The organism is Geodermatophilus ruber, from assembly GCF_900114385.1.
GTDB classification, from domain to species: Bacteria; Actinomycetota; Actinomycetes; order Mycobacteriales; family Geodermatophilaceae; genus Geodermatophilus; species Geodermatophilus ruber.
The window spans coordinates 182,980-240,650 of the sequence record NZ_FOSW01000005.1 but is presented as its reverse complement, the minus strand read 5'-3'; the positions used below and the strand labels follow the sequence as shown (position 1 = coordinate 240,650).

Genomic DNA, 57,671 nt, shown 5'->3' with positions numbered 1-57,671 from the left:
ACGGCGTCGGCGACGTCAGCGCCCGGGTGGAAGAACCGGGTGACCTCGTCGGTCGAGTCGACGAAGGCGAAGGCCCGCACGCCGGAGAAGTGCTCCCGCAGCGCCTGGGTGAGCATCAGCGTGAAGTGGCTGAAGCCGGCGACCGAGCCGCTGACGTCGCAGAGCACGACCAGCTCCGGCTTGTGCACCTTCCGCGGCCGGTGGTGGGTCACCACCGGCACCCCGCCGGTGCCCAGCGAGGAGCGGACGGTCTTGCGGAAGTCCAGCCGGCCCTCCCGGCCCAGCCGGCGGCGGGCAGACAGGCGCACGGCCAGCCGCCGGGCCAGCGGGGCCACCGTGCGCCGCAGCTCGGCGAGGTCGGCCTGCTGCGCCCGCAGGAAGTCGATCTGGTCGGCCAGGGGGCGCACCGCGCCCTTGGCGACCCTGTCCCGCCCCCGCTCGGCCGCCGACCGCCGCCGGACCTCGGCCTCCACGGCCGCCCGGAACGCCGCCAGCCGCTCGCGCACCAGCTGCCGGGCCACCTGCTCGGTCAACCCGCCGCGCTCTGCGCCGCCGAGCAGGCCGGCCAGCAGCTGGGCGACCAGGGTGTCCGGCGACAGCGCGCGCATCACCCGGTAGCTGAAGAACGACTGCCCGGACGGCGACGGCGTCGCCCGCCCCAGCCGCTCGACCGCCTGCCGCGCGAACCGGCGCAGCGCCTCCTCGTCGCCCTCGAGCAGCAGCCGGGCCAGCTGCTCGCGCATCAGCGCGGCCAGGTCGGCGCCGTCGGGCACGTCGAGGGTGGACTCGCCCGGCTCCCCGTCGGCGTCCCCGTCCCCGGGATCGCCGTCGGAAGGCACCGGCCGGTCGCCCAGCGGCCACCACAGGTCGAACAGCACGTCGTAGGTCGGCCGCTGCGCCGCGCGCTGCAGCAGCACCGCGGCCAGCCCGTGCCGCAGCTGCTCCCGGTCGAGCAGGTCGACCACGGTGAGGATCTCGGCCGCGTCGACGGCCTGGCTGATCCCGACCGGGATGCCGGCCTCCCGCACGGCCCGGACGAACCCGTCCAGGTGCCCGGCCAGCCCGCCCGCGGCGGGAACCGGCGCGGTCATCAGTTCAGCCGAAGCTCGGCCGCGGCCCGCACCTGGTCGCTGGCGTGCTTGAGCACCACACCCAGCGTCGAGGAGACCGCGGACTCATCGAGGGTGTCCAGGCCCAGTTCGAGCAGCGTCTGCGCCCAGTCGAGGGTCTCGGAGATCGACGGGGACTTCTTCAGCTCCAGCGCCCGCAGCGCGCGCACCGTCCGCACCAGCTGCTCGGCCAGCCCCGGCGCGAGGTCGGGCACCCGCGAGAGCACGATCTCCCGCTCCCGCTCGGCCGTGGGGTAGTCCAGCGCCAGGTACAGGCAGCGCCGCTTGAGCGCCTCGGACAGCTCCCGGGTGGCGTTGGACGTCAGCACGACCATCGGCCGCCGGGTCGCGGTCACCGTGCCCAGCTCGGGGATGGTCACCTGGAAGTCGCTGAGCACCTCCAGCAGCAGGCCCTCGACCTCGACGTCGGCCTTGTCGGTCTCGTCGATGAGCAGCACGGTCGGCTCGGTGCGCCGGATGGCGGTCAGCAGCGGCCGGGAGAGCAGGAACTCCTCACCGAAGATGTCGTCGTGGACGGTGTCCCAGTCCGCGCCGTCGGTGCCCTGCGACGCCTGGATGCGCAGCAGCTGCTTCTTGTAGTTCCACTCGTACAGCGCCCGCGCCTCGTCCAGGCCCTCGTAGCACTGCAGCCGGATCAGCTCCGACCCGGTCGCGGCCGCCAGCGCCTTGGCCAGCTCCGTCTTGCCGGTGCCGGCCGGCCCCTCCACCAGCAGCGGCTTGCCCAGCCGGTCGGCGAGGAACACGGTCGTGGCGATCTGCGCGTCGGGCAGGTATCCCGCGGTGGACAGCCGCTTGCCGACGTCCGCGACCGAGGAGAACTGCGAGGACTGCGACGGCGGGCGGGGCATGCGACTCCTCGCTGGGGCGGGGGGTGGGCGGGTGCTCAGGACGGCGGGTCAGCGGCGGGTGTGCCCGCTCCCGGTGACGACATAGGTGGTGGAGGTCAGCTCGGGCAGGCCCAGCGGACCGCGGGCGTGCAGCTTCTGCGTCGAGATGCCGATCTCGGCGCCGAAACCGAACTCCCCACCGTCGGTGAACCGGGTGGAGGCGTTGACCAGCACCGCCGCGGCGTCCACCCCGGCGGTGAAGGCGGCGATGGCGCGCGCGGAGTCGGCGACGATCGCCTCGCTGTGCCCGCTCCCCCACCGCTGGATGTGGTCCAGGGCGGCGGGCAGGTCGTCGACCACGCGCACGGCCATGTCCATCGACAGGTACTCGGTCGCCCAGTCCTCATCGGTCGCCGGGACGACGGCGTCGTGGGCGGCCTGCGCCCGCTCGTCGCCGTGCAGCGTCACCCCGGCGTCCACCAGCGCGGACAGCAGCCGCGGCAGGAACGGCACGTCGCGGTGCACCAGCAGCGTCTCGGCGGAGTTGCAGACGCTCACCCGGTGGGTCTTGGCGTTGAGGACGATGGCCTCGGCCGTCTCCGGGTCGGCGGAGGCGTCGATGTAGACGTGGCAGTTGCCCTCGCCGGTCTCGATGACCGGCACGCGGGCCTCGCGCACCACCCGCTGGATGAGCGAGGCCCCGCCGCGCGGGATGACCACGTCGACGAGCCCGCGGGCATTGAGCAGCTCGCCGACGGAGGCCCGGTCGGCCGGCAGCAGCTCGATCGACCCCGCGGGCAGCCCCGCCTTCGCCGCCGCCTCGGTGAGGACGGCGACCAGCGCGGTGTTGGTGCCGAACGCCGACGCCGAGCCGCGCAGCAGGGCCGCGTTGCCGCTCTTCAGGCAGAGGCCGGCGGCGTCGACGGTCACGTTGGGCCGGGCCTCGTAGATGATGCCGACCACCCCGAGGGGGACCCGCACCTGCCGCAGCTGCAGCCCGTTGGGCAGCGTCGAGCCGCGGACCACGTCGCCGACCGGGTCGGGCAGCGCGACCAGCTGGCGCAGCGCGTCGGCCACCCCGGCCACGCGCCCGGGGTCCAGCCGCAGCCGGTCGAGGATCGCCGCCGGCGTCCCGTCGGCCGCGGCCGCCTCGACGTCGGCGGCGTTGGCGGCCAGCACCTCGTCGGCGCGCTCGACGAGGGCATCGGCCATGGCGGCCAGCGCGGCGTCCTTGGTGTCGGTGGGCAGGGTGCGCAGCACCCGGGCGGCGGCGCGGGCACGCTGCGCCGCGGCGCCGATCAGAGGCAGGCCGGAGACGTCGGACACGCCCGCGAGACTACGCGTGCGGGGGCCCGGGCCCTCGTCGCTCCGGCACCGCCCAGTCATGCGAGAATGATTCTCATGAACACAAGGAGGACGGGCGTGGTCGTCACCGTCGCGGCCCTGCTGCTCGCCGGGTGCGGGGCCTCGGCCGGTGAGAACGGAAGCGGGGACGGGCGCACCGTGGTCGCCGGCTTCTACCCGTTGCAGTGGGTCGCCGAGCGGGTCGGCGGGGACCGCGTCGACGTCTCCTCCCTCACCCCGCCCGGGGCCGAGGCGCACGACCTGGAGCTCACCCCGCGGGACCTGGCCGCCGTCGGCGAGGCCGATCTGCTCGTCTACCTCGACGGCTTCCAGCCCGCCCTGGACGAGGCCGCGGACTCGGAAGCGGGCGACTCGGCGTGGGACGCCGGGCAGGCCGCGGACCTCTCGCGGGCGACGGAGGGGCACGCGCACGAGGGCGAGGAGGGGCACGAGGGCGAGGAGCCGGTGGACCCGCACTTCTGGCTGGACCCGCTGCGCCTGGCCGCGGTGGGCGACGCCCTGGCCGAACGGCTCGCCGAACTCGATCCCGACGGTGCCGCCGCCTACGAGGAGAACGCCGTCGCGCTGCGCGCCGACCTGGAGGGTCTCGACGCGGAGCTGCAGACCGGCCTGGCCGACTGCGCCGTCGGCACCCTCGTCACCAGCCACGACTCCTTCGGGTACCTGGCCGACCGGTACGGCCTCGAGGTCGTCGGCATCAGCGGGCTCAGCCCGTCGCAGGAGCCGAGCCCGGCGCAGCTGGCCGAGATCTCCGAGCTGGTCCGCGAGCGCGGCGTCACGACCGTGTACACCGAGACCCTGGTCGACCCGGCCGTCGCCGATACCGTCGCCGACGAGGCCGGCGTGCGGACCGCCGTCCTGGACCCGCTCGAGGGGCTGACCGACGAGTCGGGCGGGGACGACTACCTCGCGGTGATGCGCGCCAACCTGGCGACCCTGCAGGAGGGGCAGTCCTGCCCATGAGCGACCGACCGGCCCTCCGGCTCCGGGGCGCCAGCATCGGCTACGGCGACGTGGCGATCGTCCGCGGGGTCGACCTCACCGTGCACCGGGGCGAGACCGTCGCCGTCCTCGGCTCCAACGGCTCGGGCAAGACGACGCTGGCCCGCGGGCTGCTCGGGCTGGCCACGGTGCTCGACGGCGAGGTCGAGGTGCTCGGCGCCCCGGTGGGCCGGCTGCGTGAGCGCGGCCGGATCGGCTACGTCCCGCAGCGGCACACGGTGAGCGGCGCGGTGCCGGCCACCGTCCGCGAGGTGGTGGGTGTCGGCCGGCTGGCCCGCCTGGGCCTGTTCCGGCGGCTGCGCCCGGCCGACCGCACGGCGGTCGCCGACGCCGTGGCCGCCGTCGGGCTCGGCGACCGGATGAACGACCCGGTGGCCTCGCTGTCCGGCGGCCAGCAGCGCCGGGTGCTCGTCGCCCGCGCCCTGGCCGCCGAGCCGGAGCTGCTGATCATGGACGAGCCCACCGCCGGGGTCGACGCCGCCAACCAGGACGCGCTCGCCGCCGTGCTCGCGGGCGTGACCGCCAGCGGGACGACACTGGTGGTCGTGACCCACGAGACCGCCCCGCTGGCCGGCGTCCTGTCCCGGGCGGTGGTGGTCGACCACGGCCGGATCGGCTACGACGGGCCGCTGGCCGGCAGCGAGCTACCGGTGGGCGGCGGGCACCACCACCCCGGCGAGCCGGGGCGGCCGCCGGCGCCCGGCTACCGGCTGGACCAGCCGCGGGTGACCCCCGAGGGGGGCCGCTGACGTGGAGGTGCTCGAGTTCGGCTTCATGCAGCGGGCACTGCTGGCCTCGCTCATGGTCGGCCTGGTCGCCCCGGCGGTCGGCGTGTTCCTGGTGCAGCGGCGGCTCTCCCTGCTCGGCGACGGCCTCGGCCACGTGGCGCTCACCGGCGTGGCGGTCGGCGTCCTCACCTCCACCGCGCCGGTCGGCGCGGCGCTGGTGGCCGCCGTGCTCGGCGCCGTGCTGATCGAGCTGGTGCGGGCCCGCGGCCGGACCAGCGGGGACGTCGCGCTCGCCGTCCTCTTCTACGGGGGCATCGCCGGCGGCGTGGTGCTGCTCAGCCTCGCGCCCCGCGGCCGCGCGACCAACCTCGAGGCCTACCTGTTCGGCGCCATCACCACCACGAGCGCCGCGGACCTCGCCGTCTTCGCCGTCATCACCGTCCTGGTGCTCGGGGTGGTCTGGCTGCTGGGGCAGCGGCTGTACGCGGTGAGCGACGACGAGGAGTACGCCCGCGCGGTCGGCCTGCCGGTGCTCGCGCTCAACGTGGTGCTCGCCGCGCTGGTCGCCTCGACCGTGGTGTTGTCCATGCGCGTGGTCGGCCTGCTGCTGATCAGCGCCCTGATGATCGTGCCCAGCGCGATCGCCCAGCAGGTGGGCCGCAGCTTCCGGCAGACGCTCTACCTGGCCTGCGCGATCGGGCTGGTGGTCAGCGTGGCCGGCACGACCACGTCCTACTACGCGGGCACCCCGTCGGGCGGGACGATCGTGCTCCTGGCGATCGCGCTGTTCCTCCTGGTCACCGCCGGGGTCGCGCTCCGTGAGGCGACCGCGCGGCGCCGCCACCGGCGCCGCGCCGAGGTGCACGCCGCCCATCCGCACGAGCACGGCGAGGGGTGCGGGCACCCGGCGGTGCCGCACGGCGACCACGTCGACTACGACCACGACGGGCACCTGCACGCACCACACCGGACCGGCGCGGGGGTGCACTACGACGAGCACGGGGAGCACGTCGCTCCCCCGGCCCGCCAGGGCAGCCGGCCATGACGCGCCCGGAGCCGACCGAGGCGCCGCGCCGGCAGACCCGCCAGCGCAGCGCCGTTCTGGCGCTGCTGGAGCAGCTCGACGGCTTCCGCACCGCCCAGGACCTGCACGCGCTGCTGCGCGAGCGGGGCGAGGCGGTGGGGCTGGCAACGGTCTACCGGGCCCTGCAGGCACTGGTGGACGACGGGCTGGTCGACGTCCTCCGCGGCGACGGGGAGGCCGCCTACCGGCGCTGCTCGCCGGTGCACCACCACCACCTGGTGTGCCGGTCCTGCGGCCGCACCGTGGAGGTCGCCGATCCGCCGGTCGAGCGCTGGGCCGCCCGGGTCGCCGCCGAGCACGGGTTCGCCGACGTGCAGCACCAGCTGGAGGTCTTCGGGACCTGTGCGGCCTGCACCACCGCCCGCTGACTCAGCGGTAGGGTCCCCTGCCGTCGCGGACGGCCTCGGCCAGCTCGGCCGAGTGATCGGGGTGCAGGGGCTCCAGGAGGACCAGGTCGCCGGTGAGCGTGACCGGCTCCAGAGCCGCCACGGTCAGCGGTCGCGCAGCGCGCGCAGGGCCGCCTTGCGGGCCTCGCCGGTCAGCCGGTCGAGGAAGAGCTTGCCGTCGAGGTGGTCGACCTCGTGCTGGAGCGCGCGCGCCATGAGCCCGGTGCCCTCCAGGCGCAGCGGCTCGCCGTGGACGTCGAAGCCCTCCACCACCGCGTGCATCGCGCGGACGGTGGGCGCCCAGATGCCGGGCACCGACAGGCACCCCTCGTCGCCGTCCTGGGTCTCCGCCGACAGCTCGACGATGCGCGGGTTGACCACGTGGCCGATCCGGCCGTCGATGTTGTAGGAGAACACCCGGGCGCCGACGCCGATCTGCGGCGCGGCCAGACCGGCGCGGCCGGGGTGCTCGACGGTCTCCTCGAGGTCCCGGACCAGGGCCGCCAGCTCCCGGTCGAAGGCGCGCACCTCGTCGGTGGGCGTGCGGAGGACGGGATCACCGATCTCACGGATGGGACGGACGGTCACGCAGAGCAGTCTCTCAGCCGACGATCCGGCGGCCGACCAGCACCATCTCGTCGCGGTGCACGACCTCCCGGCGGTACTCCGGGTCCAGCTCGCCGGTCTTGCGGCCGAACAGGGCCGGCAGCTCCCGCGCGTCGTAGGCGACCAGGCCGCGCGCGACCACCGTGCCGTCGGGGCCGACCAGCTCCACCGGGTCGTCGGCGAGGAACTCACCGGTGGCCCCGGTGATGCCGGCGGCCAGCAGCGAGGCGTTGCGCTCCCGCACCGCCCGGACCGCGCCCTCGTCCAGGTGCAGCCGTCCCCGCGGCCGGCTGGCGTAGCGCAGCCAGAACTGCCGGGCCCCGGGCCGGCGCCCGGCGACCGCGAACAGCGTGCCGACCCGCTCCCCGGCCAGCGCGGCGGCCGCCTGTGCGGTGGAGGTGACGACGACCGGCACGCCGGCGTGCGCGGCGATCATGGCCGCCTCCACCTTGGTCGCCATCCCGCCGGTGCCCACGCCGTTGCGCCGGGCCGAGCCGAGGGTGACCGCCGCGAGGTCCGCCGCGCTCCGGACGGTGTCGATCAGCTGCGCCGGCCCCGAACGCGGGTCGCCGTCGTAGACGCCGTCCACGTCGGAGAGCAGCAGCAACGCCTCGGCCTGGGCGACGTGCGCGACCAGCGCCGCGAGCCGGTCGTTGTCGCCGAAGCGGATCTCCTCGGTGGCCACCGTGTCGTTCTCGTTGACGATCGGCAGCACCCCGAGGGCGAGCAGCCGCTCCACGGTGCGGTGGGCGTTGCGGTAGTGGCTGCGCCGGGTGAGGTCGTCGGCGGTGAGCAGCACCTGCCCGACGGTGACCTGGTGACGGGCGAAGGCGTCGGCGTAGGTCTGCACCAGGCGCAGCTGACCCACGCTGGCGGCGGCCTGGGCGGTGGCGAGGTCCCGCGGGCGGCCCTGCATGCCCAGCGGGGCCAGGCCGGCGGCGATCGCGCCGGAGGAGACCAGGACGACCTCCCGGCCACCGGCCCGCACGCCCCCGAGGACGTCGACGAGGGCGGACAACCGCGCCTCGTCCAGCCCACCGGGGAGCGTGGTCAGCGACGAGGAGCCCACCTTGACGACGACCCGCCTCGCCCCGGCGATCTCCGGTCGGGCGCTCATGTCTCGTCGCCCGGCAGGTCCTCGTCGGTCCAGGTCTCGGTGAGCTCGTAGGGCACCCGCCGGGCCCGCTTGGCCGCCAGCCGCTCCTCGGCGCGCACCCGGTGCGGGGCGTCGATGCGCGAGTCGGTGCCACGGCCGCCGAGGCCGGCGCTCTCCTCGGCGGTGAGCGTGCCGGCCGGCAGGGTCGGCACGAAGTCGAAGGTGACCGCGCCGATGGTGACCGCGTCGCCCTCGCGGGCGCCGGCCTCGGCCAGTGCGTCCTCGACGCCGAGCCGGTTGAGCCGGTCGGCGAGGAAGCCGACCGCCTCGTCGTTGGTGAAGTCGGTCTGCCGCACCCAGCGCTCGGGCTTGACCCCCCGGACGACGAACGCCTCCTCGTCCTCCGGGTCGCGCTCCACGGTGAAGCCGGTGTCGTCGACCGCGCGCGGGGTGAGGGTGATCCGCACCGGCTCGGGCTCGGGCAGCGCGGCACGGTGCTCCTCGACGGCCGTGGCCAGGGCGAAGCCGAGCTCTCGCAGCCCCTCCCCCGTCGCCGCGCTGACCGTGAAGACCTCCAGGCCGCGCGCCTCCAGGGACTCCCGGACGAGGTCGACCAGCTCCCGCGCGTCCGGGACGTCGACCTTGTTGAGGACGGCGAACCGCAGCCGCTCCACCAGGTCCTCGCGGTACTCGGCGAGCTCGTGCTCGAGGGCGTCGATGTCGCTCTCCGGATCGCGGCCGGGCTCCATCGTCGCCATGTCGACCACGTGCACCAGGACGGCGCAGCGCTCGATGTGCCGGAGGAACTCCAGGCCCAACCCCTTGCCCTGGGAGGCACCGGGGATGAGGCCGGGGACGTCGGCCATCGTGAAGGCGACGTCGCCGGCGCGGACCACGCCGAGGTTGGGCACCAGCGTGGTGAACGGGTAGTCGGCGATCTTCGGCCGGGCCGCCGACATCGCGGCGATCAGCGACGACTTCCCGGCCGAGGGGAAGCCCACGAGCCCGACGTCGGCGATGCTCTTGAGCTCGATGACCGCGTCGAAGGCCTCACCCGGCTCGCCGAGCAGCGCGAACCCGGGGGCCTTGCGGCGGCTGTTGGCCAGCGCGGCGTTGCCCAGGCCGCCCTTGCCGCCGGAGGCCAGGACGACACGGGTGCCGGCGCCGAGGAGATCGGCGATGACCCGGCCGTCGGGGGTGCTCACCACGGTGCCCGCCGGGACCCGCAGGACGCGGTCCTCGCCGCGGGCGCCGTGCCGGTTGCTGCCCTCGCCCGGGCGGCCGTTACCGGCCTTCTGGTGCGGATGGTGGTGGAAGTCCAGCAGCGTGTGCACGCTGGGGTCGACCTCGAGGACGACGTCGCCCCCGTTGCCCCCGTTGCCCCCGTCCGGGCCACCCAGGGGCTTGAACTTCTCCCGGTGGACCGACGCGACCCCGTGACCGCCGTTGCCGGCAGCCACGTGTACGACCACACGATCGACGAAAGCGGCCATGTCCGCCGCCCCTTACTTTGCTCTCAAGCGCCACGAGCGCACGGGCCGACGGCCCGTGCGCTCGTGAGCGGAGTGGTTGGTGCTCAGGCCTCGACCGCGGAGATGGAGACGGTCCGGCGACCCCGCCGCGAGCCGAAGGTGACTGCACCCGGCTCCAGCGCGAACAGCGTGTCGTCGCTGCCGCGGCCGACGCCGAGGCCCGGGTGGAAGTGGGTCCCGCGCTGGCGCACGATGATCTCGCCGGCCTTCACGACCTGGCCCCCGAAGCGCTTGACGCCGAGGCGCTGCGCGTTCGAGTCCCGGCCGTTGCGGGAGGACGAGGCGCCCTTCTTGTGTGCCATGTCGTCGTCAGCCCTTCGTGATGTCGCGGATGACCACGTCGGTCAGCGGCTGACGGTGGCCCTGACGCTTGTGGTAGCCGGTCTTGTTCTTGAACTTGTGGATGCGGATCTTCGGGCCCTTGCCGTGGCCGACGATCTCGCCGGTCACGGTCACGCCGGCCAGCGCCTGGGCATCGCTGGTGACGGTGTCGCCGTCGACCAGGAGCAGGGCCGGGAGGGTGACGGAGTCGCCCGCCTCACCCACGAGACGGTTGACCGTGAACCGGTCGCCCACGGCCACCTTGTGCTGCCGGCCACCGGCCTTCACGACTGCGTACACCACTGACTCCTCGATCGCTGCTGTCATGTCCGGCGGGCGCCCGGACGTCGGGCGCCGGGTGCTGGACGGGCTGCTCGCCTCCCAGGCGACACCGCGAGGTGCCCGGCCCGTGGCGATGCAACCCGACCAGCGTACCCGAGCGGCCGGCACCCGGTCGAACGGGTGCCCGGCCGCCCGGGCGGAGGGCAGAAATGGCCATTTCTGCCCTCCGGGTCAGGAGGCCGGCGGGCCGGCCGGCCGGCTGGCCGCGCGCCGGCGGCGCGGCCGGGGGGCCGCCGCGGTGGCCTCGTCCGCCGCGGCGGGGGGCTCCTCGGGCTCGGCGTCCTCCGGGCCGGGGTCGTCCGGGCCCGCACCGGCGGGCACCGCCTCGCCGTCGGACGCCTCCGCGATGGGCTGGGCCGCGACGGGCTGGGACGCGAGGGGCTCTGCGTCGGGCACCGGGTGCTCCGCCACCCCCGCCGGGGTCTCGGTCACCGCCGGGGCGGCCACCTCGGGAGCCGGCCCCGTCTCCTCGGCGGCTCCGGCGGGTGCCGAGGCGTCCGCCGCGCTCAGCGCGGCGGCATCCGCCGCGGCCCGCTCCTCGCCGGTCTGGCTGCGGTTGCGTCGGCCGCGGCTGCGGCGTCCCCCCGCGCGCTGGCCGTCGCCGCTCTCGCCGTCGGGCGCGCCGGCATCGGACACATCGCCCTCGACGGTGACGTTCTCGGCCGGCACGGAGTCCTTCTGGGCCGGCTCGGCGGCCTTCGCGCCGCCGTCGCTCCGCGTGCCGGCGTCCTTGCCGCCGCCGCCGCGCTCGGAGCGGCCCTGGTCGCGCCGCCCGTTGCTACCGGAACCGCCCGAGCCGTTGCCGCCCCGGCGGCGCTCGTCGACCGGGTCGGTGTGCACGAGGACGCCGCGGCCCCGGCAGTGCTCGCACGGCTCGGAGAAGACCTCGAGCAGGCCCTGACCGACCCGCTTGCGGGTCATCTGCACCAGGCCCAGCGAGGTGACCTCGGCGACCTGGTGCTTGGTGCGGTCGCGGCCGAGGCACTCGGTGAGCCGGCGCAGCACGAGGTCGCGATTGCTCTCGAGCACCATGTCGATGAAGTCGATGACGATGATGCCGCCGATGTCGCGCAGCCGGAGCTGGCGGACGATCTCCTCGGCCGCCTCCATGTTGTTGCGCGTGACGGTCTGCTCGAGGTTGCCACCCGAGCCGGTGAACTTCCCGGTGTTGACGTCGACGACGGTCATCGCCTCGGTGCGGTCGATGACCAGCGAGCCGCCCGAGGGCAGCCACACCTTGCGGTCGAGCGCCTTGGCCAGCTGCTCGTCGATCCGCAGGTCGTGGAAGGCGTCGCCCTCGCCGGTGTAGCGGGTCAGCCGGCCGACCAGCTCCGGCGAGACGTGCGCGACGTAGGCCTCGACGGTGTCCCAGGCGTCATCGCCCTGGACGACGAGCTCCTTGAAGTCCTCGTTGAAGACGTCGCGGATGACCCGGATCGCGAGGTCGGGCTCGCCGTAGAGCAGCGTCGGCGCGGAGCTGGTGCTCTCGGACTTCTTCTGGATGACGTCCCACTGCGCCTGCAGCCGGGCGACGTCGCGGGTCAACTCCTCCTCCGAGGCGCCCTCGGCGGCGGTGCGGATGATCACGCCGGCGTCGTCGGGGACGATCTTCTTGAGGATGTCCTTGAGCCGCTGCCGCTCGGTGTCGGGCAGCTTGCGGCTGATGCCGGTCATCGAGCCGCCGGGCACGTAGACCAGGAAGCGGCCGGGCAGGTTGATCTGCTGGGTGAGCCGGGCGCCCTTGTGGCCGATCGGGTCCTTGGTGACCTGCACGAGGACCTTGTCGCCGGACTTCAGGGCCTGCTCGATGGAGCGCTGCTTGCCGGTCAGCCCGGCGACGTCCCAGTTGACCTCGCCCGCGTAGAGGACGGCGTTGCGCCCCTTGCCGATGTCGACGAACGCCGCCTCCATGCTCGGGAGCACGTTCTGCACCCGGCCGAGGTAGACGTTGCCGGCGAAGGACGTCGCCTGCGCCTGGGTCACGTAGTGCTCGACGAGGACGTCGTCCTCGAGGACGGCGATCTGGGTGCGCTCGCCCCGCTGGCGGATGACCATCTTGCGGTCGACGGCCTCGCGGCGGGCGAGGAACTCGGCCTCGCTGAGGATCGGGGTGCGGCGGCGGCCGTTGTCCCGACCGTCCCGGCGGCGCTGGCGCTTGGCCTCCAGCCGGGTGGAGCCGGCAACGCCCTTGACGTCGTCGTCGCTGGTGGTCCGGCCGTTGCGGCCGGCCCGCTCGGGGCGGTCGTCGTCGGCCTCGGCGGCGGCCTCACCGTCGCCGCTGCTCCCCCGGCGGCGGCGCCGGCGCCGGCGGCGGGTGGAGGAGCCGCCCTCGGCGTCCTCCCCCTCGGCGGTGTCCTCGCCGGTGTCGGGGTCGTCCTCGTCGGACTCCTCGCCGGCGGAGTCCTCGGCGTCGTCGGCGTCCTCGTCGGACTCGTCGGTGTCCTCGGCGTCGGCGGAGTCCTCGCCGCTGCGACCCCGCCCGCGGCCCCGGCGACCGCGCCGGCGCCTGCGGCTGCCCCCGCCGGCGCCCTCTTCGCCGTCGCCCTCACCGGTGTCGGACTCGATGCTCTCGTCGGTGTCGGTGTCGGTGTCGGTGTCGGTGCCATCAGCGGCCCGCTCCGCGTCCTCGCCGCTGCGGCGCCGGCTGCGGCCGCGCCGGGACCGGGGCGCGGGAGCCTCCTCGTCGAGGTCCCCGGTGGTCTCCTGCTCCGGCTCCTCGGCGGAAGGGGACTCGGCCTGCGGCCGGCGGCTGCGCCGGCGCGGGGCGGGCGGGGCCTCGGCCTCGGCCGGGGCGACGAAGGTGACGAACGCCGGCCTCGTCGGCGCCACCGGCGCCGGGTCCTCGTAGTCGTCGGGATCGGCCGCAGCGGCCGGGCGGGTGGCCCGCCGGCGCGACCGGGCGATCACGGCGGTGGGCTCCGGGGAGCTGAACTGCGCCCCGAACCGGGAAACTGGGCCCTCGTCGGGCTCCGGCTCCGGCTCGGCCGCGTCGACCGCCGCCTTGCCCTCCGCGGCCTCGGCGTCCTCCTCCGCGGGCTCGGCGTCCTCCTCGGCGGCCTCCTCCGCGGGCTCGGCGGCCGGCGGCTCGCCGGGCTGCTCGGGCGGGGTCTCCCCCAGCCCGTTCATCGGTGCGGTCTCCGGCGGGGCCGTGCCCGCCTGCGTCGCCGCGGTGCTGTCGTCGTTCTGGTCGGCCACGAGGGGCTCGCCTCCTGTGTGGTGCTCCCGGGCGCCGATCGGATCGACTGGCGGCCGCGCAGGAGCACGGGTTGGGCGGGTCGGGCTGCCGCGCCGGGTACGGCGGCAGAGCTCGACCTGCGAAGTCTGTGCCCGGCTCCCGGGCGACGGTTGCCGCGGCCGGGGGCCGATGTGCGGGTGGTGCGGGTGGAGCTGGTTCTCGGTGGTGCCAAATCCGGGGTGCGTCACGTCTGGCAGCCGTGTCGCGCGACGCCGCGTTGCACCGGGCCCACCGGTCAGACCACCGCGTGCTCCCCCTGGCGGGGGGTGCGCGCCGCACGGTCGGGACCGAGCGGATCGGCCACGTTCCCGGTGTCGTCGAGCCGGCCCTGCGCCTCACGCACGGCCCGAGGGGGCGACGGCGGGCGCAGGTCGGCGACGGCAGCCAGGGCGGCCAACACGTCGTCGGGTCGAACGGCGGGCGTCACCTGCCGGACGACCACACCAAGTATGGCACAACCTGCCTCTTCGGCTCCCGACGCGGAGACCACGGCAGCGCGCGCGTCGATGTCCCGCAGCCCGTTCTTGGTGCGTTTGGCCACCATCACCACGTCGCTGGCCAGGAACGTCTCGACCGCGTGCTGCAGCTCCGCGAGGGCCACCCCCGGCAGTTCGACGCGCCAGGCGGCGGCGTCGATCCGGTCGGCCAGCGAGCCGCCGCCCTCGGCCGCCTCGACGCACTCGAGGACGTCGATCCCGGGCGGCAGGGCGGCGTCCAGGGCGGCGCGCACGGCCTCGGGGTCGCGCGCCTGCGCCAGTCCGATCTCGACGTACTCGGCCTCGCTGGCCGCGCCGGTCGGTGCGGCGCCGACGTAGGAGATCTTGGGGTGCGGGCTGAACCCGGCGGAGAACGCCATCGGCACCTGCGCCCGGCGCAGCGCCCGCTCCAGCGCGCGGGCGAGGTCGCGGTGCGAGGCGAACCGGAGCGGGCCGCGCTTGGCGTAGCGCAGCCGCAGCTTCTGGACGGTCGGGGGCGGCGGGGGCCCCTCGGGCTGGCGGGCCACTACCGGCCGACGACCGTGAGCGGGAGAAGGCTGCGCCCGGTCGGCCCGATCTGGATCTCGGTGCCGTTGGTCGGGCAGACGCCGCAGTCGTAGCAGGGGGTCCACCGGCAGTCGGCGACCTCCTCCTCGGACAGCGAGTCCTGCCAGTCGTCCCAGAGCCACTCCTTGTCCAGCCCGGAGTCCAGGTGGTCCCAGGGCAGGATCTCGTGCTGGGTCCGCTCCCGAGTGGTGAACCAGTCGAGGTCGACGCCGAACGGGGCGAGCTCCTCGGCGGCCGCGGCGGTCCAGCGGTCGTAGGAGAAGTGCTCGCTCCAGCCGTCGAACTTGCCACCCCCGCGCCAGACCCGCTCGATGACGCGGCCCACGCGGCGGTCGCCGCGGGAGAGCAGGCCCTCGATCACGCCGGGCTTGCCGTCGTGGTAGCGCAGGCCGATCGAGCGGCCGATGCGGCGGTCCTCGTTGATCTTCTGCCGCAGGACGCGCAGCCGGTGGTCGATCGTCTCGGCGCTGGCCTGGCTCGCCCACTGGAACGGCGTGTGCGGCTTGGGCACGAAGCCGCCGATCGACACGGTGCAGCGGATGTCCTTCTGCCCGCTGGCCGCCCGGCCGGCCTTGATCACCTCGACGGCGAGGTCGGCGATCTCCAGCACGTCCTCGTCGGTCTCGGTGGGGAGCCCGCACATGAAGTAGAGCTTCACCTGGCGCCAGCCGTTGGCGTAGGCGGTGGTGACGGTGCGGACGAGGTCCTCCTTGGACACCGTCTTGTTGATCACCCGGCGGATCCGCTCGCTGCCACCCTCGGGGGCGAAGGTCAGCCCGGAGCGGCGGCCGTTGCGGGAGAGCTCGTTGGCCAGGGTCACGTTGAACGCGTCGACCCGGGTGCTGGGCAGCGAGAGCCCGGTGTTGGTGCCCTCGTAGCGGTCGGCGAGCTCCTTGGCGAGCTGCCCGATCTCGGAGTGGTCGGCCGAGGACAGCGACAGCAGCCCGACCTCCTCGTAGCCGGTGGACCGCAACCCCTGGTCGACCATGGAGCCGATGCCGGTGATGGTCCGCTCCCGCACCGGGCGGGTGATCATCCCGGCCTGGCAGAACCGGCAGCCGCGGGTGCAGCCGCGGAAGATCTCCACGCTCATCCGCTCGTGCACGCTCTCGGCGAGCGGCACCAGCGGCGTCTTCGGGTAGGGCCACTCGTCGAGGTCCATCACGGTGCGCTTGCCGACCCGCGCGGGGACGTCGTCCCGGGTGCGGGTCACGGCCGCGATGGCGCCGTCGGGGCCGTAGGAGACCGCGTAGAAGCGCGGCACGTAGACGCCGTCCACCCGGGCGAGGCGGGCCAGCAGCTCGGTCCGCCCGCCCGGGCGGCCCTGCTCCTTCCACGCCTTGACCACGTCGGTGATGTCGCCGACGACCTGCTCGCCGTCGCCGAGCACCGCGCAGTCGACGAAGTCGGCGATCGGCTCGGGGTTGAACGCCGCGTGCCCGCCGGCGACCACGACCGGGTGCGTCTCGTCCCGGTCCGCCGCGTGCAGCGGGACGCCGGCGAGGTCGAGGGCCTCCAGCAGGTTGGTGTAGCCCAGCTCGGTGGCGAAGCTGACCCCGAGCAGGTCGAAGTCCGCGACGGCCCGGTGGGCGTCGACGGTGAACTGGCCGACGCCGTGCTCGCGCATGAGCGCGGCGAGGTCGGGCCAGACGGCGTAGGTGCGCTCGGCGAGGGCGTCGGGGCGCTCGTTGAGCACCTCGTAGAGGATCATCAGGCCCTGGTTGGGCAGCCCCACCTCGTAGGCGTCGGGGTACATCAGCGCCCAGTGGACGGCGACGTCGTCCCACGCCTTGACCTGCGCGTTCAGCTCGCCGCCGACGTACTGGATCGGCTTCTGCACCTGCGCGAGGAGCGGTTCGAGGCGGGGATAGAGCGTCTCCCCGGTGGCATGGAGCGATTCACCAGTCATGACCGGTCCAGGGTAGACGGGTCCCTCGGCGGGCGAGATCGGCGATCTCGCCGGAAGGCGCGGGCCCGCCCCGGTGGGGGATCACAGCTCCCCGAGGGTGACCTCGAGCTCCAGCGTCTGACCCTCCCGCTGCACCGTGACCGGCACCCGCTGGCCGGGTTGGAGCTCGGCCAGGACGGCGCCGAGCTCCTCGGCGGTCGGGGTCTTCTTGCCGTCGACGGACACGATCACGTCGCCGGGGCGGATGCCGGCGGCCGCGGCCGGCCCCCCGGGGACCACGTCGACCACACCGACGCCCACCCGCTTGCCCGACGAGTCGATGACCGTCGTCACCTGGACGCCCAGGGCGGCCCGGCCCGAGTCGGTGACCCTGCCGTTCTCCACGAGCTGCTTGGCGAACCGCTTGGCCTGGTTCGACGGGATGGCGAAGCCGATACCGGGCGCGGCCGCCCCCACCCGCGGATCCACCGCGGCGAGCGTGGGGATCCCGATGACCTCGCCGTCCAGGTCGACCAGGGCACCTCCGCTGTTGCCCGGGTTGATGTCCGCGGAGGTCTGGATGGCGTCGGGCAGCGTGGCGCCGGGCGACCCGGCGCCGGGCGGCTCGGTCACGGTGCGCCCCTTGGCCGAGACGATGCCGTTGGTCACCGTCGCGGCCAGCCCCAGCGGGTTGCCCATGGCCAGCACGATCTCGCCGACGCGGACGTCTGAGGAGTTCCCGAACGTCGCCGGCTCCAGGCGGCCGCCGGTGACCCGGACGACGGCGACGTCGTTGGGCGGGTAGGTGCCCACGAGCGTGGCCTGCAGCGGGCCCGCGGAGCCGGGGGCGAGCACCTCGAACTGCTGCTCGGTGCCGACCACGTGCGCGTTGGTCACGATGTGCCCGTCGTCGTCGAAGACGACGCCCGAGCCCAGGCCCGCGCTGCTCCGGATCTCCACGACCGACGGCAGGACCTCGTCGATGACGTCCTGGTAGGTCTCCTCCAGGGCGTCGGCTGCGGGCGCCGGTGTCACGGTGTCGGAGTTCGAGCCCGACCCCGGGTCCGAGTCCGTGCAGGCGGCGAGGAGCAGGACTGTGAGGGCCGCCGCGCCGACGATGCTCCGTGTGCCCACGCCTCGGCCCTCCGGTCGGACCCGTGCGCCCCTGCGCGCACGGGTCCGTACCCCGGGCCGCGTACTACGGAACCCGCCCGGCCGGAAATATCCGGGCGGGGACCTCAGCCGAGGTGGGGGAAGAAGAGCGCGATCTCGCGGGCCGCGGACTCGTCGGAGTCCGAACCGTGCACGATGTTGTTCTGCACCTCGAGCGCGAAGTCGCCGCGGATCGTGCCGGGGGCGGCCTTCACCGGGTCGGTCGCGCCGGCCAGTGCCCGGAACGCCTCGACCGCCCGGGGGCCCTCGGCGACGAGGGCGACCAGCGGGCCGCCGGTGATGAACTCGACCAGCGAGCCGAAGAACGGCTTCTCGCGGTGCTCGGCGTAGTGCTCCTCGGCGGTCTCGCGGGACAGCGTGCGCAGTTCCACGGCGACCAGCCGCAGGCCCTTGGCCTCCAGGCGGGAGATCACCTCACCGACCAGGCCGCGGGCGACGCCGTCGGGCTTGACGAGAACGAGGGTGCGAGCGGGGGTGGCAGCAGACACGAGGGGGGAGCCTACGGGGTCGGCCCCGGGGGCGCCGCCGGCTCCGCGAACGGCGAGCCGAGCAGCTCCTTGCGGATCTGCAGCAGGTAGAGCCAGATGAGGACGAACGCGCCGGCCACGAACCACATGGCGCTGTTGAGCAGCCCGGTCGCGAGCAGCGGCACCTGCAGCACGGTGCCGATGAGGACGCCGTGTCGGCGGCGCTGCACGCCGGAGGCGAGGATCAGGACGCCGGCCAGCACGAGCAGCGCCGTCAGCCGGCCGCCGGTCAGGCCCTCGTCGGTCTGCGCGATGCCGCGGGGCACGAACAGCACGCTGATGCCCTCGAGCACCAGGACGGCCGCGGCGGCCCCGCGGAGGGCCCGGGCCGCGCGCTGGGGATCGGCCGCCGTCACGGCGCCGTCCCGCCCAGCAGGGCGCGGGTCTCCCCCGCCGTGATCACGCTGCCGGTGACCAGCACCCCGGAGCCACCGAGGGCATCGTCCGGGCCGGCCTCGGCCAGCTCGATGGCCGACTCCAGCGCCTCGGGCAGCCGCGGGTGCACGCTGACCCGGTCGGCGCCGAACACCTCGACGGCCAGCGCACCGAGCTCGTCGGCCGGGAGCGCGCGCGGCGAGCTGTTCTGGGTGACGACCAGCTCGGCGCAGATCTCCTCCAGCGCGGCGAGCATGCCGGCGGTGTCCTTGCCGCGGACCGCCCCGACGACGCCGACCAGCCGGGTGAAGTCGAACGACTCCCGGATCGCCTCGACCGTGGCGGCCATGCCGGCCGGGTTGTGCGCGGCGTCGACCAGCACCGTCGGGCTGGTCCGGACCCGCTCCAGCCGGCCGGGCGAGCGGACGGCGGCGAAAGCGCCGCGCACCGTCTCCACGTCGATGGGGCCGGTGGCCGCGCCCGCGCCCAGGAACGCCTCGACGGCGGCCAGCGCGGTCGCCGCGTTCTGCGCCTGGTGGGCACCGAAGAGCGGGAGGAAGATCTCGCCGTACTCACCGCCGAGGCCCTGCATCCGCAGCTGCTGCCCGCCCACGGCGACCTTGCGCTCGAGGACGCCGAACTCGGTGCCCTCCCGGGCGACCACGGCCTCCACCTCGACGGCCCGGCGCACCAGCGCGTCCAGCGCGCCGGGCTCCTGGCGGGCCAGCACCGCGATCGACTCGGGCTTGATGATCCCGGCCTTCTCACCGGCGATCGTGGCGACGTCCGGCCCGAGGTACTCGGCGTGGTCCAGCGCCACGGGGGTGACCACGGCGACCCGCGCATCGGCGACGTTGGTCGCGTCCCAGGTCCCGCCCATGCCGACCTCGATGACGGCGACGTCGACCGGCGCGTCGGCGAAGGTGGCGTAGGCCATGCCGACCATGACCTCGAAGAAGCTCATCGGGTGCTCGCCGGCGGTGTCGACCATCTGCACGTAGGGCGCGATGTCGTCGTAGGTCTCGACGAACCGCTCCGCGCTGACCGGCGCCCCGTCGAGCACGATCCGCTCCCGCATCGACTGCAGGTGCGGGCTGGTGAAGCGGCCCACCCGCAGCCCGAACCCGCGCAGCAGCTCGTCGATCATGCGCGCGGTGGTCGTCTTGCCGTTGGTGCCGGCCACCTGGATCACCGGCATCGCGCGGTGCGGGGAGCCCAGCACGTCGACCAGGGCGCTGATGCGGTCGAGCGACGGCTCCAGCCGGGTCTCCGGCCACCGCGCGAGCAGGGCGTTCTCGACCCGGGCGAGCTCAGGGTCCTCAGGTGTCCGACCGTCCGGACCGGTGCTGCTCATCCTCTCCAGGATGCCAGCCGCGGACTTCCTAGACTGAGGTACATGGTCACCGACTCCCGCACCCCGGACACCGCTGCCCCGGGAGCCTCCGTCGGCGTACCGGAGAAGCCGTCGCTCGACGGGCTCGAGGAGAAGTGGATCGCCCGCTGGGCGGCCGAGGACACCTACGCCTTCGACCGCGAAGCCGCGCTGCAGGCGCCGCGGGAGCAGATCTACTCCATCGACACTCCCCCGCCGACGGCCAGCGGCTCGCTGCACGTGGGGCACGTCTTCAGCTACACCCACACCGACATCGTCGCCCGCTACCAGCGGATGCGCGGCATGCACGTGTTCTACCCGATGGGCTGGGACGACAACGGCCTGCCCACCGAGCGCCGGGTGCAGAACTACTACGGCGTCCGCTGCGACCCCTCGCTCCCCTACGACCCGGACTTCGAGCCGCCGGCCAACCCGGGCAAGGAGCAGATCCCGATCTCCCGGCGGAACTTCGTGGAGCTGTGCGAGCGGCTGACCGCGGAGGACGAGCGGGCCTTCGAGGCGCTGTGGCGCCGGGTCGGCCTGTCGGTGGACTGGTCCAACGTGTACCGGACGATCTCGGCGTCCTCCCGGGCCACAGCGCAGCGGGCGTTCCTGCACAACCTCGCCCGCGGCGAGGCCTACGCCCAGGAGGCGCCGACCCTCTGGGACGTCACCTTCCGGACGGCGGTCGCGCAGGCCGAGCTGGAGGACCGCGAGCGCCCCGGGGCTTACCACCGGCTCTCCTTCGCCGGCCCCGAGGGCCCGGTGTTCATCGAGACCACCCGCCCGGAGCTGCTGCCCGCCTGTGTCGCGCTGGTCGCCCACCCCGACGACGAGCGCTACCAGCCGCTGTTCGGCCAGACGGTGCGGACGCCGGTGTTCGACGTCGAGGTGCCGGTGGTCGCCCACCGCCTGGCCGAGCCGGACAAGGGCTCGGGCATCGCGATGATCTGCACCTTCGGCGACCTCAACGACGTCACCTGGTGGCGGGAGCTGCAGCTGCCCACCCGCGCCGTGATCGGCTGGGACGGCCGGCTGGTCCCCGACGCGCCGCAGGGCGTGCCCTACGAGGCCTACCGCGAGCTGGCCGGCAGGACGGCCCACGCCGCCCGCGAGCGGATCGTCGAGCTGCTGCGCGAGTCCGGCGACCTGCACGGCGAGCCCAGGCCGATCACCCACCCGGTCAAGTTCTTCGAGAAGGGCGACCGGCCGCTGGAGATCGTCACCACGCGGCAGTGGTACATCCGCAACGGCGGGCGCGACCCCGAGCTGCGCAAGGCGCTGCTCGCGCGGGGCCGGGAGATCCAGTGGGTCCCCGAGCACATGCGGCACCGGTACGAGAACTGGGTCGAGGGTCTCAACGGTGACTGGCTGATCAGCCGCCAGCGGTTCTTCGGCGTCCCGTTCCCGGTCTGGTACCGGCTGGACTCCGAGGGCGAGCCGGTCTACGACGATCCGATCCTGGCGCCCGAGTCGGCGCTGCCGGTCGACCCGGCCTACGACGTCCCCGAGGGGTACACCGAGGACCAGCGCGGGAAGCCCGGCGGGTTCCTGGCCGACCCCGACGTCATGGACACCTGGGCGACGTCGTCCCTGTCGCCCCAGGTGGCCTCGGGCTGGCTCACCGACCCGGAGCTGTTCGCGCACGTCTTCCCGATGGACCTGCGGCCGCAGGCGCACGACATCATCCGGACCTGGCTGTTCTCGACCGTGGTGCGCTCGCACTACGAGTTCGGGACGGTGCCCTGGACGCACGCGGCCATCTCCGGCTTCGTGGTCGACCCCGACCGCAAGAAGATGTCGAAGTCGAAGGGCAACGTGGTCACGCCGATCGACGTGCTCGAGCGGTACGGCACCGACGCGGTGCGCTGGCGGGCCGCCGGGGCGCGGCCGGGCACGGACTCGCCGTTCGACGAGGCGCAGATGAAGGTCGGCCGCCGGCTGGCGATCAAGATCCTGAACATCGGGAAGTTCGTGCTGGGGCTGGGCGCCTCGGCCGGGCTGTCCGCCGACCAGGTGACCGAGCCGATCGACCGGAGCATGCTGGCCGGGCTGGCGGGGGTGGTCGAGGAGGCGGCGGCGGCCCTCGACGCCTACAACTACACCCGGGCCCTCGAGGTGGCCGAGTCCTTCTTCTGGTCGTTCTGCGACGACTACGTGGAGCTGGTGAAGTCGCGGGCCTACGGCTCGGACGACGCGGCCCGGTCCGCGCAGGCCGCCCTGGCGATCGCGCTGTCGGTGCAGCTGCGGCTGTTCGCCCCGGTGCTGCCGTTCGTGACCGAGGAGGTCTGGTCCTGGTGGCAGGAGGGCTCGGTGCACCGCGCGGCCTGGCCGGCGGTCGCGGAGCTGCCGGCCGGTGGGGACCCCGCCGTGCTGCCGGTCGTCGCCACCGCGCTGGCGGGGGTCCGGAAGGCCAAGTCCGACGCCAAGCAGTCGATGCGGGCCGACGTCGCCTCGGCGACGGTCACCGCACCGGCCGACCAGGTGCCCCTGCTGGAGGCGGGCCGCCGCGATCTCGCCGAGGCGGGACGGATCGCCTCACTGGAGATCGTCGCCGGAGAGGGCCCGCTGTCGGTCGACGTGGTCCTGGCCGAACCGGCCGACGCGTGAGCGGCGCGGGCGCCGCCGCCGGATAGCGGCGGCGCCCGCGGCCGATCACTGGAAGCCGACGACGACCGCCCGGCCGTTCTCCTCGCCGACGAAGACGGCGAGCTGGCCGTACGTGCCGTCGGGCAGCTCAACGGTCAGCGCCAGGACGTCGGCGTCGGCCTCGGCGAGAAACCCGACCCCGTCGATGGAGTAGTTGACCGGAGGGGCACCGGCACCGGTTGCGATCTCCTCGCGCAGCAGGTCGGCGTCGTCGCCGTAGTAGGCCTGGAAGTCCGCTCCGCCATGGCCCAGCGCACTCCGGTAGTCGCCGAGCACGACCTCGTCCATGAAGGCGGCGCCCCGGTCCAGCGAGCCCGGGATGACCGAACCGTCCTCCACGATCACGTGGCCCGGAAGCTCCACGCCCTCGTCGGCGGGCGGTGGCACGACCGCGTCGCCGTCGACGTCCCCGAGCCCCTCGTCGGCCGCCTCCGGGGGGACCACCGCATCACCGTCGACGTCCCCGAGGCCCTCGTCGCTCGGCGCGCTGCTCGGCGCGGCGCTCTGTGCGGCGGTGTCCGTCGTGCTGCCCTCGTCGTCGCCCCGGAGCAGCAGGAAGAGCAGCACGCCCACCGCGACGAGCAGTGCCACGCCGGTGGCGACCAGCCACGGCAGCAGGTTGCGCTGCTTCGGCTCGGGAGCCGGCGCTCCGTACTGCGGGAGCCCGTACTCCGGAGGGCCGTACTGCGAGGCGGGGATCTGCTGGGTCGCGTCGCGGTCCACCCCGCCGGGGCCGGCCTGCTGCGGCGGGTACGGCTGCGTCATCTGGTGCGCTCCTTCAGCTCCACGATCGGCCGGGCGCGGTGCCCGGGGTCCGGGGCACAGTAGGTCGCAGCAAGGGGCGAACCGCTGCGGCTCGGGCTGCCGACGGCAGACGTTCTGGAGCCGAATTCACACTGGACCCGCCTGCCACCTGCGGGGTGGTCCGGCCGGGCCCGGAACGCACGACGGCCCGCTCCCGGATCCGGGAGCGGGCCGTCGCGGCGGTCAGGAGGTCAGGCGGACTTCTCCCGGGGGGTGCGGGTCGCCTTGCGCGGCACGATCGTCGGGTTCACGTGCTCGAGCACGACCTCCTTGGTGATCACCACGGAGGCCACGTCGTCCCGGCTGGGGACGTCGTACATCACCGACTGGAGGACCTCCTCCATGATCGCGCGCAGGCCGCGGGCGCCGGTGCCGCGGAGGATGGCCTGGTCGGCGATCGACTCGAGGGCGTCCTCGGTGAACTCCAGGTCGACCCCGTCGAGCTCGAACAGCCGCCGGTACTGGCGCACCAGGGCGTTCTTCGGCTCGGTGAGGATGTTGATCAGCGCCTCGCGGTCCAGCTTCTGCACGCTGGTGATCACCGGGAGCCGGCCGATGAACTCGGGGATCATCCCGAACTTCAGCAGATCCTCGGGCATGACCTCGGCGAAGGCGTTGGCCTCGTCGATCTCCTGCTTGCTGCGGATCTCCGAAGCGAAACCGATCCCCTGCTTGCCCGCCCGCTGCTCGATGATCTTCTCGAGCCCGGCGAAGGCGCCGCCCACGATGAACAGCACGTTGGTCGTGTCGATCTGGATGAACTCCTGGTGGGGGTGCTTGCGGCCGCCCTGCGGGGGCACCGAGGCGGTCGTCCCCTCGAGGATCTTCAGCAGCGCCTGCTGCACGCCCTCGCCGGAGACGTCGCGGGTGATCGACGGGTTCTCGCTCTTGCGGGCGATCTTGTCGACCTCGTCGATGTAGATGATGCCGGTCTCAGCCCGCTTGACGTCGTAGTCGGCGGCCTGGATCAGCTTGAGCAGGATGTTCTCGACGTCCTCACCGACGTAGCCGGCCTCGGTCAGCGCGGTCGCGTCGGCGATGGCGAACGGGACGTTGAGCATCCGGGCCAGCGTCTGCGCCAGGTGGGTCTTGCCGCACCCGGTGGGGCCCATCAGCAGGATGTTGGACTTGGCCAGCTCGACGGAGTCGTCACGGCCGCCCGCGTTCCCGGCCTGGACCCGCTTGTAGTGGTTGTAGACCGCGACGGAAAGGGTGCGCTTGGCCTTGTCCTGGCCGATGACGTACTGCTCGAGAAAGTCGTGGATCTCCTTGGGCTTCGGCAGCTCGTCGAACTTCAGGTCCGACGACTCCGACAGCTCCTCCTCGATGATCTCGTTGCAGAGGTCGATGCACTCGTCGCAGATGTAGACCCCGGGGCCCGCGATGAGCTTCTTGACCTGCTTCTGGCTCTTGCCGCAGAACGAGCACTTGAGCAGGTCACCGCTCTCACCGATTCGTGCCACCTGCTGACCTCCACCTCGGGGAATCAGGCCCTGGTCTCAGGTACCTGCGTGTGAACTCTGCCGATGTCCCATGTCCGGCCTCGCCTGTCGACGTGCTCCGCGAGGCTCTCCTCCCGGCGCTGCCGGCCGGGGATCGGGCGCTCGCCGACGGTACCCAACGGCACCGACGTCGAGGGGCAATGACTCACCCCGCCGGGCCGGTGCCGACCTCATGCGTCCCGCGTCCCCCGACCGTACGGGTCGAGTCCGCGACACGCGCGACCTCGACCCGTACCGATCTGGCCGATCAGGCCGGGAGGGCGTTGAGCTTCCGGCTCTGGATGACCTGGTCGACGATGCCGTAGGACTTCGCCTCGTCGGCCGTGAGGATCTTGTCCCGCTCGATGTCGAGGCGGACCTGGTCGATGGACTGCCCCGTGTGCCGGGCCAGGATCTCCTCCATCTGGCTGCGCACCCGCTGGATCTCCGCGGCGTGGATCTCCAGGTCGGAGACCTGGCCGCCGGACTCACCCGAGGGCTGGTGGATGAGCACGCGGGAGTACGGGAGGGCGAGGCGCTTGCCCGGCGTCCCGGCCGCGAGCAGGACCGCGGCGGCCGAGGCGGCCTGGCCCATGCAGACGGTCTGGATGTCCGGCCGGACGAACATCATCGTGTCGTAGATCGCCATCAGCGAGGTGAAGGAGCCACCGGGCGAGTTGATGTAGATCGTGATGTCACGGTCCGGGTCAGCCGACTCCAGCGTGATCAGCTGGGCCATCACGTCGTTGGCCGACGCGTCGTCGATCTGCACCCCGAGGAAGATGATGCGCTCCTCGAAGAGCTTGTTGTACGGGTTGGACTCCTTCATGCCGTAGCTCGTGCGCTCCACGAAGGAGGGCAGGATGTACCGGCTGGAGGGCATCTGGAAGTTGCTCATGTCTGTCCCTCCGGACCTCAGTTGTCGCTGACCGGGTTGGCGCTGTCGGTCATCGCAGCGCGGCTGACGACGTGGTCGACGAAGCCGTACTCGAGGGCCTCCTGCGCGGTGAACCAGCGGTCCCGGTCGGAGTCCTTCTCGATCTGCTCGACCGGCTGACCGGTGTGCTTGGACTGCAGCTCGTTGAGCTCCCGCTTGGTGCGGCGGAACAGGTCGGCCTGGATCGCGATGTCCGACGCGGTGCCCCCGACGCCGGCCGAGGGCTGGTGCATCATGATCCGCGCGTGCGGCAGGGCGTAGCGCTTGCCCTTGGTGCCGGCGGTCAGCAGGAACTGGCCCATCGAGGCGGCCAGGCCCATGCCGTAGGTGGCGACGTCGCAGTCGATGAACTGCATGGTGTCGTAGATCGCCATACCGGCCGTGACCGAGCCACCGGGCGAGTTGATGTAGAGGTGGATGTCGCGCTTGGGGTCCTCAGCCGACAGCAGCAGCATCTGGGCGGCAAGCTGGTTGGCGATCACGTCGTCGACCTGGCTGCCCAGGAAGATGATGCGCTCGCGGAGCAGGCGCTCGTAGACCGAGTCGTTGAGGTTCATCCCCCCGGCGGCGGCACGCAGCAGCGGCGCGCCCGCCGGGATCGGGTCGGTGCTCACGGGTGTGGTGACCTCCGTAGAACTGTTGTGCAGTCGGTCTCGGTGGATGGTGCGGACCGGGTGTACCCGGTGTGCGCCTGGGTCTGCGTCGACCCTAACGCGCAGGTGCGGGGTGGCAGTCCCGGCGCGGGCACTGTTCGCCGTGGGCGCAGCGGTCCGCGCTGGAAGAACCCCGAGGACGACGACGCCGCCCCGCCCCGGATCGCGGGGTGGGGCGGCGTCGTCGGCGTGCCTGGCTGCGCGGGTCAGCTCTTCGCGGCGTCCTCGGGCTGCTCGGCCGCCGTGTCCTCGGCGCCGGCGTTCTCCTCGGTGGCCGGCTCGGTCTCGGCCGGGGTGTCGCTGTCGGCCGGGGTCTCGGCCTGGCTGTCGGCGGGGGCCTGCACCGTCCTCGGGCGCAGCGCCTCGAGGTCGACGGTGTTGCCCGACGCGTCAGTGATCGTCGTCTGCTCCAGCAGCTGGGCCAGGGCCTTGGTGCGGCGGACGTCGGCGACGAACTCGGCGATGTTGCCGCCCTGCTGCAGCTGCTGGGCGTACTGCTCCGGGCTCATCCGGCTGCGCGAGGCCTGGGCCATGATCTGCGCCGAGAGGTCCTCGTTGTCGACGGTGATCTCCCGGGCGTCGGCGATCGCGTCCAGGATGAACTGGCTGCGGACCGCCTCCTCGATGTTCTTGCGCTGGTCGACGTCGTAGGCCTCGCGGTTCTCGACACCGGACATCGACAGGAAGCTGTCCCAGTCCATGCCGGCCTGCTGCAGCTCGTTCTCCAGGGCCCGGTTGCGCCACTCGATCTCGCGCTCGACCAGGTTCTCGGGGATCGGCACCTCGACGGTCGCGAGGAGGTGCTCGACGAGCCGGTCGCGGGCCTGCGCGCCCTGCTGCAGCGCCTTGGTGCGGGCCAGCCGGGTGCGGACGTCCTCGCGCAGCTCCTCGAGCGTGTCGAACTCGCTGGCAGTGGAGGCGAACTCGTCGTCGAGCTCGGGCAGCTCCTTGGTCTTCACCGAGCGGACGGTGACGGTGACGTCGGCCGTCTCGCCGGCGTTCGGGCCGTTGAGCAGCGGGGTCTGGAAGGCGCGGGACTCGTCGGCCGAGAGCCCGCGGACGGCCTCGTCGAGACCCTCCATGAGGTTGCCGGAGCCGACCTCGTAGGACATGCCGCTGGTGGAGCCGTCCTCCAGCACCTCGCCGTTGAGCGTGGCCTCGAGGTCGATGGAGACGAAGTCGCCATCCTCGACGGCCCGGTCGACGGCGGTGAGCATGGCGAAGCGCTCCCGCATGACCGAGACCTGACTGTCGATCTCCTCGTCGGTCACCTCGACGTCGTCGACGGTGACGGCAAGGTCGTCCAGCGACGGCAGCTCGACCTTGGGGGCGACGTCGACCTCGGCGGTGAAGGCGAGGGTGTCGTTGTCGTCGAGCCGGGTCACCTCGATGTCGGGCTGGCCCAGCACGCGGACCTGGTTCTCCCGGACGACCTCGGAGTAGACCTCCGGAATGGCGTGCTGGACGACCTGCTCGAGCACGACCGGCCGGCCGATGCGCGTGTCGATCACCCGGTTGGGCACCTTGCCGGGGCGGAAGCCGGGCACGCGCACCTGGCGGCCGAGCTCCTTGTAGACCTCACCGAAGGCGTGGTCCAGGTCCCCCCACGGCACCTCGATCGCCATCCGGACCCGTGTGGGGCCCAGTTCCTCGATGGTGCTCTTCACAGCGGCAGTGCTCCTCGATCGAAAGACGGCGGGATGGGCGCCGGGCAGACGGACGACGCCGGGTCGACCCCCGAGTCTAGAGACGTCGCGAGAACGGCCGGTGCGGCGGGCATGGATCCCGGCGCCCTCGGTCGGGGTGGCGGGATTTGAACCCACGGCCCCCCGCTCCCAAAGCGGGTGCGCTACCAAGCTGCGCCACACCCCGTGGCGGCACGAGTCTAGGTGCAGACCGGCGTGCTACCGCCCACCGCGGTCCGGGGGGCGGCGGGCCGGGCCACGCGGGCCCCGCCCGCCGCCTTCCGGTGAGCTCAGGAGCCGGACGGCCCGTCCTCCTGCCGGCCGACGCGCTCGTCGGCGAGATCTCGCCCCTTGTCGATGTGCTGGCCGTGCGTACCGCCGGTCTTCTCGTCGGCGAACTGCGCGGCCTTGTCCAGCGCCTGGTCGCTGCGCTGCTCGCCCTGCTCGCTGTCGAGCGCCTGCTTCGCCTTGTCCGCGAGGCCTCCGAGGTCCATGGCGCGCTCCTTCCGGTTCGGTGCGGGACGACCGCACGGCTACCCGCTCGGTCCGCCGTCGACGCCTTCCGTCCCACCACGTGGGCCCGCGACTCCCCTCGGGGCCGTTCTGCGCGCCTCTCGGGCGGCCGCGTGCAGGCAGGCGCTACCCTCGACCCGGACTGTGGCTCCGTGGATCGAGGTTCGCGGTTGCTCGCAGCGAGGGGACGGGCACTTCCGCACGTCGTCTCGCACAGTTCCGCGGGTGTAGCTCAATGGCAGAGCCCCAGCCTTCCAAGCTGGCCATGCCGGTTCGATCCCGGTCACCCGCTCCACTGCGATGTCACGGGACACCGTTCACATGGTGTGCCGCGACACCGTTCATGGTCCGGCGATTCGCGGCGGCGCCATGACTCTCGTCCTTACGGCGGATGGGAGCCCCCATCAGACCTGGCGCGAGCCGGCGCCCGTGGTTGCCAGAGCCCGCGCGGCCTTGGATCGGGTGGATGCCGCATGAACCGCGGCGTCGTGCTTGCCGCCTGGCTGATCGGCAAGGTAGGCGCCACGACCAGGGCATGGGTCGACGAAGCGGACGATCGGACTCGCGCTTCGCCGAAGATGCACGACGACGGTCGCCTCAAGCTTGCTCGACGCGCTCCACGTCCGTGAAGTGCTCCAGCGCGTAGAGGCTGGAGGAGGCGACGTGCTCGCGCATGAGCTCCTCCGCGCGGCCGGCATCCGCGTCACGGAGCGCGTCGAGGATGGCCCGGTGCTGCTCGTTGACGGTGGTCGCACGGTCCGACGGGTAGGCGTAGTTCGAGCGGTAGCTGACCGTGAACGCCAAGACCTGACCCATGATGGTCTGCAGCAGCGGGTTTCCGGTCGCCTCGCTGACCAGCATGTGGAACGCGAGGTCGGCGAGCGCCTGCTCCGAGGCGTTGCCCCGTGTGCCGATCCGCTCCAGCCGGGCGTGCGCGTCCTCGAGTGCATCGAGGTGGTGCTGCTCCCGGGCGGTCGCCGCCTCCCGGGCGGCGTAGGACTCCAGCACTCCGCGCAGCGAGTAGATGCGCACGATGTCCTGCGCGGTGATCATCCGGACGGTCGCGCCGCGGTTGGGCGTCAGCTCGACGAGCCCCTCGCTCTGCAGCGTGAACAACGCCTCGCGGACGGGGGTGCGGCTCACCCCGAGCTGCTCGGCCAGCAGACGTTCCGGCATGGGCTCGCCGGGCTTCAGGCGCCCCGAGAAGATCTCCGTGCGCAAGATGCGCGCCACGCCTTCGCTCGTCCGCTGGGACATGGACACGACGCCCCGCCCCAAGGGCTCCATGTGCACTCCGTCCTCGCAGGTGTGGGGGAAGGATACGGCGTCAGCCGGTCCCCGTCGGGGTCCCCCGCGGTACGGAGGCCTCCGGACCCGCAGGGGCGACCCGGGGATCCCGGGCCGCCCCTGCGGTCGGAGCGTCAAGCGGTCAGTCCGGCAGCCCGCTCGGGGTGGAGTGCGTGCGGGTCGCGGACGCCATGGGCTCGGCGACTGGTTCCGGCGGGAGCACCGGCCCGAGTCCCGGCTCCAGGTCGTCGCCGAAGTTGGTCACGCCCCACTGGTCGACGTCCAGGCCGATGATCTCGGCCTGCTCGGTCCTGCGCAGGCCACCGAGCTTCTCGAAGACCAGGCACATGAGCAGGGCGGGCACCCCGGAGACGAGCATCGTGGTGACGACGCCGGCCAGCTGCCACCACGGGGTGATCTCGGCGACCCCGGGGGCGTACTCACCCTCCAGGCCGAGGTAGCCACCGGTGCGGGTCCCCCACTCGAGGAAGCCGCACAGGAGTGCGCCGACGACGCCGGGACCGAGGGCCAGCGGGACGACCTTGGGGTCGTCGATCCGGGCCTTGCGCAGCAGGGCCGCGGTGCCCAGGGAGACCAGCGGGCCGAGAGCACCCACCAGGAGGCAGACCCACGAGGTGCTGATGTCGAAGAGCGTCCCGCCCATCACCACGCCGGCGATCGGGCCCATGAGCGCCCACGAGGCCTCCCGCCGCCGGTAGGCGACGATCAGCCCCATCACGGCACCGCCGAGGATGCCCGAGAACAGGTTGATGATGACCAGGCCGATGCCGCTCTCGGTGAACGAGATCCCGAAGAAGCCGACGTCGGCGAAGATGAACCCGCTGCCGATGGTGATGAACGGCAGCGCGAACAGGATCAGCAGCACGCCGATGCCGACGAACGCGACGTTGTGCGAGGCGGGCTTGATGCCGCTGGGGTGCGGCCGGAAGACGCCGAGCCGGGGGCCGACCCGCCAGGCCAGCACCAGCGCGAACGTGCCCGCGGTGATGTACAGCGGGAAGATGCCGTCGAAGTCGTGGGTGCCCCGCAGCGTCAGGGGAGACAGCGAGCCCCAGCACAGGTAGCCCACCAGCGGCGAGATGATCGCGCCCATCACGAAGGACATCGCGTAGAGCGGAACCGGCTTGATCCGCTCGACGACGCCGGTGTGCACCAGCGCCATGGTCGCCATCGTGAAGGTCACGAAGAAGACGAGGAAGATCTGCAGGACGTCGGCCTCGGGCAGGACCGTCGGGTCGATGTAGCGCGAGGCGGTGGTGGTGAACGTGCCGCCGATCCACCAGTCCTTCACCGCCTGCCAGAGCGGCTGCGGCGCGCCGAAGGCCGAGTTGAACTGCCACATCCAGATCGGGTAGCCGATCAGCAGCGTGCCCAGCCCGCCCACCATCGCGGCGCCGATCTTCTGCACCGTGGTGTCGAGGACGTTGCGGCGGCGGACGAGGCCCATGTCGACCATGACGAGGCCGACGACCACGAGCAGCACGGCGACGGCGCCGACCGTGAAGATGAACGTCGACATCAACCAGTTGGTCGATGCCTGTTCCGGGAACTGTTCCATGCTTCCTCCTGAGCGGCGCTGCGGCGCCGGGCCTGTGGTCCTGAGCGGGGGCGGAGCAGGGTGGTGCGGGGAGCTCGTACGCGGCGCGGGTGCCGGCGGTGCCGGTTTCCCGATCTCGGTGTGAGATGGCCCACGGCCCGAGCTGTGGCGGAAGGTATACACGTATGCCACGCCCTCACAAGACCCGTGATCAATTCGCGTCCGCCGGGAAATCCGTCGGTCACGGGGCTGGGTGACCGAGCCGCGTTCTCAACGCGGCGGTAACCCCTGGGACACCTGGCTCACAGAAGGTGGGCTGCGGTTCGCCGCGACTCGAGACCCTTGCCGCGAACCGGGCGGCGCCCGGCATCGGGAGTCCAGCGAGGGGGCTGGACGAGCCCGGGGCGGTTGGTATACATGTATGCCATGTTGTCCACGTCATAGATGTGGATCACACTCCGGCCGGATCTGGACCGGCACGGCGGCAGCGGAAGGAGACGACATGGGTGCACCCACGACCGCCCAGGTCTACGACCGGGCGGGCTTCGGCCGCCCGATCGAGCGCGGCAGCCGACCCGCGGTGGTCGTCGTCGACTTCACCTACGGCTTCACCGATCCGGAGTATCCCACCGGGTCGGACATGTCCGGCGCTGTCCTGGCCACCGCGCGGCTGCTCGACGCAGCCCGCGCGCAGGACCTGCCGGTCGTCTTCACCACCATCGCCTACGACCAGGGCCAGGTCGGCTCGCTGGCGTGGCTGAAGAAGGCGACCGGGATGGCCGCGCTCGAGGCCGGCAGCCGGCTGGTCGAGGTCGACGAGCGACTGTCCCCGCGGCCGGACGAGCACCTGGTGGTGAAGACCGGCGCGTCGGCGTTCTTCGGCACGGCCCTCGCGTCGTACCTGGCTTCGCGCCGGGTGGACACGGTGATCGTCACCGGAGCCACGACCAGCGGGTGCGTGCGCGCGACCGTCGTGGACGCCGTCCAGCACGGCTACCCGACCCTCGTGCCGCGCGACTGCGTGGCCGACCGCGCGCAGGGCCCGCACGACGCGAGCCTGTTCGACATCAACGAGAAGTACGGCGACGTGGTCGATCTCGGCGACGTCCTGACCTACGTCGCGGCTCTCGCGTGAGCCGGACGTCGGTGACAGCACCGCACCGCATCCCAGCACCGCACCAGTCCACGACCCTGTCCGAGGCGGAGGCGCCCGCATGACGCTCACCAGTTCGAACTCGACCGACGGCGTGCCCAGCTCCGAGGGGGCCGCCCAAGCGGTCCCCGGCAAGCGGTTCGCCAGCCCGTTCGCCGTCCAGACCCCGGCCGGCGCCGAGGGCTGGCAGAGCATGTACCCGTACTACGCCCTGCTCAGCGACGAGCGCCGCGAGTTCGAGGACGGCAAGTTCTGGTTCTTCGACGGGATGCACAACCCCGAGCCGCTGTACCCGTTCGACACGATCATGACCGAGAACTGGTGGGTGGCGGCCAGCCAGATGTCGACCCGGGTCTGGCCGGTGCCGCCGGCGGGCGGGATCGACCACCGGATCATCAACGGCTACCTCTACATCAGCCCGAACGCTGTCACCGACCCCGACGAGGTGGCCCAGCGGGCGCAGGAGTTCGCCGTCCGCGCCGGGCACTACTACGAGAACTGGGACGAGATCTACGAGCAGTGGGTGGCCAAGGCCACCGACTGCATCGAGCGGCTCAAGGCGATCCGGTTCGCGCCGCTGCCCGGCATGGAGCCGGAGAGCAGCGTCTTCGAGCACCGCGGCGTCTACTCCACCTACGACCTGCTCACCAGCTACGGCGCGCTCATCGAGAACCTGTTCGAGATGGGCTCCTACCACTTCGAGATGCTCAACCTCGGGTACGGCGCCTACCTCACCTTCCGCGAGTTCTGCCAGGCCGCGTTCCCCGGGATCAGCGACCAGACGATCGCCAGCATGGTGTCGGGCATCGACATCCTGCTGTTCCGCCCGGACGACGAGGTGCGCGGGCTGGCCAAGCTCGCGGTCGAGCTCGAGCTCAGCGACATCGTGCTCGGCAACGACGACCCCGACGCGACGCTGAACGCGATCGCCGCGCACCCGAACGGCTCGCAGTGGATCTCCGCGTTCGAGAAGGCCAAGGACCCGTGGTTCTGGTTCTCCACCGGCGCCGGCTACACCCACAGCGACCGCGCGTGGATCGACGACCTGCGGCTGCCCTTCAGCGCCATGCGCGGCTACGTCCAGGCCCTGCTCGCCGGGGAGGACATCCGCCGCCCGCTCGACGAGATCCTGGCCGAGCGGGTCCGGGTCACGGCGGAGTACCGCAGCTACCTGCCGACCGACGCCGACCGGGAGTCCTTCGACGGGCTGGTCGAGCTGGCCCGCCAGGTGTTCCCGTTCGTCGAGAACCACAACTTCTACGTCGAGCACTGGCACCACTCGCTGTTCTGGTCCAAGGTGCGCGAGCTCGGTGACGTCTTCGTCGCCCACGACTTCCTCGACGACCGCGAGGACGTCTTCTACCTGCACCGCAACGAGATCTACTCGGCGCTGTACGACCTGAACATCGGCTGGGCCACCGGCACCGAGGCCCGCGGCGTCACCTACTGGCGCCCGGAGGTCGAGCGGCGCAAGCGGATCCGCGAGGTGCTCAAGGCCAACCCGCCGCTGCCGGCCCTCGGCATCCCGCCGGAGTTCATCACCGAGCCGCTCACCGTGATGCTCTGGGGCATCACCCAGGAGTCGGTGCAGGAGTGGCTCGGGGTGGATGGCCAGGACGGCGGCGAGCTGCGCGGCGTCGCGGCCTCCGCCGGCAAGGCCACCGGCCGCGCCCGGGTGATCATCGACCCCGAGCAGCTGCACGAGGTGGAGGACGGCGACATCCTGGTCTGCCGGATCACCGCCCCGAGCTGGGCGCCGGTCTTCTCGCGGCTGTCGGCCGCGGTCTCCGACGTCGGCGGGATCATGGCGCACACCGCCATCGTCTGCCGCGAGTACGGCCTGCCGGCGGTCGTCGGAACGGGCTTCGCGACCACCTCCATCCGCACTGGTCAGCTCATCGAGGTCGACGGCAACACCGGCGTCGTCCGTGTTCTCGAGGACGTGTCCGCATGACCACCGCCACCGCATCCCCGTTCGTCCTCTGGATCGACGAGCCGGAGGCCGTCGGCAGCAAGCTGCTCGGCGGGAAGTTCGCCAGCCTCGCGGAGATGACCGCGGGCGGGTTCGCCGTCCCCGGCGGGTTCGGCATCACCACCACCGCCTACCGGTACTTCCTGGAGTCCGCCGGCCTGGCCGAGCGGGCCCGGCAGGTGCGCGCCGAGGCGGTGGGCGCCGACCTCGCCCGGGTGCAGGAGATCAGCGCGGAGTTCACCGCGGCCATCGAGGCCGCGCCGCTGCCGGCCGACCTGGAGGCCGCCGTCCGTAGCGCCTACGCGGAGCTCGAGCGGCGCACCGGGCGGGAGGGCCTCCCGGTGGCGGTGCGCTCCAGCGGCGAGTCCGAGGACCTGGCCGGCGCGAGCTTCGCCGGGCAGTACGACACCTTCCTGTGGATCCGCGGGGCCGAGGACGTGCTGAAGCACGTCCGCAGCTGCTGGGCCGGCATGTTCGGCGCCGCGGTGCTCACCTACCGGCCGGACGCTGACCCCGCGGCGGTCGCCGTTGACCACGGCATCTGCGTCGGCGTGCAGCAGATGGTGGAGGCCCGGTCGGCCGGGGTCATGTTCACCCTCGACCCGGTGACCGGCGACCGTTCCAAAGTGGTCATCGAGGGCTGCTGGGGCCTGGGCGAGGGCGTCGTCAGCGGCGGGGTCACCCCGAGCCGCTACGTCGTCGACAAGGTGACCTTCGAGGTCCTCAAGCGCGACGTCGCCCACCAGGAGCAGCAGTACAGCTTCGACCCGGCGATCGCCGCGGTCGGCCTGGTCCCGGTGGCGGCCGAGCTCTGCGCCGCCCCCTGCCTGGATGACGTGCAGATCCACGCCCTGGCCGAGCTGGCCAAGCGGATCGAGCGGCACCGCGGCGCCCCGCAGGACATCGAGTGGGCCGTCAGCGCCACCGGTGACGTGCACGTGCTGCAGGTCCGCCCGGAGACGGTGTGGAGCCATCGGCAGGCCGAGCAGCTGGTCACCGAGAAGAAGTCGGCGGTCAGCCACGTGCTGGCCCGCTTCGCCGGCGTCGGCGTGGTGCAGGGCGGGAACCGCGCCTCGTGAAGCCCGCAGCCTTCGCCTACCACCGGCCGACGTCGGTCGCCGAGGCAGTCGCCCACCTCGGCGAGCACGCGGGCGCCGCCCGCGTGCTCGCCGGCGGGCAGAGCCTCGTCCCGATGCTCAACATGCGGCTGTGGCGGCCGGCGGCGCTGGTCGACATCAACGACGTCGACGAGCTCGACGACATCACCGTCGACGGCGACCGCACCGTGCTGGGCGCGCTCACCCGCTACACCACGGTCGAGCGGTCCGAGGTGGTGGCGCAGCGGCTGCCGCTGCTGGCCCGCGTCGTCCGGCACATCGGCGACCGGCAGGTGCGCAACCGGGGCACCGTCGGCGGCGCGCTGGTGCAGGGCGACCCGACCGGCGAGATGCCGCTGGCCTGCCTGGTGCTCGGCGCGGTCGTGACCGCCGTAGGGCCCCGCGGCACCCGGCGGATCCCGCTGGCGGAGTTCTACACCGGCTCCTACGCCACGGCGCTCGAGCTCGACGAGCTGGTCACCGCCGTGGAGTTCCCGCGCCACCCGCAGCACGTGGCGTTCGGCGAGATGTGCCGCAAGCACAACGACTTCGCCGTCCTCAGCGTCGTCGCCACCGGTGACCGGGACGACGAGGGTCGGTGGCGGGACGTGCGGATCGCCCTGGGTGGGGTGGCCGACACCCCGGTGCTCGCCGCGGCGGCCGGGGACGCGCTGGCCGGCACGGAGCTGACCGACACCGACCTCGATGCCGCCGCACAGGCGGCGCTCGCGGTGATCGACCCGCCCACGGACGTGCGCGCCACCGCCGAGTACCGCCGACACCTGGTGCCCGTCTACGTCCGCCGGGTGCTGACCGAGCTGCGCGCCGCCGGCGCGCACTGAACCCCGGGCGGCCGCCGCCCACCCGAATACGAGCCCACGGGCCGGCGTTACCCGACGCCGCTGCCCTCCCGGGAGGAGATCCAGTCATGAAGCTGCGCGAGGAGTTCGAGGTCGCCCAGCCGGTGGCATCGGTGTGGACGTTCTTCGAGCAGCCGGAGCGGGTCGCCGAGTGCGTGCCCGGTGTCGAGCAGCTCACCGTCGTCACCCCCGACGACATCGACGTCCGGCTGACCCAGAGCGTCGGCCCGATGACGGCGACCTTCGCCGCGAAGGTGACCATCGTCGAGCGGGTGCCCGAGAAGCTGATCGGCTTCACCGCCACCGGCAAGAGCGTCCGCGGCGCGATGGGCAACGTGCGCGCCGGCGTCACCGTCCAGCTGGAGCCGGCCGGCGACCGCACGGTCGTCATGGTCGAGGGCGATGTCGCCCTCGCCGGCGCGCTCGGCAGCGTCGGGCAGAAGGTCGTGGCCAAGCAGGCCGGCAAGGTGACCGGGCAGTTCGCCCGCAACCTGGAGCAGGCCCTCGGCGGCGGTTCCACGCCGGCCGCGGCCGCCGCCGCGGTGGCTCCCACGGCGGCTCCCGCCGCCGTGCGCACCACGGGCTCCGCGCTTCCGCCGGTCAGCGACCTGCCAGCGGGGGACCCGTGGTCGAAGGTGGCCGCGGCGCTCAGCGCGGTGTCGGTGGTGCTGAGCATCGTCGCCCTGCGGCGCGGCCGGCGGCGGTCCCGCCGATGACCGCCGCACTGCCCTGGACGGCTCCGGAGGTCTCGCTGGAGACCGAGATCGAGGTCCTCGCCGCGGAGTGGATCAAGCCCTACGACCAGGCCGAGCACCTGATGCGGGCCCGCGACTGGCTGGTCCACCTCAACCCGGACGCGACCGTGGAGATGCGCCTGGCGGCGATGACCCACGACATCGAGCGGATGTTCCCGGGCGGCCCGCGGTTGGACCACCGGGCGACGGAGTGGGACGACCCGTTCTACCTGTACCCGCACTCGTTGCGCTCCGCGGAGTCCGTGGGGGTGTGGCTGGGAAGCATCGGTCCGGCGGCGGCCGAGGTGAGCCTCGCGGAGGTGCGCCGGCTGGTCGGCCTGCACGAGGTGGGCGGCCTGCGCGGCGCCGACGACGTGCAGGCCGGGGACTCGCTGTCGTTCCTCGAGACCCTCGCCGGGCTCACCCGGGACTGGGTCGCGAGCGGCGCCTGCTCCCGGGACAAGGGGGCGCAGAAGCTCGTCTACATGGCCGAGCGGATCCGGGTGCCGGCCGCCCGGGAGCTGGCCGGCCAGTGGCTCGAGTGGGCGCTGGACCAGCTCCCGGCCGAGGACGGGGGCGACCGGTGACCGCCGTCGAACTCCGCGGCGCGAGCGCATTCGTGGAAGCGAACGGGCTGCGCCACCACGTTCTGCGCTACGGCGAGCCCGGTGCCCCGGACCTGCTGGTGCTGCCCGGCATCACCAGCCCGGCGGCGACTGCGGACTTCCTCGCCGTGCTGCTGGCCGACCTGGGCTACCGGGTGACCGTGCCCGACGTGCGCGGCCGCGGGGAGAGCGACCGGGCGCCCTCGGGCGGGTACCGGCTAGTCGACTACGCCGCGGACGTCGCCGGCCTGGTCGGCGCGCTGGACCTGCGCCGCCCGGTCGTGCTCGGCCACTCGATGGGCGCGCGGATCGCCGCGGCCTACGCGGTGCTGCACGCCCCCGACGACCACGGCCTGCTGCTGCTGGTCGACCCGCCGGTGTCCGGCCCGGGCCGCGGCCCGTACCCGACCTCGCGCGAGGCGTTCCTGCAGCAGCTGCACGAGGCGCAGGCGGGCACCGACGCCCACGCCGTCCGCCGCTTCTACCCGCTGTGGCCCGAGCGCGAGCTGCGGCTGCGGGCGGAGGTGCTGGCCTCCTGCGACGAGACGGCCGTGCTGGAGACCCACGAGGGCTTCGAGACCGAGGACTTCTTCGACTACTGGGCGCGGCTCACCCAGCCGGTCGTGCTGGTCCGCGGCGGGGACAGCCCCGTGGTGCCGCTGGCGGCCGTGGCCGACCTGCGGCGCGCCCAGCCCGGCATCGAGATCCACACCGTCCCTCGGGCCGGCCACATGGTGCCGTGGGACAACCTGCCCGGCTTCCTCGACGTCGTGCGTCCGCACCTGCTCGCGCACGCCCCGCAGCACTGATCCCGTAACCGACAGGAGACAGTTCATGGACCAGAACCTGTTCAACTCCATCTGCCTGGAGCAGCTGCGGCTGTCCGGGGTGCACGAGGGCGAGACCGTCGCCGTCCTCTCCCGGGGCGGCGAGCGGCCCGAGTACGCCGACGCCTTCCTGTGGGCCGCCCAGCAGCTGGGCGCGGCGACCTACCACATGCGGCTGCCCTCGCCCTCCAGCGCCAAGGGCGCCTGGGCGGTCGGCGAGTCCGGCCTGGCCGACAACCCGCTGGCCGTCGAGGCCCTGAAGGCCGCCGACATGGTCGTCGACCTGACCTTCCTGCTGTTCAGCAAGGAGCAGTTCGCCATCCAGGACGCCGGCACCCGGATCCTGACCTGCGTCGAGCCGGCGCCGCTGCTCGCCCGGTTGATGCCCACCCGGGAGATCCGGGAGCGGGTCGAGGTCGCTTACGAGCTGCTGGCCAAGGCCAAGGTCATGCGGATCACCAGCCCCGGCGGCACCGACGTCACCTACAAGCTGGGCGTCTACCCGACGATGAGCGAGTACGGCTACACCGACACCCCCGGCCGCTGGGACCACTGGCCGGCCGCGTTCGTGTTCACCGGCGGCGCCGACGACGGCGTGGACGGGCAGATCGTGCTCTCCCCCGGGGACGTGCTGCTGCCCTTCAACACCTACGTGCAGACCCCGGTCACCCTCACCATCGAGGCCGGCTTCATCCGCGACATCCGCGGCGGCCTGGACGCCGACCTGCTGAAGTCCTACATCGAGTCCTTCGACGACCCCCGCGGCTACGGCATGAGCCACGTCGGCTGGGGCCTCGACGAGCGCGCCCACTGGCACGGGCTCACCCAGTTCCCCGGCGGGATGGGCATGGAGCTGCGCTCCTTCTACGGCAACGTGATGTTCTCCATCGGGCCCAACAACGAGCTCGGTGGCCCGAACGACACCCCCTGCCACTTCGACATCCCGATGCGCGGCAACAGCCTCTACCTCGACGACGAGCTCATCGTCGACCGCGGCGAGCTGACCGTCCCGGAGATGCGCCCGGTCAACCGCCGGTGACCCCTGCCCCCCGCTCGACCAGCCCTTCGACCTCCTTGGACATCCTGTGACGAGAACCGACCGCACCACCCGCCACCTGGGTGCCGAGAGCCGGAGCACGGCTGATCGAGCGGGGGGACGGCAATGACCGCCCCCGAGCCGCTCGTCGAGCTGACCACGACCGTCAACGGCGAGGTGGTGACCGCCACCGTGCCGGCGCGGCTGCACGTCGCCGACTTCCTCCGCCAGCGGCTGGGCCTGACCGGCACGCACGTGGGCTGCGAGCAGGGCTCCTGCGGCATGTGCACGGTCGTGGTGGACGGCGAGGCAGTGAAGTCCTGCCTGATGCTGGCCTGCCAGCTCGACGGCCGGAACGTGCAAACCGTCGAGTCCCTCGCCGTCGACGACGAGCTCAACCCGCTGCAGCAGTGCTTCAAGGAGCAGCACGCGCTGCAGTGCGGCTTCTGCACCCCCGGAATGCTCATGACCGCGACCGCGCTGGCCCACCAGGGCGGGCACCCCTCCCGCGAGGAGATCCGCGAGGAGATCGCCGGTGTGCTGTGCCGCTGCACCGGATACGAGAACATCGTGACGGCGATCGAGCGGTACTTCGCCGAGTCCGTGGAGCGACCGGCGGACGAGGCCGCCGCGTCCCTGCCGGGAGGTGCGCGATGACCACCGTCGAGCGCCCGGCCGCGGCCGACCGCTCCGGCCCCGTCACGCGCGGCGTCATCGGCTCCTGGCAGCTGCGCAAGGAGGACGACCGGCTGCTGCGCGGCGACGGCCGGTTCACCGACGACGTCGAGCCGGCGCACGTGCTGCACATGGCCGTCGGCCGCTGCCCCTACCCGCACGCCCGGATCGTGCGCATCGACACCTCCGCCGCCGAGCAGCTCGAGGGCGTCAAGCACGTCCTGACCGGCGCCGACGTCCGCGCCGCCACCGAGCCCCTGGGCGTGCTGCGCCCGGTGCCCGGCGCGCCGCGGCTGCCGTACTACGCGCTGGCCCAGGACGTGGCCACCCACGAGGGCCAGCCGGTGGTCAGCGTCGTGGCGACCAGCCGGCACGTCGCCGAGGACGCCCTCGAGCTGGTCGACGTCGAGTACGAGCCGCTGCCGCACGTCGTCGACGTGCTCGCCGCGCTCGAGCCGGGGGCGCCCGTCCTGCACCCCGACGTCCTGGACTCCAATCTGCTGGCGGCCAACTCCGACGGCAGCGGCGACCCCGAGGCGCGGATCCGCGAGGCCGACGTCGTCGTCGAGGGCCGTTTCCGGATCAACCGGGTGACCGCGCTGCCGATGGAGACCCGTGCCGTCGTCGCCGAGTGGCGCCCCGGCGCCCGGGAGCTGACGGTGCACACCTCCACCCAGGTGCCGCACCTGATCCGCAAGCAGCTGGCCGAGTCGCTGCGGCTGCAGGAGAGCGACATCCGCGCGGTCGCCTCCGACGTCGGCGGTGGTTTCGGCCTCAAGCTCGGCGTCTTCCCCGAGGACGTGCTGGCCTGCCTGCACGCCATGGCGCTGCGCCGGCCGGTGAAGTGGACCGAGGACCGCGCCGAGCACTTCCGGAACTCCACGCACGCCCGCGAGTCGGTGCACGACTACCGGATCGCCGCCGACGCCGAGGGCCGGATCCTGGCCATGACCGACGTCTACGCCACCGACATCGGCGGCTGGAACTCCCCGTTCGGCTCGGCGCAGCTGTCCAGCGTCGTGCTCAACGGCCCGTACCGGGTCACCGACGGGTACGCCGAGCGGCGGGTCACGCTCACCAACAAGACGCCGATCGGCGCCTACCGGGGGTACGGCCAGCCGGAGGTCAACTTCGCCTACGAGCGGTTGATGGACACCCTCGCCCGCCGGCTGGACCTCGACCCGGTGGAGCTGCGCGCCAAGAACATGCTCACGCCCGCCGAGCTGCCGTGGAAGAACCCCACCGGCGCGGTCTACGACAGCGGCGACTACGAGAAGTGCCTGCGGATGGCCGCCGAGGCGATCGGCTGGGACGCCCACCGGGGTACCCCCCGCACCCCGCGGGCCGACGGCCGGATCCGCGGCATCGGCTTCTCCTCCTTCGTCGAGCGCACCGGCTACGCCAGCGCCCGCTTCCTCGCCCGCCGCGGCTCGCAGTTCGGCGCGCACGAGAGCGTGACCCTGCGGGCCAACCGGTCCGGGGGCATCGACGTCTGGACCGGTGTCTCCACCATGGGGCAGAGCGCCGAGACGGCGTTCGCCCAGGTGGTCAGCGAGGTGTTCGGCATCGGGTACGACGCCGTCAAGGTGCACGCCGGTGACACCTCGGCCTCGCCGCTGAACACCGGCGCCTTCGCGTCGCGGACGATGATCGCGGCGTCCGGGGCGCTCAAGGAGGCGGCCGAGGAGCTGGCGGCCAAGACGCTGCGCCTGGCCGCCTGGCGGCTGGAGAGCGACCCGGAGCTGCTGGAGATCGCCGGGCCGGTGGTCCGCCGTCGGGACGACGCCTCCGTGTCGGTGACGCTGGCCGAGGTCTTCGGCACGGCGATCACGGGGCAGGGCATCCCGCCGGGGGAAGAGCCCGGCCTGGAGGCGACCAGCCACTTCGAGCCCGCCGACGCTGCGTACTCCTTCGGCACCGCGGCGGCGCTGGTCGCCGTCGACCCGGGGACGGGGGAGTTCGAGATCGAGCGCTTCGTCATGGTGCACGACGCCGGGACGGTGGTGAACCCGACGGTGGTCGACGGCCAGGTCCGCGGCGCGCTGGCGCAGGGCTTCGGCGCGGCGCTCACCGAGGAGCTGCGCTACGACGCGGAGACCGGGCAGCTGGTCAACGGGTCGATGGTCGACTACTTCCCACCGACGGCGGCCGACCTGCCGCCGATCGAGCTGCTGCACACGGAGGTCCCCTCCCCCGTGACGCCGTTCGGCATCCGCGGCGTCGGCGAGGTCGGCACCATTCCGCCGGGTGCAGCCGTGGCCAACGCGATCTGCGACGCGCTCGCCGACTTCGGCGTCGAGCTGGACACGCTCCCCATCACCCCGGAGGCCGTGTGGCGCGCGCTCTCCGGACGCTCCGACGGCCAGGGCTTCGACGAGGAGCTCACCCCCACCCGAGAAAACCTTCCCGACGGAGGAGTTGGCTACTGATGACCATCGATCCCACAACCGCGGCAGCCTGCGAGAACAGCCCGGCTCCACAGGCTCCCGGCTCCTCCCGGGTCGGCCTCATCGTGCCGAGCTCGAACACCACGATGGAGACCGAGCTGCCGGAGCTGTTTCGCCGGCAGTCGGAGGCCACCGGGCACCGCTACACGTTCCACTCGGCCCGCGCGGCGATGAAGCAGGTCAACAGGGAGGAACTGCTCGCGATGGTGGGAAAGGCGGCCGAGTGCGCGACCGCCGTATCCGACGCCGATGTGGACGTCATCGCCTACGCCTGCCTGGTCGCCGTCATGGCACAGGGCCCCGGCGCGCACAAGGAGTCCGAGCAGGTCATCGGGGAAGCCGCCCGAGACAACGGGCACCCCGCCGACGTGGTCAGCAGCGCCGGCGCCCTGGTGCGCACCCTGCAGACCATCGGCGCCCACCGGGTGGCCATCGTGACCCCGTACATGGCGCCGCTGACCCAGATGGTCCGGGAGTACATCGAGGGTGAGGGCATCGAGGTCCTCGACGCGGTCGCCCTCGAGGTGCCGGACAACCTCGCCGTCGGCCGGCTGGACCCAGAGAACCTGCCGGACATCGCCCGAGGCCTGGAGCGCGAGGGCGCCGAGGCGATCGTCCTGTCGGCCTGCGTGCAGATGCCGTCCCTCGCTGCCGTCCAGCGGGTCGAGGACGAACTGGGGCTGCCGGTGGTCACCGCTGCGACGGCGACCACCTTCGAGGTGCTCCGAGCACTAGGCCACCGGCCGGCCATCAGCGGAGCCGGACGCCTGCTCACGGGCGAGCTGAGCTGACTGGCAGTTTTCGGCACCACGGTCGAGGCCCGATCGGAGATGACTGACGGCGCCGTCGATGACACGAAAGTCCTCCGTCCCTGCTCCGTCCCTGACGGAGCAGGGACGGTTGCGTGTGCTCGGAGGCACCAACCACAGCGGCCCCGATTCAGCTGATCCGGGTACATGGGCGGAGGTGCGCGTGAGCGCGCGCACTGGCATGCCGAAGGGCTCCACCATGGTCGCTGCGCCCTTCCACAACACGAGGAGTCACTGCTGAAGGACGGTTCGTGTCCCGGCGGCGAGCCACTGACGAGACACGTGCTGGGTGTTCCTCACAGGGTGAGGACCAGGCGCAGTGCGGCGTCAACCTGGCGCAGTTCATCGAAGCCGAGGTGCCCGGTCGACTCCCCCAGGCGCTGCGGATCCACAGCACTCGTCTGCTCAACCAGCACCCGGGTCAGGCGGCCCTCGATGGACACCTCAGGACGGAAGGTGGCCGCGCGTGCCGAGGTGGACGTGGGCGCGACCAGCCAGGTCGACAGAGGCAGCAGGTCGGACTGGACGACCACCGTGTAGCGGACGCCGGCCTGCTCATGGCCACGGGCGCCACGAGGAGAGCGCAGGCGGTAGACCTCACCACGCACGCAGCGTCTCCATGTCCCGAAGAACCTGAGCGAGACGGTCTCTCCGGGGCGGGAGCGCGGTGCTCCCGGCCATGCCGAACGGCTATCCGCCGGGCGATCTCCTTCACCGGAACCGCCGCAGCCGCCATGAGGTCGTAGACCTCATAATCGCGAGCCAACCGGCCAGCTACAGGTCGGCGAGTCAGCGACGGCGCCCGGCTGCAGCGATCCGCCGGCTCGAGCCGCTGGAGTTCAGCCTCGAGGAAATGCGGGAGGTCCTCGGACTGCTGTACGAGATGACCGGCCGGGGCGCGCGCCACGGCCGCTCCGCCGGCGGTGCTGGCGGAGCGGCCGGCCATGTGCCGGGAGCTCGCCCGTCAGCGGGCTCCGGCCCTGCACGAGCGCTGCCGAGTTCGCCGACGCCCTACGCCCGCCACGAGGAACGACCACGCCAGACCAGGGAGAGTTACTCATGACCGCGACCGCCCCCACCCGCACGGACACCGCGGGAGGGACGCCGGCCGACGTGGTGGCCGAGGCCGCTCGCCGGCGCACCTTCGCCGTGATCAGCCACCCCGACGCCGGGAAGTCGACGCTCACCGAGGCCCTGGCTCTGCACGCCCGTGTCATCGGCCAGGCCGGTGCGGTGCACGGCAAGGCCGGCCGGCGGGGCACGGTGTCGGACTGGATGGACATGGAGCGCGCCCGCGGGATCTCCATCACCTCGGCGGCGCTGCAGTTCTCCTACCGCGACACCGTGATCAACCTCCTCGACACCCCCGGCCACGCCGACTTCTCCGAAGACACCTACCGGGTGCTCACCGCGGTCGACGCCGCGGTCATGCTCATCGACGCCGCGAAGGGCCTCGAGGCGCAGACCATGAAGCTGTACGCCGTCTGCCGTCACCGGGGGATCCCGGTGATCACCGTGGTCAACAAGTGGGACCGCCCCGGCATGGACGCGCTCGCGCTGATGGACGAGGTGGCCGACCGAACCGGGCTGGCCCCCACCCCGCTGACCTGGCCGGTCGGGATCGCCGGGGATTTCCGCGGCGTCCTCGACCGGCGCGACGGTACCTACCGCCACTTCACCCGGACCGCCGGCGGGGCGACGATCGCCCCGGAACAGGTGTTCTCCGCCGAGGAGGCGCTGGCCCGGGAGGGCGACACCTGGTTGCGCGCGGTCGAGGAGTCCGAGCTGCTGGCAGAGACCGGTGCCGTGCACGACCAGGAGCTGTTCCTGGCCCACGCCAGCACGCCGGTCTTGTTCGCCTCCGCGGTGTCCAACTTCGGCGTCGGCCAGCTGCTCGACGTCCTGGTCGGCCTGGCCCCCGCCCCGGTCGACCGGCCCGACGAGGACGGCAAGCCGCGCCCGCTGGACGCGCCGTTCAGCGGGTTCGTGTTCAAGGTGCAGGCGGGCATGGACGCCGGGCACCGCGACCGGCTGGCCTACCTGCGGGTCTGCTCGGGCGTCTTCGAGCGCGGCATGGTCGTCACCAACGGCCGCACCGGCCGGCCGTTCGCCACCAAGTACGCCCAGCAGGTGCTCGGCCGGGAGCGGGAGACGATCGAGACGGCCTACCCCGGGGACGTCGTCGGCCTGGTCAACGCCGCGGCCCTCGGCGTCGGCGACACCCTCTACGCCGGCGACCCGGTCATCTATCCCCCCATCACCACCTTCGCCCCGGAGCACTTCGCCGTCGCCCGGGCGGCGGACACGTCGAAGTACAAGCAGTTCCGCAAGGGCATCGAGACCCTGGGCGGCGAGGGTGTCGTCCAGGTGCTGGTCTCCGAGCGGCGCGGGGACGGTGCCCCGGTGTTCGCCGTCGTCGGCCCCATGCAGTTCGAGGTGGCCAGCCACCGCATGGAGCACGAGTTCGGCGCCCGGATCACCCTGGAGCCACTCCCCTACAAGATCGCCCGGATCACCGACCGGAAGTCCGCGCCCGAGCTCGCCACCGCCCGGGACGTCGAGGTGCTGCAGCGCGCCGACGGCGAGCTGCTGGCCCTGTTCACGAACAAGTGGGCGCTGCAGGTGCTCGAGCGCAACAAGCCGCACCTCACGCTGACCCCGATGGTCGCCGCCGAACTCGGCTGACCGCGGGGCGGCCGGCCCCCGCCGACGCAGTCAGCGGCAGTGACCGACGCTCCGGAGTGCTACCTCCTTGCCATCACCCCGACTGCCCGTCGCCAGCTCACCGGCCAACTCCCCGACGCCGTCTCCGCGGCCGCCCATGCGTTCGTCCTCGGCTCGCTGCTCGACCACCCCAACCGTCGCCGTCCTCGACGTCGCCCACCGGCGCGACGCATGCCGGACGACCGGCTGACTCGCGGCGGGCGTCAGCCGGCACCAACACCGTCGCAGCGCTCCCCAGCGAGCTGATGCCGTCACTGGTGACTGCCTGTGCCGGGACGGCTGCCACTAGTGCACGTTCGTGGGCGGGCGGGCCTCAGTCCGGCGTGACCGGTCCCGGGGACTCGGGGACCACTCGTCGCCGGTCGGCAGGTGAGAGCAGGGCACCCACGACACCGACCACGGTCACCAGGCCACCGACCACGTGCATCAGGGTGAAGCCCTCGCCCAGCAGCAGCCAGGCGAGGCCGCCGGAGAGGAACGGCATGGCGAGCTGCATCACCGGCGGCAGGTTGGCCGGAACCCGCGACAGCGAATGCGTCGTGAGGAAGTGGCCCAAGGCACCGGGAACGACCGCGATGCTCGCCGCGATCAGCAGGTCCGTGGTGTCGATGCTCGAGACCCGTTCCCCGGTCACCGCGGCGAACAACGAGACGGCCAGACCGGCGACGACCGCCACCCCCAGCAGGAAGGGCAACGCGCCGATGTGGGCCATCGCCTGCTTGGACCAGACGAAGTAGAAGGCGAAGCACACCACGTTCGCCAGCGCCAACGCCATGCCGACCGGATTTCCCTCCGGTCCCGTGGTACCCGCCAGGACGACCAGAGCCGCGCCGACACCCGCGAGCACCGACCAGAGGCGGAAGGCGAGGCCAGGACGCTCGCCGAAGACCACGAAGGCGAGGACTCCGACCAGGATCGGTTGCAGCACCTGCATCAGGGTCACGTCGACCACCGACGTCGCCTTGATCGAGATCATGAAGAACAACTGGTGTGTGCCGAAGGCCAGACCGGCCGCCGCCGTCCACCCCCACCCGCGTCGGCTGGCACGCGTTCCCCGTACGCGGTGTCGCCACAGCGTGAGCGCCCCGAGCAGCAGGGCACCGATCCACAGACGCCAGAAGGACAGCACAGCACCGGACGTGGTCGAGCCGGCGACAAGCACCGGTCCGAGGCTGAAGAGCACGACACCGATCCACAGCATGAGCAACGGCCGCTCGTCCAGCGCCTGAACCGCCCCCGCCCGCGTCGCTGCAGGAGTCACTGAGCGCGACCTCCCGATGTCCGAGGGGGCCGCGGCGGCCCAGGCAGGGTCCCAGCCAGTAGGGGCAGCACCGGAAACCGCACGCGACCTTGCGCAAGCAGCGGAACATCGCCTCGGGCCTGACGTCTTTCGGCACCAGGGCCTGCGCACCGACGGCTGTGACCTCGGTCCGTGCCGCGTGGGTCTCCCCGGTCACCAGGACGATCCGCACCTCGGGTCGGACGGAGCGCAGCGCTTCCGTTGCGCGCCAGGCCGTTCATCACTGGCATGGGCAGGTCCACGTGCACCACGTTGGGGACGGTCCTCTCTTCAGGGGACCCCCTCGGTCCGGAACCCTTCACGCGAACCTACGCGAACTCCGGATGCCCCACGCCGGGCCGCACACGCTTCGCCACTCGGCCGCCAGCGTCATGCTCACCCGCGGCGTGCCGCTCAAGGTGGTGTGCGAGATCCTCGGCCACGCGTCGACCGCCGTCACCGGCGACATCTACGACCACGTCTCCCCCGACGTCGCCGCCAGGCCATGTCGACCCTCGGTGACGCCTTCGACCGGTAGCCGCCGGGCCACCACACCTGGGCCGACGGGGGTCACTTCAGTCCCAGAGTGGGCCGCTCTGAGACAACACGCCGGCTGACCTCGAGGGCGGACTTAAGGGACACGGCCGTGGAATCTCAGGTGACACGCCGCGCAGTGATAAAGGTGCTGATCCGCTGGTTGCGCATCACCGCTTCCGCGGTGGCAGGACCACCAGCGCGACGCCGAGAGCGGTGACCCCGATCCCCACGAACGACAGCCCGCTGACCCGTTCGCCGAAGAGCAGGTACGCCTCGACGGCGGTGGCCACCGGCACGAGGTAGTAGAGGCTGGAGACACCCGCGGCCGTGCCCCGGCGCAGCAGCAGGAGCAGCAGCAGGACGGCGCCGATCGACAGGACCAGCACCAGCCAGACCAACGCGGCGACGAACTCGCCGGTCCACCGGATCGACATGTCCTCGGTCGCCACCGCGACCGCCAGCAGCACAGCCGCGGCCGCCGCGTACTGGACCGCCGTCCCCCAGAGCAGCGGGATGCGGTCGCCGTGCCGCTTCTGGTAGACGGTGCCGAGCGTTCCCGAGGCGAGGGCCACCAGGCACGTGACGAGACCGGCCACCGGAAGCGGCTCGGCCGAGCCGGCGGCGGCGATACCCGGGCCGACGACCAGCACGACACCCCCGACGCCGAGCGCCAGCCCCAGCCACTGGCGCGCCGTGGGCCGCTCGCCGAGCACCCGCGCGGCGAGGACGGCGGTGAGCACCGGTTGCAGGCTGACGATCACCGCCGCCACCCCCGCGGGCACACCCAGCGAGATGCCGTAGAAGACGCCGCCCAGGTATCCGCCATGCAGCAGCAGCCCGGCGACCGAGGCGCGGCCGTACTGCGGGCGGGAGGCCATGCCGGCCGAGCGCAGTGCGACGGCCAGGACGCCGAGCAGGGCCGCGGCGACGCCCAGGCGCAGGCTCAGGAAGGTGAAGGGCTCGGCGTAGGGCAGCCCGTACTTGGCACCGACGAAACCGGTGCTCCACAGCAGGACGAACAGCGCCGGCCCACCCAGCATCTGGACCCGCGAGGTCGTCCCCGTCATCGGCTCAGTCTGACGACGCCGAGCTGATCACCGCTTCCGTGCCGCGCGACACCGGCTCGCCACCCCGGCGCGGTGTCCCGGAGTGGGCCGCTCTGGGAGACGGCCACACTCGTCGCGAAGGGCGGCTTTAAGGGGGACAGCCTTAGCTTCACTCCTCCGAGGCAGCGGCGGAACGACGGTCGGGCTGCCCGCAGTTCGGTTGACTCCTCACCTGGGAGGCTGCGGCCTCGCTGGAAGGACCAGCACCGTGCCCAAGCCGTTTCCCAAGGAGTTCTCCCGGCCGTGCCGGGCGGCGATCCGCCGGACGACCCGATGCGCTCCTGGACTTTCCGCCGCCCCGGCGGGGCGGTGATCAGGGCGTCGTCCTGATCACCGCCTTCGGCGGTCGTGGGCCGCGGCCAGCGCCTGGTCGCGGTGCCGGCTGGGCGGCAGGCCGTAGCGGTCCTTGAAGGCCCGGGTGAAGTGGGCCGCGTGCTTGAAGCCGAGGCTCAGCGCGAGGCTCTCCATCGTCCGGTGCACCGCGTGCGGGCGCTGCAGCGCGGCATGGGCGCGGGCCAGGCGCTCGTCCATGATCGCCCGGGCCGGGGACGTGCCCTCGGTCCGGAACAGGGTGTAGAGGTACCGCTCCGACACCCCGATCGCGCGAGCGATCCCCGCCGGGGTGAGCTCCGCGTCGGTCGCGTGCTCCCGGATGTACCCGCGGGCGCGCTGCAGGTGCACCGCCCGGTGGTCCGCGGGTTCGAGACCGACGCCGGCGTTCGCCGCCAGTGCCGCGGCGACGACGGAGAACACGTTGCCGAGCAGGGGTTCGGCGACCTGCGGGTCCACGTCCTCCACGCACCGGCCGAGGGACTGGAGGAGCCCGGAGGCGAGCGCGCCGACGCCGCTGTCGGCCCTGATCGTCCGCGCCGTCACGGTGTCGATCCCGCGCACCCGGGCGGTCAGCTCGTGCCGGGGAAAGCGGACGACGAGTTGCCGGGCGCTGTCCCGGAACGCCGCCTTGTACGGCTTGGCGCTGTCGTAGAAGACGAACTGGCCCGGCCGGACCAGTTCGGCCACGCGGTCGTCCTGGGCGTAGACCATGTCGCCGTCCAGCAGCAGGCTCAGGAAGAGGAAGTCGTCACCGGTCCGCCTGATGAGCGACGGCGTCCGCACCACCTCGTGGCTGCTCGCCGCGACCGTGCACATCCGCACCGCGCCGATCTGACCGCCGGTGAGCTCGCCGGTGAAGAACTCCGCGGCGCCGGGATCGCCGCGGCGGGGTTCCAGATCGACGAACGCGTCGGAGATCGCCTCGCGCCAGAAGTCGAAGCGTCGCGGCCCGCTCACCTCTGCCGTCGACCGCTGGAGGATCACGCCAGCTGACCTCCCCCGCATGCGAAGCCCCGCCGCCCGCCGGCCCCGGCCGGCCAGCCGAGCCGGCCGGGAGTGTGGCACAGACCGCTCGGGGGCCACCAGCCTCCCCCGGCGACGGCGGGCGTGGTCCCCCGGTCCGGGCCGCCGGGTCCGCCGCCGGCAGTGCGGCCTGGGTCAAGAAGCCGTGCGGGGACGAGCAAGCCACCCCGTGTGACCGCCGCCACGCTGACGTCGCCCACCGACACCCAGCGACGACCTCCGCCCGCGGGCCCGCAGCGGCCTCCCGGCACGGTCACAGGGAGCGCATCGATGACGACGCAGGAACTCCAGGCTCTGGTCGATCAGATCCGCAGCGGTCCGCTCACCTTCGAGGCCGACCCGGCCGAGATCCGCGCGACCTTCGACGGCATGCTCGCCACCTTCCCGGTGGACGAGGGCGTCACCTTCCAGGAGGTGACGCTCGGCGGGGTGCCCGCCCTGCAGTCCTCGGATCCGGGGGCCGACCTCGGGCGGGTCCTGCTCTACCTGCACGGTGGCGGCTACGTCGCCGGATCGGCGGCGGGCTACCGCACGCTGTGGAGCAGGCTCGCCTCGGCGGCGGGCGTGCGGGGCGTGGCGCCGGAGTACCGGCTGGCCCCGGAGCACCCCTTCCCGGCCGCGGTCGAGGACGCCGTCGCCGCCTATCGGGCCCTGCTCGACGAGGGCGTGGCGCCGGAGGACATCGCCGTCGGCGGGGACAGCGCCGGCGGTGGCCTCGCGGTCGCCCTGCTGGTCGCCGCCCGCGACCAGGGGCTGCCGATGCCGTCGTCGGTCACCCTGCTCTCCCCGTGGACCGACCTCGCGTGCTCCGGGGCGTCCATGGACGGCAAGGCTGCCGCCGACCCCTCCCTGACCCCGGCCGGCCTGCGGCTGCGCGCGGCCGACTACCTCGCCGGGCACGCCGCCGACGACCCGCTGGCCAGCCCCGTCGGGGCGGACCTGACCGGCCTCCCGCCGATGCTCGTCCAGGTCGGGACGGCGGAGGTCCTCCTGGACGACGCGACCCGCCTGGCCGCCCGCGCCGCGGTGTGCGACGTCCGCACGAGCCTGGAGATCTGGCCGGCGATGGTGCACGTGTTCGCGATGTTCGGCTTCGCCCTCAGCGAGGGCCGCGAGGTCGTCGACCAGTGCGGCGCGTTCGTCCGCCGCCACTTCCGGAAGTGAGGGCAACCCTGATGAGCACGGACAAGACGTACGACGTCGTGGTCGTGGGCGCCGGTTTCGCCGGCCTCTACATGCTCCACCGGGCCCGGACCGCGGGGCTGTCCGCGCACCTGTACGAGGCCGGCGACGCGGTCGGCGGCACCTGGTACTGGAACCGCTACCCGGGTGCGCGCTGCGACTTCGAGAGCCTCGACTACTCCTACTCCTTCGACGAGACGCTGCAGCAGGAGTGGGACTGGCCGGAGCGGTACTCCGGCCAGAAGGAGATCCAGCGCTACCTCGAGCACGTCACCGACCGCTTCGGCCTCCGCGCCGACATCACCTTCGGCACCCGTGTCACCGGGGCGGAGTTCGACGAGGCGGAGTGCCTGTGGACGCTCTCCGCGGCGAGCGGTCCGCTGACGCGCGCCCACCACGTCGTCATGGCCACCGGTTCGCTGTCGACGCCGCGCCTGCCCGACATCCCCGGCATCGACACCTTCGCCGGCCGGCGGTTCCACACGGCCGCCTGGCCCGACGAGGAGGTCGACTTCACCGGCCGGCGGGTCGCCGTCATCGGCACCGGCTCCTCCGGGGTGCAGGTCTCGGTCGAGATCGCGAAGCAGGCCGAGCACCTGTACGTCCTGCAGCGGACGCCCAGCTACGTCGTCCCGGCGCTGCACGAGCCGCTGGACGCCGAGACCCTCGCCGACGAGAAGACCCGGTACGCCGAGCGGCGGGCGCTGGCGCTGAGGGCGCCGCTGGGCGTCGACTTCGCCACCCGTCCCGAGCCGACGATGTCGCTGTCCGAGGAGGACTGCCGCGCCGAGTTCGAGAAGCGCTGGCCGGTCGGCGGGGCGGCCATCCTCGCCGCCTTCCCCGACCTCATCGTCGACGCAGAGGCGAACGAGCGGCTCGCGAACTACCTCAAGGACAAGGTGCGCGAGATCGTCGAGGACCCGCGGACGGCGGAGCTGCTCGCCTCGATGGACTACCCGGTCGGGGCCCGTCGGCTCGTGGTCGGCCCGGGCTTCCACACGATGTTCAACCAGCCGAACGTCGAGCTCGTCGACGTCAAGGGCTCGCCGATCGTGGAGGTCACCCCCACGGGCATCCGCACCGCGGACGGCTCCTACGACGTGGACGACATCGTCTTCGCGACCGGCTTCGACGCGATGACCGGCGCGCTGCTGGCGATCGACGTCCGCGGACGCGGGGGCGAGTCGTTGGCCGAGCACTGGGCGGCCGGCCCGGTGACCTACCTGGGGCTGCAGGCCGCGGCCTTCCCCAACCTGTTCCTCATCACCGGCCCCGGGAGCCCGTCGGTCTTCAGCAACATGGTGCGGTCCATCGAGCAGCACGTGGAGTTCGTGGCCGACCTGCTGGTCGCGCTGCGCGAGCGGGGCGCGAGCACCGTGGAGCCCACGCCGGCGGCGGAGGCCGACTGGGTGCGGCACGTCAACGACGTCGCGGGCCAGACCTTGATGCTCAGGACGGCGTCCTGGTACATGGGAGCGAACGTCCCCGGCAAGCCGCGGGTCTTCATGCCCTACGTGGGCGGAGTCCCGGCCTATCGAGAGATCTGCGACAAGGTGGCGGCCAACGGCTACGACGGCCTGGTCATCGCCTAGTCGCCGGTGGCCCTCTCCCCCATCCGATCACCCCAACGAACCGAGGAGAACTGTTGAAGATCACTGCAGCCGTCGTGGAAGAGCTGCACGGCCCGTTCGTCGTCAGGGACGTCGAGCTCGACGAGCCCGGCCCCGGTGACGTCCTGGTCAAGGTCGCCGCCACCGGCTTCTGCCACACCGACGGGATCGCCCGCGACGGTGACCTGCCGTTCCCGCTGCCCGGTGTGCTCGGGCACGAGGGCGCCGGCACCGTGGTCGCGGTGGGGGCGGGGGTCACCGGCGTCCGCGAGGGGCAGAACGTCGTCCTGGGGTGGCCCTCCTGCGGCGCCTGCCGCAACTGCACGGCCGGGCAGCCCCGCTACTGCCTGCGCATGGGTGAGCTGGTCGGTGGTGGGCACCGGCTCGACGGTGCCTCCGCGCTGCGCACGACCGATGGCAACCCGCTGGCCAGCCACTTCTTCGGCCAGTCCTCGTTCGCCACCTACTCGATGACCACCGCGTCGTCGCTGGTGCCGATCCCCGAGGGGCTGCCGGTCGAGCTCATGGGCCCGCTGGCCTGCGGGCTGGCGACCGGCGCGGGCGCGGTGTTCAACACCGTCCGCCCGGAGCCGGGCTCGTCGATCGTCGTCTACGGCGTCGGCACGGTGGGGCTGGCCGCGGTCATGGCCGCACGGAACTCCGCGGCGACCACGATCATCGCCGTCGACCGGCACGCCTCCCGGCTGAAGCTGGCCGAGGGGCTGGGCGCGACGCACACGATCGACGCGACGGACACCGACCCGGTGCAGGCGGTCCAGGACATCTGCGGCGGGCCGGCCGACGCCGCGCTGGACTGCACCGGGATCATCTCCGTCGTCCGCCAGGCGATCGACTCGGTCGGCATGCTCGGCACCGCGCTGCTCATCGGCGGTGCCCCGGCCGGCGCGGAGTTCAGCGCCGACCACCTCACCACCCTGTGGGGAAAGACGATCCGCGGGACCCTCGGCGGCAGCGGCCACGGCCAGCAGACGATCGCCGCGCTCATGGACCTGCACGCCCAGGGCCGGTTCCCGTTCGACAAGCTCGTCGAGTACTTCCCGCTGGAGCGCATCCAGGACGCCGTCGAGGCCTCCCACAGCGGCGCCGTCGTCAAGCCCATCCTCACGATGCCGCACTGACACCGGCCGCACAGACACCGGCCGCTGCTCCGGGACCCGGTCTGTCCGGTCCCGAAGCAGCGGCTCGGCGGCCTGCCTCGGCCCTCAGTCAGTCCTCCGCGCCTCAGTGCTGGCGGAGCGTCCCGCTCCTTCGAGAAGCAAGGGCTACCAGGGTCGGTCGCGGCGCACCACGCCGAGGACACCGCGCAGGCGGTCTACGAGCGTGGAGGTGGCGGCATCGGCGGGTTCGACGGCGTCGAGCACCTCCAATGCCTCGTCCACGCTCTTGCGCAGCGCGTCCCGCTCGGCGGCGCGTTCGGCGAGCTCGGTGTGCAGCCGGTAGAGGTCGACGAACACGGCCACCTTGGACCGCAGGACCCACGGATCGAAGGGTTTGGTGATGTAGTCGACCGCGCCCGCCTGGTAGCCGCGGAAGGCCATGTGGGGGTCGTAGTCGGCCGCGGTGAGGAACAGGATCGGGATGTGCCGGGTCCGCTCCCGCTGCTTGACGTGCCGGGCGGTCTCGAAGCCGTCCATCCCCGGCATGCGGGCGTCGAGGAGGATCAGCGCGTAGTCCTTGACCAGCAGCTGCTTGAGCGCGTCCTCACCGTTGGTGACCGGCACGACCTCGATGGGCAGACCCTCCAGGATCGCCTGCAGCGCGAGCAGGTTCTCCCGCCGGTCGTCGACCGCGAGGACCCGGACCGGCGCGGTCATGGCTGACCGCCGTCCTCGCGGACCGTCGCCTTCCCGTTGCCGGTCACCCATGACGCCATGATCGCCAGCAGCTCGTCGAGGTCGACGGGCTTGGTGACGTAGTCGGTGGCGCCTGCGGCCAGGCTGGACTCCCGATCACCGGGCATCGCCTTCGCCGTCAGGAACACGATCGGCAGGTCCTGCCACTGCGGCAGCGCCCGGATCCGGCGGGTGGTCGCGTTGCCGTCGAGGTCGGGCATCATCGCGTCCATCAGCACGATGCGGACCTCCGGGTGCTCGCCGAGCAGGGCGATGCCGTCGAGGCCGTTGTCGGCGTAGAGCACCTCGAGGCCGTGCATCTCCAGCGCGCTGGTGAGGGCGAAGACGTTGCGGACGTCGTCGTCGACGATGAGCACCGTGGTCCCGGACAGGTCCGGCGCAGGATGCACCGTCGACGGCGCAGCGGCGCGCAGGATGGGCCCGCCTCGGTCGGCGCCTTCCGGCGGCGCTTCGGCCACGTGCCGGGGTGGGACGCCGGACGCCGCCGGGGTGGTGACCGGGCACTCGTCGGGCAACAGCAGGGTGAACACCGACCCGCTGCCCGGTTCGGACGACACCTCGATCCTGCCGCCCAGCAGACCGGCCAGCTCCTTGGAGATCGACAGGCCCAGCCCGGTGCCACCGTACTTGCGGCTGGTGGTGCCGTCGGCCTGCTGGAACGCCTCGAAGATCATCGCCAGCTTCTCGCCCGGGATCCCGATCCCGGTGTCGCGCACCGCGAACGTGACGACCGAGCGGGCGCCGTCGAGCGAGGGCACCCCGTGGAGCGTGCGCGGTGACGCCAGGCCGACCTCCAGCGTGACGCTGCCGGTGTCGGTGAACTTGATGGCGTTGGCCAGCAGGTTGCGCAGGATCTGGTGCAGCCGCTGGGCGTCGGTGGTGATCGACGAGGGCAGCTCCGCCGCCGTCTCGACGCGCAGTTCGAGGCCCTTGTCCTCGGCCTGGACACCGAACGCCTGCTCCACCTCGGCACACACGTCGGCGAGCTCCACCGGGGCGGGGTGGATGTCCACCCGGCCGGCCTCGATCTTGGACAGGTCGAGGATGTCCTCGATCAGGCGCAGCAGCTCCGTCGCGGAGGCGTGGATCGTCCTGGCGAACTCGGTCTGCTTCGAGGTCAGGTTCGAGTCCCGGTTGTCCGCGAGCAACCGGGAGAGCAGCAGCAGCGAGTTGAGCGGGGTGCGCAGCTCGTGGCTCATGTTCGCCAGGAACTCGGACTTGTACTGGTTGGCCAGCGCCAGCTGCTGCGCCTTCTCCTCGACCCCGCGCCGCGCCGCGTCGATCTCCATGTTCTTGAGCTCGACGTTGCGGTTCTGCTCGGACAGCTGCAGCGCCTTCTCCTCCAGCTCGGCGTTGGTGCGCTGCAGCTCCGCGGACTGGTCCTGCAGCTCCGTGGTCAGCCGCTGGGACTGCGCGAGCAGCTGCTCGGTGCGCCGACCGGCCTGGATGGTCGCGAGCGCGACGCCGATCGTGGCGACCAGCCGCTCCAGGAAGGTCAGGTGCAACGCCGAGAACGGCGTGGTCGCGCCGAGCTCGATCACCCCCAGCGACTCGCCCTCGAACAGGACGGGGAGCACGACGATGGCCCCCGGAGCGGCGGTACCGGTCCCGGAGCGCACGTCCAGGTACCCCGCGGGCAGCTCGGTGACGACGATGCTCTGCTTGCTCGCCGCCGCCTGCCCGACCAGGCCTTCTCCGAGGCGGTACTCCTGCGGCGGGTCCTCGACGGGCAGCCCGTAGCCGGCGCGCATCACCCAGCACGCAGGCGCACCCGCCTCGGCGAGATCACCCGGATCGGCGGCCAGGAAGAAGGTGCCGACCTGCGCGCCCACCAGCGGCGCGACCTCCTCCATGATCAGCTGGCCGACGTCGCCGAGGTCGCGCTGGCCCTGCAGCAGGCCACCGATGCGGGCGAGGTTGGAGTCCAGCCAGCCCTGCTCGGCGTTCTCCGCCGTGGTCTCCCGCAGCGCCGCGATCATCTGGTTGATGTTGTCCTTGAGCTCGGCGACCTCGCCGAACGCCGCGACCTGGATCTGCTGGGTGAGGTCGCCGCGGGCCACCGCGGTCGACACCGCCGCGATCGCGCGCAGCTGGGTGGTGAGCGTGCCGGCCAGCTGGTTGACGCTCTCGGTGAGGTCCCGCCAGGTGCCCGACACCCCGCGCACCTGCGCCTGGCCGCCGAGCTTGCC

At 72.8% G+C, this 57,671-nt stretch carries 50 protein-coding genes and 2 tRNA genes (1 of these 52 running past the window's edge); 22 read left to right on the top strand and 30 right to left on the bottom strand.

The window, feature by feature from the left end; all coding sequences use genetic code 11:
* The 3 genes in view from BMZ50_RS10695 to BMZ50_RS10685 are tightly spaced (at most 48 nt apart) and all read right to left on the bottom strand, a layout consistent with a single transcriptional unit that may run on beyond the window.
* Positions 1-1,091 carry the 5' portion of a vWA domain-containing protein gene (locus BMZ50_RS10695; RefSeq protein ID WP_091324039.1) on the bottom strand. The gene continues 334 nt to the left of window position 1, outside the view, so 1,091 of the gene's 1,425 nt are visible here — the first part of the coding sequence; its start codon is at positions 1,089-1,091; the stop codon falls past the left edge of the window.
* Positions 1,091-1,978, bottom strand: coding sequence for an AAA family ATPase (locus tag BMZ50_RS10690; RefSeq protein WP_091324038.1), 888 nt, complete (start codon positions 1,976-1,978; stop codon positions 1,091-1,093). The genes BMZ50_RS10695 and BMZ50_RS10690 overlap by 1 nt, the downstream gene beginning before the upstream one ends.
* 48 nt (positions 1,979-2,026) lie before the next feature.
* A complete protein-coding gene (locus tag BMZ50_RS10685; RefSeq protein WP_177212747.1) occupies positions 2,027-3,283 on the bottom strand; it encodes a glutamate-5-semialdehyde dehydrogenase in 1,257 nt (418 codons plus the stop codon).
* A 96-nt stretch (positions 3,284-3,379) separates the two neighbouring features.
* Here BMZ50_RS10685 and BMZ50_RS10680 point away from each other — a divergent pair, with 96 nt between their 5' ends.
* The 4 genes from BMZ50_RS10680 to BMZ50_RS10665 are packed head-to-tail and all read left to right on the top strand — an operon-like array spanning position 3,380 to position 6,504.
* Positions 3,380-4,285, top strand: coding sequence for a metal ABC transporter substrate-binding protein (locus BMZ50_RS10680; protein WP_245753542.1), 906 nt, complete (start codon positions 3,380-3,382; stop codon positions 4,283-4,285).
* Complete coding sequence (locus BMZ50_RS10675) at positions 4,282-5,073, top strand: metal ABC transporter ATP-binding protein (RefSeq protein WP_091324036.1); 792 nt, start codon at positions 4,282-4,284, stop codon at positions 5,071-5,073. Before BMZ50_RS10680 ends, BMZ50_RS10675 begins: the two co-directional genes overlap by 4 nt.
* Before the next feature lies 1 nt (position 5,074).
* Entirely contained in the window at positions 5,075-6,097 is a 1,023-nt protein-coding gene (locus BMZ50_RS10670; protein WP_091324034.1) for a metal ABC transporter permease, read from the top strand.
* The gene (locus BMZ50_RS10665) at positions 6,094-6,504 is read left to right on the top strand and encodes a Fur family transcriptional regulator (RefSeq protein ID WP_091324033.1); all 411 of its coding nucleotides are present in this window, start codon (positions 6,094-6,096) and stop codon (positions 6,502-6,504) included. Before BMZ50_RS10670 ends, BMZ50_RS10665 begins: the two co-directional genes overlap by 4 nt.
* A gap of 123 nt (positions 6,505-6,627) precedes the next feature.
* Here BMZ50_RS10665 and def read toward each other — a convergent pair whose 3' ends face one another.
* The 12 genes from def to folC all read right to left on the bottom strand — a co-directional run bounded on the left by def (position 6,628) and on the right by folC (position 20,014).
* Complete coding sequence (gene def / locus BMZ50_RS10660; RefSeq protein ID WP_091324031.1) at positions 6,628-7,110, bottom strand: peptide deformylase; 483 nt, start codon at positions 7,108-7,110, stop codon at positions 6,628-6,630.
* Between the two features lie 13 nt (positions 7,111-7,123).
* On the bottom strand, positions 7,124-8,245 hold the full coding sequence (proB, locus tag BMZ50_RS10655; protein ID WP_091324029.1) for a glutamate 5-kinase: 1,122 nt from the start codon (positions 8,243-8,245) through the stop codon (positions 7,124-7,126).
* Positions 8,242-9,717, bottom strand: coding sequence for a GTPase ObgE (gene obgE / locus BMZ50_RS10650; protein WP_091324028.1), 1,476 nt, complete (start codon positions 9,715-9,717; stop codon positions 8,242-8,244). The genes proB and obgE overlap by 4 nt, the downstream gene beginning before the upstream one ends.
* Before the next feature lie 83 nt (positions 9,718-9,800).
* Positions 9,801-10,058: a 50S ribosomal protein L27 gene (gene rpmA / locus BMZ50_RS10645; RefSeq protein WP_091324027.1), complete on the bottom strand. Its 258-nt coding sequence runs from the start codon at positions 10,056-10,058 to the stop codon at positions 9,801-9,803.
* A 7-nt stretch (positions 10,059-10,065) separates the two neighbouring features.
* Positions 10,066-10,377 (bottom strand): 50S ribosomal protein L21, encoded by a 312-nt coding sequence (gene rplU / locus BMZ50_RS10640; RefSeq protein ID WP_218146199.1) that lies wholly within the window; start codon positions 10,375-10,377, stop codon positions 10,066-10,068.
* Between the two features lie 213 nt (positions 10,378-10,590).
* A complete protein-coding gene (locus tag BMZ50_RS10635) occupies positions 10,591-13,614 on the bottom strand; it encodes an Rne/Rng family ribonuclease (protein WP_245753541.1) in 3,024 nt (1,007 codons plus the stop codon).
* A gap of 275 nt (positions 13,615-13,889) precedes the next feature.
* Positions 13,890-14,657 (bottom strand): TIGR03936 family radical SAM-associated protein, encoded by a 768-nt coding sequence (locus BMZ50_RS10630; RefSeq protein ID WP_091324024.1) that lies wholly within the window; start codon positions 14,655-14,657, stop codon positions 13,890-13,892.
* The gene (locus BMZ50_RS10625; protein WP_091324022.1) at positions 14,657-16,606 is read right to left on the bottom strand and encodes a TIGR03960 family B12-binding radical SAM protein; all 1,950 of its coding nucleotides are present in this window, start codon (positions 16,604-16,606) and stop codon (positions 14,657-14,659) included. The genes BMZ50_RS10630 and BMZ50_RS10625 overlap by 1 nt, the downstream gene beginning before the upstream one ends.
* 81 nt (positions 16,607-16,687) lie before the next feature.
* Positions 16,688-17,719 (bottom strand): S1C family serine protease, encoded by a 1,032-nt coding sequence (locus tag BMZ50_RS10620; RefSeq protein WP_177212746.1) that lies wholly within the window; start codon positions 17,717-17,719, stop codon positions 16,688-16,690.
* Between the two features lie 104 nt (positions 17,720-17,823).
* Entirely contained in the window at positions 17,824-18,246 is a 423-nt protein-coding gene (gene ndk, locus BMZ50_RS10615; RefSeq protein ID WP_091324018.1) for a nucleoside-diphosphate kinase, read from the bottom strand.
* A gap of 11 nt (positions 18,247-18,257) precedes the next feature.
* Positions 18,258-18,641: a DUF4233 domain-containing protein gene (locus tag BMZ50_RS10610; protein WP_091324017.1), complete on the bottom strand. Its 384-nt coding sequence runs from the start codon at positions 18,639-18,641 to the stop codon at positions 18,258-18,260.
* Entirely contained in the window at positions 18,638-20,014 is a 1,377-nt protein-coding gene (folC, locus tag BMZ50_RS10605; RefSeq protein WP_091324015.1) for a bifunctional tetrahydrofolate synthase/dihydrofolate synthase, read from the bottom strand. The genes BMZ50_RS10610 and folC overlap by 4 nt, the downstream gene beginning before the upstream one ends.
* A 42-nt stretch (positions 20,015-20,056) precedes the next feature.
* Here folC and valS point away from each other — a divergent pair, with 42 nt between their 5' ends.
* Positions 20,057-22,642, top strand: coding sequence for a valine--tRNA ligase (gene valS / locus BMZ50_RS10600; RefSeq protein WP_091324013.1), 2,586 nt, complete (start codon positions 20,057-20,059; stop codon positions 22,640-22,642).
* A gap of 45 nt (positions 22,643-22,687) precedes the next feature.
* On the opposite strand, the gene BMZ50_RS10595 is transcribed toward valS, so the two are convergent.
* The 7 genes from BMZ50_RS10595 to BMZ50_RS10565 form a co-directional block, all read right to left on the bottom strand.
* Positions 22,688-23,446, bottom strand: a complete 759-nt coding sequence (locus tag BMZ50_RS10595) for a hypothetical protein (RefSeq protein ID WP_091324010.1) — start codon at positions 23,444-23,446, stop codon at positions 22,688-22,690.
* A 230-nt stretch (positions 23,447-23,676) separates the two neighbouring features.
* The gene (clpX, locus tag BMZ50_RS10590) at positions 23,677-24,948 is read right to left on the bottom strand and encodes an ATP-dependent Clp protease ATP-binding subunit ClpX (protein ID WP_091324008.1); all 1,272 of its coding nucleotides are present in this window, start codon (positions 24,946-24,948) and stop codon (positions 23,677-23,679) included.
* 286 nt (positions 24,949-25,234) lie between these two features.
* A complete protein-coding gene (locus BMZ50_RS10585) occupies positions 25,235-25,864 on the bottom strand; it encodes an ATP-dependent Clp protease proteolytic subunit (RefSeq protein ID WP_091324006.1) in 630 nt (209 codons plus the stop codon).
* A 17-nt stretch (positions 25,865-25,881) separates the two neighbouring features.
* The gene (locus tag BMZ50_RS10580; protein ID WP_425432007.1) at positions 25,882-26,517 is read right to left on the bottom strand and encodes an ATP-dependent Clp protease proteolytic subunit; all 636 of its coding nucleotides are present in this window, start codon (positions 26,515-26,517) and stop codon (positions 25,882-25,884) included.
* A 245-nt stretch (positions 26,518-26,762) separates the two neighbouring features.
* A complete protein-coding gene (gene tig / locus BMZ50_RS10575; RefSeq protein ID WP_091324004.1) occupies positions 26,763-28,223 on the bottom strand; it encodes a trigger factor in 1,461 nt (486 codons plus the stop codon).
* Positions 28,224-28,354: 131 nt separating this feature from the next.
* Positions 28,355-28,428, bottom strand: a tRNA-Pro gene (locus tag BMZ50_RS10570).
* 103 nt (positions 28,429-28,531) lie between these two features.
* Positions 28,532-28,735, bottom strand: a complete 204-nt coding sequence (locus BMZ50_RS10565) for an antitoxin (RefSeq protein ID WP_091324001.1) — start codon at positions 28,733-28,735, stop codon at positions 28,532-28,534.
* A gap of 240 nt (positions 28,736-28,975) precedes the next feature.
* Between BMZ50_RS10565 and BMZ50_RS10560 the strand changes: the two genes are divergently transcribed.
* Positions 28,976-29,049: transfer RNA gene (locus tag BMZ50_RS10560), tRNA-Gly, on the top strand.
* 302 nt (positions 29,050-29,351) lie between these two features.
* On the opposite strand, the gene BMZ50_RS10555 is transcribed toward BMZ50_RS10560, so the two are convergent.
* Together BMZ50_RS10555 and BMZ50_RS10550 are read right to left on the bottom strand one after the other, a co-directional pair.
* Positions 29,352-29,987 (bottom strand): GntR family transcriptional regulator, encoded by a 636-nt coding sequence (locus BMZ50_RS10555; RefSeq protein ID WP_177212745.1) that lies wholly within the window; start codon positions 29,985-29,987, stop codon positions 29,352-29,354.
* A gap of 196 nt (positions 29,988-30,183) precedes the next feature.
* Positions 30,184-31,620: an ammonium transporter gene (locus BMZ50_RS10550; protein ID WP_091323996.1), complete on the bottom strand. Its 1,437-nt coding sequence runs from the start codon at positions 31,618-31,620 to the stop codon at positions 30,184-30,186.
* Positions 31,621-32,101: 481 nt separating this feature from the next.
* Here BMZ50_RS10550 and BMZ50_RS10545 point away from each other — a divergent pair, with 481 nt between their 5' ends.
* From BMZ50_RS10545 to BMZ50_RS10495, 11 genes are all read left to right on the top strand, one after another.
* Complete coding sequence (locus tag BMZ50_RS10545) at positions 32,102-32,734, top strand: isochorismatase family protein (RefSeq protein WP_091323994.1); 633 nt, start codon at positions 32,102-32,104, stop codon at positions 32,732-32,734.
* 79 nt (positions 32,735-32,813) lie between these two features.
* Complete coding sequence (locus BMZ50_RS10540) at positions 32,814-34,706, top strand: PEP-utilizing enzyme (protein ID WP_091323992.1); 1,893 nt, start codon at positions 32,814-32,816, stop codon at positions 34,704-34,706.
* Entirely contained in the window at positions 34,703-35,803 is a 1,101-nt protein-coding gene (locus tag BMZ50_RS10535) for a PEP/pyruvate-binding domain-containing protein (protein ID WP_091323990.1), read from the top strand. The genes BMZ50_RS10540 and BMZ50_RS10535 overlap by 4 nt, the downstream gene beginning before the upstream one ends.
* The gene (locus BMZ50_RS10530; RefSeq protein ID WP_091323988.1) at positions 35,800-36,663 is read left to right on the top strand and encodes an FAD binding domain-containing protein; all 864 of its coding nucleotides are present in this window, start codon (positions 35,800-35,802) and stop codon (positions 36,661-36,663) included. Before BMZ50_RS10535 ends, BMZ50_RS10530 begins: the two co-directional genes overlap by 4 nt.
* A gap of 86 nt (positions 36,664-36,749) precedes the next feature.
* Positions 36,750-37,397: an SRPBCC family protein gene (locus BMZ50_RS10525; protein WP_091323986.1), complete on the top strand. Its 648-nt coding sequence runs from the start codon at positions 36,750-36,752 to the stop codon at positions 37,395-37,397.
* Complete coding sequence (locus BMZ50_RS10520; protein WP_091323983.1) at positions 37,394-38,002, top strand: hypothetical protein; 609 nt, start codon at positions 37,394-37,396, stop codon at positions 38,000-38,002. The genes BMZ50_RS10525 and BMZ50_RS10520 overlap by 4 nt, the downstream gene beginning before the upstream one ends.
* Positions 37,999-38,829 (top strand): alpha/beta fold hydrolase, encoded by an 831-nt coding sequence (locus BMZ50_RS10515; RefSeq protein ID WP_177212744.1) that lies wholly within the window; start codon positions 37,999-38,001, stop codon positions 38,827-38,829. The genes BMZ50_RS10520 and BMZ50_RS10515 overlap by 4 nt, the downstream gene beginning before the upstream one ends.
* A gap of 25 nt (positions 38,830-38,854) precedes the next feature.
* Positions 38,855-39,886 carry a 2,5-dihydroxypyridine 5,6-dioxygenase NicX family protein gene (locus BMZ50_RS10510; protein ID WP_143087151.1) on the top strand — a complete coding sequence of 344 codons (1,032 nt, stop codon included), beginning with the start codon at positions 38,855-38,857 and terminating at the stop codon, positions 39,884-39,886.
* A gap of 123 nt (positions 39,887-40,009) precedes the next feature.
* On the top strand, positions 40,010-40,540 hold the full coding sequence (locus tag BMZ50_RS10505) for a (2Fe-2S)-binding protein (protein WP_091323978.1): 531 nt from the start codon (positions 40,010-40,012) through the stop codon (positions 40,538-40,540).
* Complete coding sequence (locus tag BMZ50_RS10500) at positions 40,537-42,987, top strand: xanthine dehydrogenase family protein molybdopterin-binding subunit (protein ID WP_091323976.1); 2,451 nt, start codon at positions 40,537-40,539, stop codon at positions 42,985-42,987. Before BMZ50_RS10505 ends, BMZ50_RS10500 begins: the two co-directional genes overlap by 4 nt.
* Complete coding sequence (locus BMZ50_RS10495; RefSeq protein ID WP_245753539.1) at positions 42,987-43,796, top strand: maleate cis-trans isomerase family protein; 810 nt, start codon at positions 42,987-42,989, stop codon at positions 43,794-43,796. The genes BMZ50_RS10500 and BMZ50_RS10495 overlap by 1 nt, the downstream gene beginning before the upstream one ends.
* A gap of 314 nt (positions 43,797-44,110) precedes the next feature.
* Here the strand turns inward: BMZ50_RS10495 and BMZ50_RS10490 are convergent, their stop codons facing one another.
* On the bottom strand, positions 44,111-44,422 hold the full coding sequence (locus BMZ50_RS10490; RefSeq protein WP_091323974.1) for a type II toxin-antitoxin system PemK/MazF family toxin: 312 nt from the start codon (positions 44,420-44,422) through the stop codon (positions 44,111-44,113).
* A gap of 451 nt (positions 44,423-44,873) precedes the next feature.
* Here BMZ50_RS10490 and BMZ50_RS10485 point away from each other — a divergent pair, with 451 nt between their 5' ends.
* Positions 44,874-46,499 carry a peptide chain release factor 3 gene (locus BMZ50_RS10485; RefSeq protein WP_091323971.1) on the top strand — a complete coding sequence of 542 codons (1,626 nt, stop codon included), beginning with the start codon at positions 44,874-44,876 and terminating at the stop codon, positions 46,497-46,499.
* Positions 46,500-46,851: 352 nt separating this feature from the next.
* Here the strand turns inward: BMZ50_RS10485 and BMZ50_RS10480 are convergent, their stop codons facing one another.
* Positions 46,852-47,799: a DMT family transporter gene (locus tag BMZ50_RS10480; protein ID WP_143087150.1), complete on the bottom strand. Its 948-nt coding sequence runs from the start codon at positions 47,797-47,799 to the stop codon at positions 46,852-46,854.
* 362 nt (positions 47,800-48,161) lie between these two features.
* On the opposite strand from BMZ50_RS10480, the gene BMZ50_RS25255 reads away from it, so the two are divergent.
* A complete protein-coding gene (locus BMZ50_RS25255) occupies positions 48,162-48,434 on the top strand; it encodes a tyrosine-type recombinase/integrase (RefSeq protein ID WP_091323965.1) in 273 nt (90 codons plus the stop codon).
* Positions 48,435-48,521: 87 nt separating this feature from the next.
* Here BMZ50_RS25255 and BMZ50_RS10470 read toward each other — a convergent pair whose 3' ends face one another.
* Together BMZ50_RS10470 and BMZ50_RS10465 are read right to left on the bottom strand one after the other, a co-directional pair.
* Positions 48,522-49,421, bottom strand: coding sequence for a DMT family transporter (locus tag BMZ50_RS10470; RefSeq protein ID WP_091323963.1), 900 nt, complete (start codon positions 49,419-49,421; stop codon positions 48,522-48,524).
* Between the two features lie 369 nt (positions 49,422-49,790).
* Entirely contained in the window at positions 49,791-50,777 is a 987-nt protein-coding gene (locus tag BMZ50_RS10465) for an AraC-like ligand-binding domain-containing protein (RefSeq protein ID WP_177212743.1), read from the bottom strand.
* Between the two features lie 309 nt (positions 50,778-51,086).
* On the opposite strand from BMZ50_RS10465, the gene BMZ50_RS10460 reads away from it, so the two are divergent.
* The 3 genes from BMZ50_RS10460 to BMZ50_RS10450 are packed head-to-tail and all read left to right on the top strand — an operon-like array spanning position 51,087 to position 54,747.
* Positions 51,087-51,980: an alpha/beta hydrolase gene (locus tag BMZ50_RS10460; RefSeq protein ID WP_091323961.1), complete on the top strand. Its 894-nt coding sequence runs from the start codon at positions 51,087-51,089 to the stop codon at positions 51,978-51,980.
* Between the two features lie 11 nt (positions 51,981-51,991).
* Positions 51,992-53,590 (top strand): flavin-containing monooxygenase, encoded by a 1,599-nt coding sequence (locus BMZ50_RS10455; RefSeq protein WP_091323959.1) that lies wholly within the window; start codon positions 51,992-51,994, stop codon positions 53,588-53,590.
* 53 nt (positions 53,591-53,643) lie between these two features.
* Positions 53,644-54,747: an NAD(P)-dependent alcohol dehydrogenase gene (locus tag BMZ50_RS10450; RefSeq protein WP_091323957.1), complete on the top strand. Its 1,104-nt coding sequence runs from the start codon at positions 53,644-53,646 to the stop codon at positions 54,745-54,747.
* A 144-nt stretch (positions 54,748-54,891) separates the two neighbouring features.
* On the opposite strand, the gene BMZ50_RS10445 is transcribed toward BMZ50_RS10450, so the two are convergent.
* Together BMZ50_RS10445 and BMZ50_RS10440 are read right to left on the bottom strand one after the other, a co-directional pair.
* Positions 54,892-55,443 carry a response regulator gene (locus BMZ50_RS10445; protein ID WP_091323956.1) on the bottom strand — a complete coding sequence of 184 codons (552 nt, stop codon included), beginning with the start codon at positions 55,441-55,443 and terminating at the stop codon, positions 54,892-54,894.
* Positions 55,440-57,671 (bottom strand): ATP-binding protein (locus BMZ50_RS10440; protein WP_091323954.1); only part of this gene is annotated, 2,232 nt, incomplete at its 5' end. The genes BMZ50_RS10440 and BMZ50_RS10445, both read right to left, overlap by 4 nt.

Coding starts and splice junctions, on each gene's coding strand:
- BMZ50_RS10625 (WP_091324022.1), bottom strand. CDS start 16,606: ATGACTGGTGAATCGCTCCATGCCACCGGGGAGACGCTCTATCCCCGC.
- BMZ50_RS10505 (WP_091323978.1), top strand. CDS start 40,010: ATGACCGCCCCCGAGCCGCTCGTCGAGCTGACCACGACCGTCAACGGC.
- proB (WP_091324029.1), bottom strand. CDS start 8,245: ATGAGCGCCCGACCGGAGATCGCCGGGGCGAGGCGGGTCGTCGTCAAG.
- folC (WP_091324015.1), bottom strand. CDS start 20,014: ATGAGCAGCACCGGTCCGGACGGTCGGACACCTGAGGACCCTGAGCTC.
- BMZ50_RS10595 (WP_091324010.1), bottom strand. CDS start 23,446: ATGACGCAGCCGTACCCGCCGCAGCAGGCCGGCCCCGGCGGGGTGGAC.
- BMZ50_RS25255 (WP_091323965.1), top strand. CDS start 48,162: ATGCCCCACGCCGGGCCGCACACGCTTCGCCACTCGGCCGCCAGCGTC.
- rpmA (WP_091324027.1), bottom strand. CDS start 10,058: ATGGCACACAAGAAGGGCGCCTCGTCCTCCCGCAACGGCCGGGACTCG.
- BMZ50_RS10675 (WP_091324036.1), top strand. CDS start 4,282: ATGAGCGACCGACCGGCCCTCCGGCTCCGGGGCGCCAGCATCGGCTAC.
- obgE (WP_091324028.1), bottom strand. CDS start 9,717: ATGGCCGCTTTCGTCGATCGTGTGGTCGTACACGTGGCTGCCGGCAAC.
- BMZ50_RS10545 (WP_091323994.1), top strand. CDS start 32,102: ATGGGTGCACCCACGACCGCCCAGGTCTACGACCGGGCGGGCTTCGGC.
- BMZ50_RS10455 (WP_091323959.1), top strand. CDS start 51,992: ATGAGCACGGACAAGACGTACGACGTCGTGGTCGTGGGCGCCGGTTTC.
- BMZ50_RS10495 (WP_245753539.1), top strand. CDS start 42,987: ATGACCATCGATCCCACAACCGCGGCAGCCTGCGAGAACAGCCCGGCT.
- BMZ50_RS10665 (WP_091324033.1), top strand. CDS start 6,094: ATGACGCGCCCGGAGCCGACCGAGGCGCCGCGCCGGCAGACCCGCCAG.
- BMZ50_RS10485 (WP_091323971.1), top strand. CDS start 44,874: ATGACCGCGACCGCCCCCACCCGCACGGACACCGCGGGAGGGACGCCG.
- BMZ50_RS10550 (WP_091323996.1), bottom strand. CDS start 31,620: ATGGAACAGTTCCCGGAACAGGCATCGACCAACTGGTTGATGTCGACG.
- BMZ50_RS10470 (WP_091323963.1), bottom strand. CDS start 49,421: ATGACGGGGACGACCTCGCGGGTCCAGATGCTGGGTGGGCCGGCGCTG.
- BMZ50_RS10445 (WP_091323956.1), bottom strand. CDS start 55,443: ATGACCGCGCCGGTCCGGGTCCTCGCGGTCGACGACCGGCGGGAGAAC.
- BMZ50_RS10535 (WP_091323990.1), top strand. CDS start 34,703: ATGACCACCGCCACCGCATCCCCGTTCGTCCTCTGGATCGACGAGCCG.
- BMZ50_RS10540 (WP_091323992.1), top strand. CDS start 32,814: ATGACGCTCACCAGTTCGAACTCGACCGACGGCGTGCCCAGCTCCGAG.
- BMZ50_RS10690 (WP_091324038.1), bottom strand. CDS start 1,978: ATGCCCCGCCCGCCGTCGCAGTCCTCGCAGTTCTCCTCGGTCGCGGAC.
- valS (WP_091324013.1), top strand. CDS start 20,057: ATGGTCACCGACTCCCGCACCCCGGACACCGCTGCCCCGGGAGCCTCC.
- BMZ50_RS10460 (WP_091323961.1), top strand. CDS start 51,087: ATGACGACGCAGGAACTCCAGGCTCTGGTCGATCAGATCCGCAGCGGT.
- BMZ50_RS10585 (WP_091324006.1), bottom strand. CDS start 25,864: ATGAGCAACTTCCAGATGCCCTCCAGCCGGTACATCCTGCCCTCCTTC.
- BMZ50_RS10565 (WP_091324001.1), bottom strand. CDS start 28,735: ATGGACCTCGGAGGCCTCGCGGACAAGGCGAAGCAGGCGCTCGACAGC.
- BMZ50_RS10520 (WP_091323983.1), top strand. CDS start 37,394: ATGACCGCCGCACTGCCCTGGACGGCTCCGGAGGTCTCGCTGGAGACC.
- BMZ50_RS10500 (WP_091323976.1), top strand. CDS start 40,537: ATGACCACCGTCGAGCGCCCGGCCGCGGCCGACCGCTCCGGCCCCGTC.
- BMZ50_RS10510 (WP_143087151.1), top strand. CDS start 38,855: ATGGACCAGAACCTGTTCAACTCCATCTGCCTGGAGCAGCTGCGGCTG.
- BMZ50_RS10525 (WP_091323986.1), top strand. CDS start 36,750: ATGAAGCTGCGCGAGGAGTTCGAGGTCGCCCAGCCGGTGGCATCGGTG.